The following is a 56,522-nucleotide window of genomic DNA, read 5'->3' as shown; positions in this document are numbered from 1 at the left end:
CTCATCGCGAGCAAGCTCGCTCCCACAGGGTTTAGAGTGTTAGTGAGACATCACTTCGCGAATGTCCTTCGCCAATTCACGCACGCGCTCTTGCTCGGTGTCCCACGAGCACATGAAGCGTGCGCCGCCGTTGCCGATGAAGGTGTAGAAACGCCAGCCCTTGGCGGTCAGTGCGGCGATGGCCGGTTCCGACAGTTGCAGGAACACGCCGTTGGCCTGTACGGGGAACATCAGCTCCACGCCGGGGATGTCGCTGACCAGTTCGGCCAGCAATTGCGCGCAGTGGTTGGCGTGGTTGGCGTATTTGAGCCAGGCGTCGTTTTCCAGGATCCCGACCCACGGCGCCGACAGGAAGCGCATTTTTGAAGCAAGCTGCCCGGCCTGTTTGCAGCGGTAATCGAAGTCTTCGGCCAGTTTGTGGTTGAAGAACAGTATCGCCTCGCCCACGGCCATGCCGTTCTTCGTGCCGCCGAAGCACAGCACGTCGACGCCGGCCTTCCAGGTCAGGTCAGCCGGGGTGCAGCCGAGGAAGGCGCAGGCGTTGGAGAATCGTGCGCCGTCCATGTGCAGGTTCAGGCCCAGTTCCTTGCAGGTGGCGCTGATGGCGCGGATTTCGTCCGGGGTGTAGACGCTGCCGACTTCGGTGGCCTGGGTCAGGGTCACCACACGGGGTTTCGGGTAGTGGATGTCCTGGCGCTTGAGCGCGACCTCGCGGATCGATTCCGGGGTCAACTTGCCGTTTTCAGTACGGGCGATCAGCAGTTTGGAGCCGTTGGAGAAGAATTCCGGGGCGCCGCATTCGTCGGTTTCGACGTGGGCGGTTTCCGAGCAGATCACGCTGTGGTAACTCTGGCACAACGACGACAGCGCCAGCGAGTTGGCGGCGGTGCCGTTGAAGGCAAAAAACACTTCGCAGTCGGTTTCGAACAGTTTGCGGAATCCGTCGGAGGCGCGGGCGGTCCACTCGTCGTCGCCGTATGCGCGCTGGTGGCCGTGGTTGGCCTGCTCCATGGCGGCCCAGGCTTCAGGGCAGATGCCGGAATAGTTGTCGCTGGCGAATTGTTGGCTCTTGTCGGTCATGGCCTGCTTCCGTGGTCGAGATGCCTATGGTGAAGCGTCCCGTGGTCAATGAGGGTGCGCACTGTACCCAAGATCGTCAGGTGGAGCGCACAGGATGTCGCTGTCGGGAACATACACAGTCGAAGGGCAATTATGCACGTGACGATGCACAAGGCCATGCACTTAAAGCAGCGCGACGGTGCACTGGATCTGCTCAAGTGGCTGGCGCTTTTGAGCATGCTGCTCGATCACCTGCGATATGTCGGTTATTCCGTCGATCTGTTGTATGTGCCGGGGCGGCTGGCATTCCCGTGGTTCTGCCTGGCGATGGCGGCCAATCTGTCACGAAAGCCTGTTGTGCTGGACGGTGGGCAATGGCGCTATCTGGGCTGGTTGCTGCTGTTTAGCGCGGTGAGTGAAATTCCTTACCGGATGTACATTCACAATCCCGACACCTTGAACGTGCTGCCCACCCTTGCCCTGGGCTTGCTGGTGATTCGTGGCTGGCAGCAGCCGGTGCTTGCGTCGCGCCTGCTGGCCGTCGGCGCGTTGCTGCTGGCAGGGTTTTTCTCCCAGCGATTGATGTTCGGTTTCTTTGGCGTTCTGTTGCCGCTGGCGATGCTGCCGGTACTGCAACGGCCCTGGTATTTCGCGCTGTTGGCGGGGTTGGTATGCCTGGCGGCCAATCAGTGGCAGGTGCTGTATTACGCCACTCGCCTGGGCAATGTCGCGGCAATTCCGGCCATCGTCACGTGCCTGATTGCGCCATGGCTCGGGCTGTTCTTGTTGCGACATGCAAAGGGCGTAAATCCACCACCGATGCGGCGCTGGGCGTATGCGCTCTATCCCTTGCATTTTCTGCTGTTGCTCGCAGTGCGACAGGTTATCGCCTGACCCTGCTTTTGTGGCGAGGGGGCTTGCCCCCGTTGGGCTGCGTAGCGGCCCCAAACGCTTAAAAGGCAGTTTTTCAGATAAACCGCACCTGCTGAAACTGCGACTGCTTCGCAGCCGAACGGGGGCAAGCCCCCTCGCCACAGAGATATCCTCAGGCCAGCCTTTTCTTCCCATGTCGTAAACGCACCTTTGCGTGGCGCCCGTAGGCATTTGACGACTCCAAGCCAGTCATACCATCGCTACCAAAGGGCACTGCCGAAAAGCCAGTGCCTCACCGAGACGAATGGCGCACCGCCGCCGCTGGGAGAGACGCGATGTTCAGCAAGCAAGACAAGATCCAGGGTTACGACGATGCACTGCTGGCGGCGATGAATGCCGAGGAGCAACGTCAGGAAGATCACATCGAGCTGATCGCGTCAGAGAACTACACCAGCAAACGCGTCATGGAAGCGCAAGGCAGTGGCCTGACCAACAAATACGCCGAAGGTTATCCGGGCAAGCGCTACTACGGTGGCTGCGAACACGTCGACAAGGTTGAAGCCCTGGCCATCGAGCGCGCCAAGCAACTGTTCGGCGCCGATTACGCCAACGTCCAGCCGCACTCCGGCTCCTCGGCCAATAGCGCCGTATACCTGGCCCTGCTGCAAGCCGGCGACACCATTCTTGGCATGAGCCTGGCCCACGGCGGTCACCTGACCCACGGCGCCAAAGTGTCGTCCTCGGGCAAGTTGTACAACGCCGTGCAGTACGGCATCGACACCAACACCGGCCTGATCGATTACGACGAAGTCGAGCGTCTGGCCGTCGAGCACAAGCCGAAGATGATCGTCGCCGGCTTCTCGGCTTACTCCAAGACCCTCGACTTCCCGCGCTTCCGCCAGATCGCCGACAAGGTCGGTGCACTGCTGTTCGTCGACATGGCCCACGTGGCCGGTCTGGTTGCCGCTGGTCTGTACCCGAACCCGCTGCCTTACGCCGATGTGGTCACCACCACTACCCACAAGACCCTGCGCGGTCCACGTGGCGGCCTGATCCTGGCCAAGTCCAACGAAGAAATCGAGAAGAAGCTCAACGCAGCAGTTTTCCCCGGTGCCCAGGGCGGCCCGCTGATGCACGTGATCGCCGGTAAGGCGGTGTGCTTCAAGGAAGCGCTGGAGCCAGGCTTCAAGGCTTATCAGCAGCAAGTGATCGACAACGCCCAGGCCATGGCCGGCGTGTTTATCAAACGCGGCTACGATGTAGTGTCCGGCGGTACCGACAACCACCTGTTCCTGGTCAGCCTGATCCGTCAGGGCCTGACCGGCAAAGAGGCGGATGCAGCACTCGGTCGCGCCCACATCACTGTGAACAAGAACGCTGTCCCGAACGATCCACAGTCGCCGTTCGTGACCTCTGGCCTGCGCATCGGCACCCCGGCGGTCACCACTCGCGGCTTCAAGGTGACCCAGTGCGTCACGCTGGCCGGCTGGATCTGCGACATCCTCGACAACCTCGGCGACGCCGATGTCGAGGCCAATGTCGCCGAGCAAGTGGCAGCCCTGTGCGCGGACTTCCCGGTTTATCGCTGAGTGCGGTTTTGGAGTAAATGACTATGCAACGCTACTCGGGCTTCGGCCTCTTCAAACACTCTCTCAGCCATCATGAAAACTGGCAGAAAATGTGGCGCACGCCGACCCCTAAAAAGGTCTACGACGTGGTCATCGTCGGTGGTGGCGGGCATGGTCTGGCCACGGCCTACTACCTGGCCAAGGAACACGGCATCACCAACGTGGCCGTGGTCGAGAAAGGCTGGCTGGGCGGTGGTAACACCGCGCGCAACACCACCATCGTTCGCTCCAACTACCTGTGGGACGAGTCGGCGCACCTGTACGAGCACGCGATGAAACTGTGGGAAGGCCTGTCCCAGGACCTGAACTACAACGTGATGTTCTCCCAGCGCGGCGTCTACAACCTGTGCCACACCCTGCAGGACATCCGTGATTCCGAGCGTCGGGTCAGCGCCAACCGCCTCAACGGCGTGGACGGTGAGCTGCTCGATGCCAAACAGGTTGCCGACGAGATCCCGTATCTCGACTGCTCGAAGAACACCCGCTACCCGGTAATGGGCGCCACCGTCCAGCGCCGCGGCGGCGTGGCCCGTCACGATGCCGTGGCCTGGGGCTTTGCCCGGGCCGCCGATGCATTGGGCGTGGACCTGATCCAGCAGACCGAAGTGATCGGTTTCCGCAAGGAAAACGGCGTGTGCATCGGCGTGGAAACCAACAAGGGCTTCATCGGCGCCAAGCGCGTCGGCGTAGTGACCGCCGGTAACTCCGGGCACATGGCCAAGCTCGCCGGTTTCCGCCTGCCGATCGAATCCCACCCGCTGCAAGCGCTGGTGTCCGAGCCGATCAAGCCGATTATCGACAGCGTGATCATGTCCAACGCCGTACACGGTTACATCAGCCAGTCCGACAAGGGCGACCTGGTGATCGGCGCCGGTATCGACGGCTACAACGGCTACGGCCAGCGTGGTTCGTACCCGGTGATCGAGCACACCATCCAGGCCATCGTCGAGATGTTCCCGGTGCTGTCGCGGGTACGCATGAACCGTCAGTGGGGCGGCATCGTCGACACCACGCCGGATGCCTGCCCGATCATTTCGAAAACCCCGGTACCGAACATGTTCTTCAACTGCGGTTGGGGCACCGGTGGCTTCAAGGCTACACCTGGCTCGGGCAACGTATTTGCCGCAAGCCTGGCCAAGGGTGAAATGCACCCACTGGCCGCACCTTTCTCCATCGACCGTTTCCACAGCGGTGCGTTGATCGACGAACACGGCGCTGCAGCAGTCGCCCACTAACAGGAGAAATCCCTATGTTGCATATCTTCTGTCCTCACTGCGGCGAACTGCGCTCCGAAGAGGAATTCCATGCATCCGGCCAGGCGCACATCCCGCGCCCACTGGACCCGAGCAGCTGCACCGACGAGGAGTGGGGCGACTACATGTTCTTCCGCGACAACCCGCGCGGTCTGCACCACGAGCTGTGGGATCACGTCGCCGGTTGCCGTCAGTACTTCAACGTCACCCGCGACACCGTGACCTACGAGATTCTCGAAACCTACAAGATCGGCACCAAGCCACAATTCACCGACAAGACCGATAGCCCGAAAGCGGCCAGCACGGCTCTGGGAGAGAAGGTATGAGCCAGATCAATCGCCTGTCCAATGGCGGACGGATCGACCGCAACAAAGTCTTGACCTTCACCTTCAACGGCCAGAACTACAAAGGCTTCGAAGGCGATTCCCTGGCCGCTGCACTGCTGGCCAACGGCGTCGATATCATCGGTCGCAGCTTCAAGTATTCCCGTCCGCGCGGCATCTTCGCCGCCGGTGCCGAAGAGCCGAACGCGGTACTGCAGATCGGCGCCACCGAAGCCACGCAGATCCCGAACGTGCGTGCTACGCAACAGGCGCTGTATCAGGGCCTGGTCGCCACCAGCACCAACGGCTGGCCGAGCGTGAACAACGACATGATGGGGATTCTCGGCAAGGTCGGCGGCAAGCTGATGCCACCGGGCTTCTACTACAAAACCTTCATGTACCCGCAATCGTTCTGGATGACCTACGAGAAGTACATTCGTAAGGCCGCCGGTCTTGGCCGTTCGCCGACCGAGAACGATCCGGACACCTACGACTACATGAACCAGCACTGCGACGTGCTGATCGTCGGCGCCGGCCCTGCTGGCCTGGCGGCGGCACTGGCGGCTGCGCGCAGCGGCGCCCGGGTGATCCTCGCCGATGAACAGGAAGAGTTCGGCGGCAGCCTGCTCGATTCTCGCGAAAGCCTCGACGGCAAGCCTGCGATGGAGTGGGTGGCCAGTGTCATCGACGAGCTGAAGAACACCCCGGACGTGCTGCTGTTGCCGCGCGCCACCGTCAACGGCTACCACGACCACAACTTCCTGACCATTCACGAGCGCCTGACCGATCACCTCGGCGACCGCGCACCGATTGGCCAGGTGCGTCAGCGCATTCACCGGGTCCGCGCCAATCGCGTGGTACTGGCAACCGGCGCTCACGAGCGTCCATTGGTCTACGGCAACAACGACGTGCCGGGCAACATGCTCGCCGGCGCCATCTCGACCTACGTGCGTCGTTACGGCGTGGCACCGGGCAAGAAGCTGGTGCTGTCGACCAACAACGACCACGCCTACCGCGTTGCCCTGGATTGGCTCGATGCCAGCCTGCAAGTGGTGGCCATCGCCGACGCCCGCAGCAATCCGCGTGGTGCGCTGGTGGAAGAAGCCCGCGCCAAAGGCATCCGCATCCTCACCGGCAGTGCCGTGATCGAGGCTCGTGGCAGCAAGCACGTGACCGCTGCCCGTGTGGCCGCCATCGACGTCAAAGCCCACACCGTGACCAGCCCAGGCGAATGGCTCGACTGCGACGTGGTCGCCAGCTCCGGTGGCTACAGCCCGGTGGTTCACTTGGCTTCGCACCTGGGTGGCAAGCCGATCTGGCGTGAAGACATCCTCGGTTTCGTACCGGGCGAAGCACCGCAGAAACGCGTGTGCGTCGGTGGCATCAACGGCGTCTACGGCCTTGGCGATTCCCTGGCCGACGGTTTTGAAGGTGGCGCTCGCGCCGCTGCTGAAGCCGGATTCCAGACGGTTGAAGGCGTACTGCCGAAAGCCCTGAGCCGTCTCGAAGAGCCGACCCTGGCGCTGTTCCAGGTGCCCCATGAAAAGAGCACCGCACGGGCACCGAAGCAATTCGTCGACCTGCAAAACGATGTCACCGCCGCCGCCATCGAACTGGCGACCCGCGAGGGCTTCGAGTCGGTCGAGCACGTCAAGCGCTACACCGCACTGGGCTTCGGCACCGATCAGGGCAAGCTCGGCAACGTCAACGGCCTGGCCATCGCTGCCCGTTCGCTGAACGTGACCATCCCGCAGATGGGCACCACCATGTTCCGTCCGAACTACACGCCGGTGACTTTCGGCGCCGTGGCCGGTCGTCACTGTGGGCACATCTTCGAGCCGGTGCGTTACACCGCACTGCATCAATGGCACCTGAAAAACGGCGCCGAGTTCGAAGACGTCGGCCAGTGGAAGCGTCCTTGGTACTTCCCGAAATCCGGTGAAGACCTGCATGCCGCGGTGAAGCGCGAATGCAAAGCCGTGCGCGACAGCGTCGGCCTGCTCGATGCTTCGACCCTGGGCAAGATCGACATCCAGGGCCCGGATGCGCGTGAGTTCCTCAACCGCGTCTACACCAACGCCTGGACCAAGCTCGATGTGGGCAAGGCCCGTTACGGCCTGATGTGCAAAGAAGACGGCATGGTCTTCGACGACGGCGTGACGGCTTGCCTGGCCGACAACCATTTCGTCATGACCACCACCACCGGCGGCGCGGCTCGTGTGCTGCAGTGGCTGGAGCTGTACCACCAGACCGAATGGCCGGACATGAAGGTGTACTTCACCTCCGTCACCGACCACTGGGCGACCATGACCCTGTCCGGGCCGAACAGCCGCAAGCTGCTCGCTGAAGTCACCGACATCGACCTGAGCAGCGAAGCCTTCCCGTTCATGACCTGGAAAGAAGGTCTGGTCGGTGGTGTGCCGGCGCGGGTGTTCCGGATTTCGTTTACCGGTGAACTGTCGTACGAAGTCAACGTGCAAGCCGACTACGCCATGGGCGTGCTGGAAAAAATCGTCGACGCCGGCAAGAAGTACAACCTGACGCCGTACGGCACAGAAACCATGCACGTGCTGCGGGCCGAGAAGGGCTTCATCATCGTCGGTCAGGACACTGACAGCTCGATGACCCCGGACGACCTGAACATGGGCTGGTGTGTCGGTCGCACCAAACCGTTCTCGTGGATCGGCTGGCGTGGCATGAACCGTGAAGACTGCGTGCGTGATCAGCGCAAGCAACTGGTTGGCCTGAAACCGATCGATCCGACCAAATGGCTGCCGGAAGGTGCGCAACTGGTGTTCAACACCAAGCAAGCCATCCCGATGACCATGGTGGGTCACGTGACTTCCAGTTACCTGCACAACTCCCTGGGCTATTCGTTCGCCATGGGCGTGGTCAAGGGCGGCCTGAACCGCATGGGCGAGCGTGTCTTCGCGCCATTGGCGGACGGCAGCGTGATCGAGGCGGAAATCGTTTCTTCGGTGTTCTTTGATCCGAAAGGCGAACGCCAGAACGTGTAAAGGCTTCGGGTCCTGTGGGGTGTGAGCTGCCGCCATCGCGAGCAAGCTCGCTCCCACAGGAGATCGCCTAACCCCTGTGGGAGCGAGCTTGCTCGCGATGGCGATAGAACAGCCACCACAAGGGCCAGAACCAACAGAATTCAAAACAGGTGCTTTATGACCGCAGCCAATGTTTACCAACAACGCCCAACCTCCGGGGCCAAGGCCGAGTCGTCGCTGCATCACGCCGACCTCGCCAGCCTGGTGGGCAAGGGTCGCAAGAACGCCGGCGTGACCGTGCGTGAGAAAAAACTCCTCGGCCACCTGACCATCCGCGGCGATGGCCACGATGCCGCGTTTGCCGCGGGCGTGCACAAGGCCCTGGGCATCGAGTTGCCGGGCGCGCTGAGCGTCATCGTCAAAGGCGAAACCAGTTTGCAATGGATGGGGCCGGATGAGTGGCTGCTGATCGTGCCGACCGGTGAAGAACTGGCCGCCGAGCAAAAACTGCGCAAAGCGCTGGGCGATTTGCACATTGCGATCGTCAACGTCAGCGGCGGCCAGCAACTCCTCGAACTGAGCGGCCCGAACGTGCGCCAGGTACTGATGAAGTCCACCAGCTACGACGTGCACCCGAACAACTTCCCGGTGGGCAAAGCCGTCGGCACGGTGTTCGCCAAGTCGCAATTGATGATCCGTCACACCGCCGAAGACACCTGGGAACTGCTGATTCGTCGCAGCTTCTCGGATTACTGGTGGCTGTGGTTGCAGGACGCTTCTGCCGAGTACGGCCTCAGCGTTCAGGCCTGATCACCACCCGCCATGGAGGCGATCACTTGTGGGAGCGAGCTTGCTCGCGATGGACTTGAGGGCGACGCGTTGATCCAGTAAGTACGCGTTATCGTTGACGCCCATCGCGAGCAAGCTCGCTCCCACAAGATGCAGCGTCATCTTTAGATATCACAGGAGTCACCGCACCATGAGCCGCGCCCCAGACACATGGATTCTGACCGCCGACTGCCCCAGCGTCCTCGGCACCGTGGACGCGGTGACCCGCTTTCTGTTCGAGCAGGGCTGCTACGTCACCGAGCACCATTCCTTCGATGACCGACTCTCGGGCCGTTTCTTCATTCGTGTGGAATTCCGCCAGCCTGACGGTTTCGACGAGCAGTCCTTCCGCGCGGGCCTCGCCGAGCGCGGTGAAGCCTTCGGCATGATCTTCGAACTGACTGCGCCGAACTACCGGCCGAAAGTGGTGATCATGGTTTCCAAGGCCGATCACTGCCTCAACGATTTGCTCTATCGCCAGCGCATCGGCCAGTTGTCGATGGACGTGGCCGCTGTGGTCTCCAACCACCCGGACCTCAAGCCACTGGCTGACTGGCACCAGATTCCGTACTACCACTTCCCGCTGGATCCGAACGACAAGCCGTCCCAGGAACGTCAGGTCTGGCAGGTCATTGAAGAGTCCGGTGCGGAACTGGTGATCCTTGCGCGCTACATGCAAGTGCTGTCGCCGGAGCTGTGCCGCAAGCTCGATGGCAAGGCGATCAACATCCACCACTCCCTGCTGCCCGGTTTCAAGGGCGCCAAGCCCTACCACCAGGCCTACAACAAGGGCGTGAAACTGGTGGGCGCCACCGCGCATTACATCAACAACGACCTGGATGAAGGCCCGATCATTGCCCAGGGTGTGGAGGCGGTGGACCACAGCCATTATCCGGAAGACCTGATCGCCAAGGGGCGGGATATCGAAGGGCTGACACTGGCGCGGGCTGTCGGGTATCACATTGAGAGAAGAGTGTTTTTGAACGCCAACAGAACGGTCGTTCTTTAAATCGCCATCGCGAGCAAGCTCGCTCCCACAGTGGATCGGGGGCGGACACAAGATTTGTGAACGACACAAAAACCTGTGGGAGCGAGCTTGCTCGCGATGAGGCCCTTACAAGCAACACAAATGACAACGGCAATAACCCGAGCATTTAACGCGCTGCCTGCCTGGGCAACGCGGTTCCATAAAAACAACAGCGAGGTGAAAGCATGTCTGGCAATCGTGGTGTGGTGTATCTCGGCGCTGGCAAGGTCGAAGTGCAGAGTATTGATTATCCGAAAATGCAGGACCCGCGTGGCAGGAAAATTAACCACGCCGTGATCCTGCGCGTGGTTTCCACCAATATCTGTGGTTCCGACCAGCACATGGTGCGCGGCCGTACCACCGCTCAAACCGGTCTGGTCCTGGGTCACGAGATCACCGGTGAAGTGATCGAAAAGGGCAGCGACGTCGAGAACCTGCAGATCGGTGACCTGGTGTCTGTTCCGTTCAACGTGGCTTGCGGGCGCTGCCGTTCCTGCAAAGAAATGCACACAGGCGTCTGCCTGAGCGTCAACCCGGCGCGTCCGGGCGGTGCTTATGGTTACGTCGACATGGGCGACTGGACCGGTGGCCAGGCCGAATACGCCATGGTGCCGTACGCCGACTTCAACCTGCTGAAACTGCCGGATCGCGACCGGGCGATGGAAAAAATCCGCGACCTGACCTGCCTCTCCGACATCTTGCCGACCGGCTATCACGGCGCCGTGACCGCTGGCGTCGGCCCGGGCAGCACCGTGTATATCGCTGGTGCCGGTCCGGTCGGTTTGGCGGCGGCTGCTTCGGCCCGTCTGTTGGGCGCGGCGGTGGTGATCATCGGTGACGTCAACACCGTGCGCCTGGCCCACGCCAAGGCTCAGGGCTTCGAGATCGCCGACTTGTCCCTGGACACACCGCTGCACGAACAGATCGCTGCACTGCTGGGCGAGCCGGAAGTGGATTGCGCCATCGACGCCGTTGGTTTCGAAGCCCGTGGCCATGGCCATGACGGCGTGAAACACGAAGCCCCGGCCACCGTGCTCAACTCGCTGATGGGCGTGGTGCGTGTGGCAGGCAAGATCGGCATCCCCGGCCTCTACGTGACCGAAGACCCGGGCGCTGTCGACGCTGCCGCGAAAATGGGCAGCCTGAGCATCCGCTTCGGCCTGGGCTGGGCCAAGTCCCACAGCTTCCACACCGGCCAGACCCCGGTGATGAAGTACAACCGCGCGCTCATGCAAGCGATCATGTGGGACCGTATCAACATTGCCGAAGTGGTGGGCGTGCAGGTGATCAGCCTGGATCAGGCGCCGCAGGGTTATGGCGAGTTTGACGCAGGCGTGCCGAAGAAGTTTGTGATTGATCCGCATAAGATGTTTAGTGCGGCGTAAGGGTTTTTAAGAAAAGGAAAAGGGTGACTTAATGTCACCCTTTTTCGTTGCGAATAATGTCTCTTGTTTGGGCGGGTATCTGGGGTCTGGGAGTGGTCCTTAAAGTGTGTTCTAGTTTCAATATTCTCTGGTCTATTACGCCGATTGCAATGAGATTAAGTTCTGATTGATTGACGTTTTTTGAGGCTGTATTCGAGCTGATCAGCTGTTTAATTGCTCTTTGTTCACTTGTTATTAATTCTTGAACGGCCGATTTGAAGGAGGCATCAGCCTGATCGGTTGCTGAAGAGGTGTGAAGGGTAGTTGAACTTGTATCATCGAAGAGATCGTTGATGCTTTTTGATGTACGTTGTTTATCGAGTCGCAGATGCGCTGGGCTCCTTCGAACGGCTGTGATTCGTTCGGTTTTTTTATACGTCCCTACAAGCGAGTCTACCGTCGCAGGTGTATTTCTGGATTTTTTGATCGTCCGAGCCGACTTCCAGAACTTAAGTTTATGAATGGAAAATAAATTAAATGCATGCCCGCTCGGATCGTTTCTGTTTACCGGATCTCCCGCGCAATACCCATACGCATTCAACCCCCCCTCCCCAAAGGGGCTCCAACTATCCGGGATGGTAAACCGCATCATCACCGGGTTAAACGCCCGATAACCATTCCCCAACAAATAGCACCCCGTCACCGGATCCCGTCTTTCACCATTGAAGCCGAACAGGCTGAGTAAGCCGTTCCCCGCCGGGCGATGGCCATAAGGTGAGTAGGCGAGGGGATGTGGCCGAACTACATCAAGTACATTCAAAACCGAACGCTGTTGATCAGTGGCAAGCAAATGCGCCGCCACTGCCCCACTCTGACGCTGCTGCTGCGCCAGCAGTTGATCCTCGTGCTGCATGACCGAACGCTGCACCGCGTCTTGAATCTCGGAGGCCAGACGATCTTTCAGATAAAAGCGTCGGGTGGGGGACTGCGCAGAGGGCGTGCAATCAACCAGACGATCCAGCGGGTCGTAGCGGTAACTGCAGAGCCGCGTTTCTCGATTGGGGGGCATGGCCGGGTTCCTGAATGAGTTTGTCGATCCAGGCTTTTACTGTGGTGCATTCGAACAGAGCCGCCTACTAGCAGATCTGATAGTGCCGCAGGCTCCAGGGGTGCTTTGTGACGAGCGGGTGGTAAATGGATGGAAACCTGAGGAACATGCCCGCGTCTGCCCGGTCAAATCGGCAGCTTTGCGCCCGTAAGCCGGGCGTTTTTCATGACGCAAGAGGATGTCTGAATGAAGATTTCACGCGGTTTTGCACTGGCATCACTCCTGACCCTGGCAGCCAGCCCGGTCTTCGCACAGTTCAATCTGGGCGATGCGGTCAATGCCATTGCCGGCATGAAGGGTGGTGACGAGGCCGCGACCGCCGCACCGACACCGCAGACCGCCAACCTGCTGAGCACCCTCAGTGAATTGGACATCACCCCAGAGCAAGCCGTTGGCGGCGCCGGGGCGATGCTGGGGCTGGCGAAGAACCAGTTGAGCTCGACCGACTACTCGGAACTGGCCAAAAGCGTGCCGGGCATCGACATGCTCTCGGGCGGCGGGGAGTTGGGTGCACTGGCCGGTCTGCTCGGCTCCAGCGGCAAAGCCGCAGGGCTGGACAACGCCTTGGGCAACGTCAAGGACACCAACGACCTGAACAACGCCTTCAGCGCCCTGGGTATGGACAGCGGCATGATCGGCCAGTTTGCCCCGGTGCTCCTGCAATACTTCGGTCAGCAGGGCGTCGGCGGTTCGCTGCTGAGCAGCCTGGGCAGCATCTGGGGCACCGGCACCGGTAGCTGATTCAGCGGCGCCCGGCGCGTAACGCGTCGATGCGCCGGTCCTTCTCGATCCAGAGCTGGTTGACCCAGTTCTGGACCTTCTCGCGAAACGCAGGGTCGTTTTCGTAATCGCCCTGCCACAGCGCCGGGTCGAGTTCGCGAGTCTTGATGTCGATGATGACCCGCGGAACGTTGCCGCTGATCAAGTCCCAGAACCCCGGAATCGTCTGCTGCGGGTAAACCACTGTCACATCGAGAATCGCGTCCAGCTGCTCACCCATCGCCGCCAGCACAAAGGCCACCCCGCCGGCCTTGGGCTTGAGCAGGTGATTGAACGGTGACTGTTGCAGGGCACATTTAGCCGCCGTGAAGCGGGTGCCTTCGAGGTAGTTGACCACCGTCACCGGTTGGCGCTTGAACAATTCACAGGCCTGTCTGGTGATTTCCAGATCCTTGCCGGCCAGTTCCGGGTATTTGGCCAGGAACGCCTTGCTGTAGCGCTTCATGAACGGGTAATCCAGCGCCCACCACGCCAGGCCCAGGAAGGGCACCCAGATCAGCTCTTTCTTGAGGAAGAATTTGAAGAACGGCGTGCGCCGGTTCAGCGTCTGGATCAACGCCGGGATGTCGACCCAGGATTGATGGTTGCTGATCACCAGATATGAAGTGTCGCGACGCAGATCGTCACCGCCACGGATGTCCCATTGGGTAGGGATGCAGACACGGAAGATCAGCTTGTCGATCTCGGACCAGGTCTCGGCGATCCACATCACCGACCATGAGGCGTAATCGCGAAAACGGCCGGGCAGGATCAGTTTGAGCAGGGCAAACACCATCAACGGTCCGATCAGGATCAGGGTGTTGAGCAGGAGCAGCAGGGTCACGAAACAGCCGGTGAGCAGGCGGCGCATAAGTCACTCGTGGAAGCGGTTGGGCGCGCAATGATAAGCAGCTTCGGGCGACAGGCCAAATCGGTGCTGACGAATGTTTCACTTTTGGGTCGGTAACCTTGTGGGAACGATCAAGCGCACGACGGTCTAAAATCCGACTGCTCACTCTCATGGAAACCCATTACGTGAAATCCCTCCTTGCAGTGCTCTCCTTCATCGCCCTGCCGGTCATGGCCGCCGAGCCGACCCTCTATGGTCGTTACGAATACATCGCCCTGCCGGAAATCGGCGGCGAAGTGCTAAAGGCCAAGATGGATACTGGCGCGCTGACTGCGTCGCTGTCGGCCAAGGACATCGAGACCTTTACCCGCGACGGTGAAGACTGGGTGCGTTTCCGCCTCGCGACCAAGGATGCGAGCAACAAGGTCTACGAGCATAAAGTTGCGCGGATCAGCAAAATCAAGACCCGTTCTGAAGAGGACGAAGAAGAAGACACTGCCGCACCCAGCAAGCGTCCGGTGGTCGATCTGGAATTGTGCCTGGGCAACGTCAAGCGCACGGTCGAGGTCAACCTGACTGACCGCAGCAGTTTCAACTACCCGTTGTTGATCGGCGCCAAGGCATTGCGCGAGTTCGGGGCGGCGGTGAATCCGGCTCGGCGTTTTACGGCGGATAAGCCGGACTGTTGATTCACTTCTCACGAATCACTACAACTAATCAACCGCAAGTGCTGTTTTACCTAGTTGGTAGCGCTACTTGAGCCCGTCCGAATGAGTTCGGTTTTCTTTTTTTGATCGTTTATTTTACCGATCGATTTTACCATCGAGTTGGATGGGAGCACTACATGCGTCAAGGAGAGGGGAGAGGTATCAGGTGGGCGATTTTTTTCAAACCTCTCCTTAGCTTGAGCAATTAGCTCATCTGGTGTTTTACCGGTTTTTTGTATTTCCGTTTTCCAATAACGGTCTTCTCGTTTTTGGACTTTCTCGGCTGACGGTTTACCTTTTCTGAAGTCTTTATCGATTTGTTTAGCTACTTTTTTATCAAACGACGTCTTTGGGTTTTCGATGAAGGCGTAATTTTCCATTTCTTTGGGGATTCTGGTTTTCTTCTTGAGGATATTAATCCGTCTCAGCGCTTTCAAAGGTCCCCAGGCGTGCCCCGTTGGATCTGCCCGATTCACGGGATCTCCGTCGCAATACCCATACGTATTCAACCCACCCTCCCCAAACGGACTCCAACTGTCCGGACTGTTAAACCGCATCAACACCGGATTGAACTGCCGATACCCATTGCCCAAATGATAATGCCCGGTCACCGGGTCCGGCCGTTCGCCGTTGAAGCCGAGCAGGCTGAGCAAACCATTTTCCGCCGGGCGATGGCCGTAGGGTGTGTAGGCGAGGGGATTAGGTTGAGTCGCGTCCAGGGCATTGAGCACCGAACGTCGTAGGTCAGTAGCCAGCAGTGTGGTGCTCACCTTGGCGTCGAGGTGATTTTGCTGGGCCAGCAACTGGTCGTTGTGCTGAAGGATGCTCCACCGAGCGGCGCCCTGAATCTCGGTGGCCAATCGACTTTTGCAATGAAACCGCTGGATGACGGGTTGCTCTAGTACCGTGCAGCCATTCTGGCGATCCAGTGGGTCATATCGATAGCGACACAGTACGGTGTCACGGGATGTGTCGGACATAGGCTGAATTCCATGCAAAATCCAGATGGCAGTTGAGTTGCTTCAACTAGTTTGAGGTGGCGCGCCGTATGATTTTACTTTGTAAAATATTCTCAATTAATATATCAGAAGATGGGCCGGGTCCTTTTTGTCTAAGGTGTACCTGGTTTAATTCTTCAAACAGTTCTTGATTTGATAGTCTTGAAAGTGCTGGAGTTAATTCTTCTGATTTCTCTGATATTAATGATCTCATGCTGGTTCGGTTCGCAGGTGTTGCTAGCGTTGAGTGGATGGGCTTTTGTTGCGTGGTTGTAGTTGGTGTTGAGTATGTGATTTTATTTTTTATTTTATTAAGTATTTCGAACTGCTCTTTTTTTTCTCTTGCTGTAAATTGAATCGTATAATCCGGAGCAGTTTCTAATGCTGTTATTAGTTGAGGTGCCTGAGGTGCCTGAGGTGCCTGAGGTGCCTGAGGTGTCTGAGGTACAGGAGTGTTGGAGTTATCAAAGTTGGGTTTTTTTAAATTCGCACTATTAGGTACTTTCGATTTTTTACCGAATAATCTTCTGAAAAATTTACCAATCCCCCAGAAATGCCCTGTTGGATCCGTTCGGTTCCTCGGATCACCCCCGCAATATGTATAAGCATTAATCCCACCCTTCCCAAACGGACTCCAACTATCCGGACTGTTGAACCGCATCAACAGCGGATTGAACTGCCGATAGCCATTGCCCAAGTGATAATGCCCGGTCAGCGGGTCCGGCCGTTCGCCGTTGAAACCCAGCAGGCTGAGCAAGCCGTTTTCGGCTGGGCGATGACCATAGGGTGTGTAGGCGATGGGTTGTGGCCGATTCTCGTCCAGGGCGTTTATTACCGAGCGCTGATGATCGGTTGCCAGCAGAATCGTTTTGCGAGAGTGCGAAGGCATTGACTGGTCTCCGTGTCAGTACCAAAAAGACGGGCTATCAGAATCAGCTTGTTTTCATCCATTGGCTACTAGCAGAACTGCTAGGTACTACAGACCTGAGCGACAATCAGCTCAGCCTGATTGACGCCGATTCCCCCTTGAGTCACCGTTCGCCCACATCACTGCCGGGCTCGGACGCCATGCCTCATATCCTGATTGTCGAAGACGAAGCGGCCATTGCCGACACCCTGGTTTTCGCCCTGCAAGGCGAGGGCTTCACCACCACATGGCTGAGCCTGGGCGCGGCGGCGCTGGAGCATCAGCGCCAGACCCCGGCGGATCTGATCATTCTCGATATCGGCCTGCCGGACATCAGCGGCTTCGAAACCTGCAAGCGACTGCGGCGCTTCAGCGAAGTGCCGGTGATGTTCCTCAGCGCCCGGGATGGCGAAATCGATCGCGTCGTGGGCTTGGAAATCGGCGCCGACGATTACGTGGTCAAACCGTTCAGCCCTCGGGAGGTGGCGGCGCGGGTCCGGGCGATTCTCAAGCGCATGGTGCCCCGCACGGTGAGCGAACCGTCGGTAACGCTGTTTCGCATCGATAGTGAGCGTGTGCAAATCAGTTATCGCGGTCAACTGCTGACCCTGACCCGCCATGAATTCCGTCTGCTGCAATGCCTGCTGGAGCAGCCCGAGCGAGTCTTCAGCCGCGAACAGTTGCTCGATGCCCTGGGCGTGGCCGCCGACGCCGGTTACGAGCGCAGCATCGACAGCCACATCAAGAGCGTGCGCGCCAAGTTGCGATTGGTGAAGGCTGACGCCGAACCGATCCAGACCCACCGCGGCCTCGGCTACAGCTACAACCCGGGACACAGCTGATGCCGCTGGGAATCCGGATTTTCCTGGTCTACGCACTGTTCATCGGCCTGACCGGCTACTTTGTGCTCAACACGGTCATGCAGGAGATCCGCCCCGGCGTGCGCCAGTCCACTGAAGAAACCCTGGTCGATACTGCCAACCTGATGGCCGAGATCCTGCGCGACGACTTCAAGGCCGGCAGCCTCAACCAGAACCGCTGGCCGGAACTGCTCAAGGCCTATGGTGAGCGACAGCCCGGAGCGAAAATCTGGGGCTTGCCAAAGAATCAGGTCAACCACCGCATCTACGTCACCGACGCCAAGGGCATCGTCGTGCTGGACTCCAGCGGGACGGCGGTGGGGCAGGATTACTCACGCTGGAACGACGTCTACCTGACCCTGCGTGGCGAATACGGCGCACGCTCCACGCGCAATGACCCGAACGATCCGGGGTCTTCGGTGATGCACGTCGGTGCGCCGATTCGCGACAACGGCCAGATCATCGGCGTGGTCACTGTGGCCAAGCCCAACAGCTCGGTGCAGCCTTATGTGGATCGCACGGAACGCCGGTTGCTGGCTTACGGCGCCGGGCTGATCGGCCTCGGTCTGCTGTTCGGCGCGTTGTTGTCCTGGTGGCTGAGCCGCGCCCTGCGAAGATTGACGGCGTACGCCCAAGGCGTCAGTGAAGGCCGGCGGGTTGAAGTGCCGCATTATCGCGGCGGTGAGCTGGAGCAATTGGCCACGGCAGTGGAGCAGATGCGCACGCAGCTTGAAGGCAAGGCCTACGTCGAACGTTACGTGCACACCTTGACCCATGAGCTGAAGAGTCCATTGGCGGCGATTCGTGGCGCGGCGGAACTGTTGCAGGGCGATATGCCTCTGGCACAGCGGCAACGTTTCGTCGGCAATATCGACAGTGAAAGTACGCGCATGCAGCAGCTGATCGAGCGGCTTTTGAACCTGGCGCAGGTCGAGCAGCGCCAAGGGCTGGAGCAACGGGTGGCGGTGCCATTGGCGGCTTTGGTGGATGGCCTGCTGAACGCGCAATCTGCGCGAATCGAAGGTAAACAGTTGCGCGTAGAGCAAACGGTTCCATCGGACCTGGCGCTGATCGGCGAGCCATTTCTGCTGCGTCAGGCGTTGGGTAATCTGCTGGACAATGCGCTGGATTTCACCCCTGTTGAAGGTGTGCTGCGATTCACCGCCGAACGGACAGGCGAGCAGGTCGAGTTCAAGCTTTTCAATCAGGCAGAGCCGATTCCCGACTACGCGCTGCCGCGTTTGAGCGAGCGTTTTTACTCGTTGCCGCGTCCCGACAGTGGGCGCAAAAGCACCGGGCTCGGGCTCAATTTTGTCGAGGAAGTGGTCAAGCTGCATGGCGGTACGATGAGTATTGGTAATGTCGACGGCGGTGTGGAGGTGAAGTTACACCTGCCTTAAGACCGAGTTACGGCCAATCGCGAGCAGGCTGAATCTCCACACAATCTCCACATTCCCCCCATGGCCCCACCACATACCGAATCCAGACTCTCCCCATCCAATACAGGGAGAGTCCCATGAACCGTAGCCTGACCCTAAAACTCGGGGCAATTGCCCTGTTGATTCTGTTGTTGCTGATTCCACTGCTGATGATCAACGGCGTGATCCAGGAGCGCCAGCAACTGCGCGACGGTGTGCTCGAAGACATTGCCCGCAGCTCCAGTTACAGCCAGCAATTGAGCGGCCCGCTGATGGTGGTGCCGTATCGTAAAGTCGTGCGCACCTGGAAGACCCACGAAAAAACCAACGAGCGTTATCAGGAGATCGGTGAAGAGCGCGGTCGTTTGTATTTTCTGCCGGAGCGCTTCGAACTCGACGCAGACGTTCAGACCGAACTGCGTTCCCGAGGTATTTACCAGGCACGGTTGTTCCATGCAGACAACCGCATCAGCGGCCACTTTTCCCTGCCGGTTCAACTGGGCATCAAGGAAGATTTCGCCGATTACCGGTTCGACCAGCCGTTCCTCGCTGTTGGCATCAGCGACATTCGTGGTATCGAAAACGCTTTGAAGCTTGAACTCAACGGCCAGAACCTGGACTTCATTCCGGGCAGCCAAGTGAGCTGGCTGGGTGAAGGCGTCCACGTGACCCTGCCGGCGTTGGAGACAAAGCAGGCCACGGAGTTGGCCTTCGGTTTTGACCTGAAGCTGCAAGGCACCGGCCAGTTACAAATACTGCCGGTGGGCAAGACCAGCAAAGTTTCGCTGAGTGCCAACTGGCCGCATCCAAGCTTCATCGGCAACTACCTGCCTGCCCAGCGCGAGATCACTGATCAAGGTTTTACCGCCCATTGGCAAACCTCGTTTTTCTCCACCAACCTGCAAGAAACGCTGAACAGCTGCGTGTCCCGCGGTGGCTGTGAGGCGTTGTTCGGTCGCAGCTTTGGCGTGAGCTTCATCGAACCCGTGGACCAGTACCTGAAAAGCGACCGGGCGATCAAATATGCGCTGCTGTTCATCGTCCTGACCTTTGCCGGTTTCTTCCTGTTCGAAGTGCTGAAAAGCCTAGCGGTGCACCCGGTGCAATATGCGTTGGTAGGTGTGGCGCTGGCGTTCTTCTACCTGTTGTTGCTGTCGTTGTCCGAGCACATCGGCTTTGCCTTGGCGTACCTGTTGTCCGCCAGCGGTTGTGTGTTATTGATCGGGTTCTACGTTTGCCACGTGTTGCGCAGCGTGCGTCACGGCTTGAGTTTTTCTGTGGGATTGGCCGCGTTGTATGGGCTGCTCTACGGGCTGTTGAGTGCAGAGGATTACGCGCTGTTGATGGGCTCGCTGCTGCTGTTCGGTTTGCTGGGCGTGTTTATGGTGCTGACGCGCAAGCTGGATTGGTATGGGGTTGGGCAGAAAACGGGGAAACCGCTGAACTTCGATATTGGAGCGGTGCAATGAGCCGGTCGGTGGGGTTGCGGGAAGATCAGCGGGAGGGGAGGGTGTTGGCGACGCTGATTGCCGAGTTGTTTGCGTTAGATCCGTTGTGGTGCCATCGCGAGCAGGCTCGCTCCCACATGGGACCGCAGTCAAAGGTGGGAGCGAGCCTGCTCGCGAAGAGGTCAGTACAGCCGGCGAAGTTCTAAACCTTCGGCATCGTTGCAATCATCGAAGGCCGCTGGCTCACCTCGAAATACCACGCCGCAAGTTGCGGATTCGCTGTGCGCCAGTCCAGATCCGGATGGCGCAGGTCCAGGTAACCCAGTGCACAGGCTACGCTGATCGCCGCCACGTCGAAGTGGCAGGTCAATTCGGCAATCGCGTCCTTTTCCAGCAAGGCCAGGGCGCGACGAATCTTGTCGCGCTGGCCGTCGAGCCATTCGTCCCAGTGTTTCTCCGGGGCGCGCAGGGCGACTTCGTAGCGCACCAGCACGGCCGCGTCCATGATCCCGTCGGCCAGCGAAGCGAGGGTCAGGCGTCGCCAGCGGGCCGAACCTTCGCGGGGGATCAGCGGGTTACCGACGTGCTGGTGGTCGAGGTAGTCGAGGATGACCCGGCTGTCATGGATGATGTTGCCATCGGCCAGGCGCAGGGCCGGGATTTTGCTCAGGGGGTTGTCGTCGATCAGGGTCAGGTCCGGGTTGACCGGGGTGAGCACGCTGGTCTGTAACGCTACGCGGTTCTGTTGTCCGGTTTCGTGCAGCAGCACCATGACTTTGCGAACGAAGGGGGAAAGCGGGTTGTGGTACAGGGTCATGCTCGGGGCGGACATGGCAGCGTCTCGGTCGGTGGCAGTGTCGGGCAGCATAGCGCGTTGGTCTGATTGCTCAAGCATCATGGCTTGACCCCTTGTGGGAGCGAGCTTGCTCGCGATGGTCGTCAACGATGACGTTGGAAGACTGACACCCCGGGGAGTTCTCGGGTGCATCGCGAGCAAGCTCGCTCCTACAGGGGGGATGTCGCTTCAGCGGCGTTGCAGGAGGCCCCGCAGGGCAACAGTGGCGGGGATGCCCAAGCCTAGCCAGCTCAGCGAATCCCACACACCATCACCGAGCAACGCGGCAAACAACCCTGCCGCGCTGAACAAGGCGATGACGATTGGAGTGCTAAACACTTTCCAGAAGTTCGACTGCCGGGGCTTCATGCCACGCTCTCCGCTTTTTCCAGCACAGGCCTGGCAGCCTTGCGCCGCACCACCCACAGGTAGACCCCGCTGCCGAGCACGATGATGGTCAGCACATCGAGGGTCGCCCAGAGTATCTGCATCGGCATGCCACCGTAGTCACCGAAGTGCAGCGGTTGTGACATGCCCATGACGTCCATGTACCACGGGCGTTCGACCACTGCGGTGACTTGCAGGGTGCTGGCATCGATCAGAACCGGCGTCAGCAGGTGCGAGGTCAGGTGCGTGCTGCCCTTCATGAACACTGCGTAATGGTGCTCGCTGGAAAAGCGTGTGCCGGGGAAGGCGATGAAGTCCGGCTGCATGCCTGGTGCGACTTCCTTGGCGATGTCGAGCAAACGGTTGGCCGGCGCCAGTTGAGTCAGCGGAGGTGCATCGCGATACGGCGCGATCATCGCGGCCAGTGTGTCGTTGCGCCATGCGGCAATCAGTAGGTCTGCGCAGGCACTGACGACGCCGGTTACGCCGACCACCAGCGCCCAGGTCAACGTCACGACGCCGATCAGGTTATGCAGGTCGAGCCAGCGCAGGCGAGTGGATTTGTCCTGGCGCACGGTGGCGAATTTCAAGCGGCGCATGAACGGCAAGTACAGCACCGTGCCGGAAACGATCGCTGCCACGAACGCAATTCCCATGAACGCCAGCAGCAACTTGCCCGGCAAGCCGGCGAAAATGTCCACGTGCAGGCGCAACATGACCATCATGAAGCCGCCGTTGGCCGATGGCGTTTCCAGCGCTTCGCCAGTACGGGCGTCGAGCATGAAGGTGTGGGACGAGTTCGGCTCGGTGCCTGCGGTCGCGGCCATGATGGTCAGCACTGCATTGGGCTCATCGTCCTCGAAGCCGAAGTACTGCATGACTTCACCGGGACGATGTTTCTCGGCCGCGTCCACCAACTGCTGCAAATTCAGGTGCGGGGTGTCCGCCGACATTACCTTCACTTCAGGCGCATCGCCCAGCAAGTGGTCGATCTCGTGGTGAAAGATCAACGGCAGGCCGGTCAGTGCCAGCATCAGCAGAAACGCGGTGCAGATCAGGCTGGACCAGGTGTGGACGAAGGACCAGCGGCGAATTGTTTTACTTTTCATTTCATAGCCTTCAGAAAAACCAAAGCCGCCCACGAAGGACGGCCTGGTCATTGGGCGTGTCAGCTCAAAGCGTTACCACTTGTAGGTTGCACTGGCGACGACACTGCGCTGGTCGCCGTAGTAGCAGTAGTAGCTGTCGCAAGTCGAGATGTAGTCCTTGTCGAGCAGGTTGGTTGCGTTGACGGCCAGCGAAGCGCCTTTGAGGCTGTTGTCCAGGCGACCGAGGTCGTAGTGAACCACGGCGTCGAACACTGTGTAGGCGTCGGCCTTGCCCAGCCAGGTGTTGGCCTGGTCGCCATAGGTATTGCCGGTGTAGCGCGCGCCGGCGCCGATGCCGAAGCCATCCAGCACGCCGTTGTGCCAGGTGTAGTCGCCCCACACCGACGCTTGCTGGTTAGGCATCAGTTGCAGGCGATTGCCCTTGTAGATGCCCTCTTGCACTTCAGATTTGGCCAGGGTGTAGGCAGCGGTGACCTTGAGGTTTTCGGTCACGTCGGAAACGGCTTCCAGCTCCAGGCCTTTGACTTTCACTTCGCCGGTCTGGCTGGTGACTGTCACGTTGCCCACGTTGTTGGTGACGGAAACGTTTTTCTGGGTCAGGTCATACACAGCCGCGGTCAGCAGGGTGTTGCTGCCCGGTGGCTGGTACTTGATCCCCAGTTCCCATTGCTTGCCTTCGGTCGGCTTGAACGACTCGGTCGGCGAGGCGACGGCATTGCTGGTCGGCTGGAACGATTCGGCGTAGGACAGGTAAGGCACGAAGCCCGAGTCGAACACGTAGCTGATCGCCGCGTTGCCGCTGAAGTTCTTGTCGCGTTCGGTGTTGGTGGCATCGCCCTTGTTGAAGAACGTGGTACCGGTGTGGACCCAGTCTTCACGACCGCCGAGGGTCAGGCGCCATTGGCCGAGGGCCATCTGGTCCTGGATGTACAGGCCGGTCTGCTGGGTCTTCTGTTCGTAGTCATAGAAGGCTGTGGAGCGTGCCGGACGCTCGATCGGCAAGCCATAGACCGGGTCGTTGACGTTAATGCCCGGCGCGGTGCCGAAGATCGAGAGGTAGTTGGTGGTGTTGCGCTGGTGGTCCAGGCCGATCAGCAAGGTGTGACTGACGTCGCCGGTGACGAAGTCGCCCTGGAAGTTGTTGTCCACGGCGAATTGGGCGATGTCTTCGTCGACATTGGTGGTGCCACGGCCGGTATTGCCTTGATCGTCAACAACAGACCCGTAAGAGGGGCCGTAGCTATTGACGGTCACGGCCTGGAATGACAGCTCCGACTTGGTGTAGCGCAGGTTCTGGCGGAACTGCCAGACATCGTTCAAGCGGTGTTCGAAGGCATAGCCCAGTGCGTAGTAGGTGCGGTCGTAGAAGTCGTAGTTCGGGTCACCCAGGTTCTTGTGGTGGGAGATATCGCCGAACGGCATGTCGATCTTGGTGCCCTGGATCGGATAGAACTGACTGGTGATACCGGTATCGTCACGGGTGAACTGCGTGAGCAGGGTGAATTTGGTGTCTTCGTCGATGTTCCAGGTCAGGCTGGGCGCAATGTTGTAGCGCTTGTCATCGATGTGGTCGATGGGGGTGCCGCCGTCGCGCAGGACGCCGCTGAGGCTGTAAAGGAACTGGCCTTCGTCATCGATCTTGCCGGTGCTGGCGAAGTTGATCTGGCGATGATTGTCGCTGCCGTATTGCAGCTGGATCTCGCTGCTGGCTTCAGCGCTTGGGCGACGGCTGACCATGTCCAGCAGGCCACCCGGCGGGGTCTGGCCGTACACGGAGGAGGCCGGGCCGCGCAGTAGCGCCAGGCGGTCGAGGTTCCAGGTTTCCTGTTTCGGGTTGGAGTACACACCTTTTGGCAGTGGCAGGCCGTCGAGGAATTGAGTCGGCTCGAAACCGCGCACGCGCAACCAGTCGGCGCGGGTGTCGCTGCCGAAGCTGCTGGAGGTGATGCCCGGCAAGTAGCGCACGGCATCGTCGAGGGTGTGCGCGTTGCGGTCGTCCATCTGCTCGCGAGTGACGACCGAAATCGAACGCGGTGCCTCGACCAGTGCAGTGTCGGTCTTGGTGCCGGCGGCGGTGCGCTTGGCCAGGTAGCCCTGTGCCGGGCCCCAGGCGCTTTCAGTGTCTTGCACACCAATCACGCTGGTTACCGGCAGGTCCATCACACCCTCGGGCACGGCCACCAGGCTATAGGTGCCCGCACTGCTCTGTTCCAGTTGCAGCCCGGTGCCACGCAGGGCTTCGCGCAGGGCGCCGGCTGCGTCGAACTGGCCTTTGACCGGCGCCGAGGTCTTGCCCGCCGCCAGGGATGGATTCAAAGACAGGGCCAGACCGGCCTGGCTGGCAATCTGGTTCAGGGTGTTGACCAGTGGAGCGGTCGGCAGGTTGTAGGCGCGGACGCCGGACGCCTGTTCAGCGGCGACCAGTTGGCTGCTGGCCAAAGGGGTACAAAGGGCAATGGCAACCGCCAGCAAACTGCGGCGTAACAGGGAGTCTAGCGAACGAGGCATACAGCGGCTCCTGAATGGAAACATTTCTCAATTGCCTGTGTGCCGTACGAAAATCAAAAAGTGATAGAGCTGGATGAAAATAATTTCGATTCAGTTATTCAATAAACATCGAGGAGCTTCAGGCATGCGCATTTTGTGGCGAGGGGGCTTGCCCCCGTTCGGCTGCGTAGCAGTCGTGACGTCAGCGAACACAGTCAGTCAGAAAAATGCAGGGGGCCGCTTCGCGACCCAACGGGGCGGTGCGGCGATCCGACAAGCCCCCTCGCCACGGGGTTCTGTGTGCGGATTCAGGGCTTGGTATCGGCCTTGGCCACGACCTTCACCCACCACTGCGTGTGCTGTTCGATCTGCACCGGCAGGGTCGGCAGCAGGGCGTTGAGTGCCAGGTCGGTGTCGCGCAGCGGGAAACTGCCGGTGATGCGCAGGTCGGCAACTTCCGGCGCGACCCCGACGTAACCGTTTCGATAGCGGCCGATTTCATGCACCAGGTCTTCCAGCCGTGTGTTGTCCACCACCAGCATGCCGCGAGTCCAGGCATCCGCACCGAGGTTGACGGCCAGAACCGGGCCCAGGCCGTTGTTGCGGATCAGTACCTGCTGGCCTTCGCGCAGAATCTTTTCGTCAGGGTTGGACTCAGGGTGAACCGCCACCGCCGACTGCAATACGCTCAAGCGCGTTCCGTCCTCCTCGCGCTTGACCAGAAACCGCGTACCCAGCGCACGCATGCTGCCTTCGCGGGTTTCGACGATGAACGGCCGGGGATCGCCATGGCCGGTTTCAACCAGTATTTCGCCTTCCTGAAGCACGATGCGCCGCTGCTTTTCATCGAAACGCACATCCAGCGCACTGTGGGTATTGAGATTGATCAGCGTGCCGTCAACCAGACGCAGGGTGCGTTGCTCGCCAACGGCGGTGCGCTGGTCGGCCAGCCAATAGTCGATCGGCAGGTAACGATCCCCGGCGAACAGGGCCAGGCCGACCGCGGCAACGATACTGGCGACACCGTTGCCAAGCTTGCGCACTCGCCGGCGAATGCCTTCGCGCGATTGCAGCAAGGCAGTGCGGGCCGGGCCGCTGGCCACGCTGAAGCGTTGGTCGAGCATGCCCAACTGGCGCCAGGCGCGGGCGTGCTCTTCGTGGGCCGCGTGCCACTTGGCGAACTCTTCGCGCTCTACCGGGTTGGCGGAGTCCATGGACAGCTGCCAGGCAATCGCCGCGTCCAGCACGCTGGCCGATACCGGTTTGGAACTGACCGGGTTCATGTCGGCTCACCATACAGCGCGATATAGCACTGGCGAATGCCTTGTGCCAGGTACTGGCGCACCCGCGGCACCGACACACCGAGGCGCTCGGCGATTTCCGCGTGACCGAGGCCGTCGAGGCGGTTATAGAGGAATGCCGCCCGGGCCTTGCTGGAAAGCTTGCCAAGCAAGCGGTCGATGTTTTTCAGGTCTTCGAGGATCATTTGCTGTTCTTCCGCCGACGGTTGTTCGGCTTCGGGAATCAGCATCAACTCGGTGAGGTAGGCCTGTTCCAGCGCGGCGCGACGGAAATAATCGAACAGCAGGCCCTTGGCGATCGCCACCAGGAATGCCCGCGGCTCGCGCGGTGCCTTCAGTTCCTCACGGCCCAGCAAACGCACGAAAGTGTCCTGGCTCAGGTCTTCGGCCCGTTGCGGGCAGGCGACGTTGCGTCGAAGCCAGGCCAATAGCCAACCGCGATGGTCGCGATATAACGCACCGACGAGCTCACTTTGAGGGCTTGGGACTGACGACACGCCGCATCACCGATTGGGAAATATTAACTAACGAGAATTGTTCGCGATTGTGGCAGAGGCGAGGGAGGTAAGCAATTGGCGTTGGTCGGGTGGGGATTTGGCGAAGGCCCCTGTAGGAGCGAGCTTGCTCGCGATGAATTTGAAGGCGACGCATTTTTCCAGACAGCACGCGTCACCGTTCAAGACCATCGCGAGCAAGCTCGCTCCTACAGGGATGGCGTATGGGTCAGAAGGAAGGCGCCTGCTGCCGGCGCTTCCACTGACTCAAGCGCTGTTGCAAATTCAACGGGCTATGAATCTGCTGCTGCCGCGCACGGCTGAACAGGATCAGTGCCAGTTCGGCGGTGGCCAGGGCGTCGGCGCTGGCGTGGTGGCGCTCGAAGACTTCGAGCTTGAACCAGTCGATCCAATCGTCCAGCCCGGCCTCGCGAATGTGCGCCTGGGGGCATAGCAGTGGCGCAATATCTGCCACATCCAGAAAGGCATGCTGCAACTTGTAACCCAGATGATCCTTCAGGGCGCGCGCCAACATGTGCTGGTCGAACGGCGCATGGAAGGCCAGCACCGGGCTGTCGCCGACAAACTCCATGAGTTCGAGCAGCGCCTCGGCCGGATCGCTGCCGGCAGCAATTGCACTGGGGCCCAAGCCGTGAATCAGCACACTGGGGCCGAGCTTGAGTTCGCCGCATTGCAAGGTTCGCTCGAACTGTCGACTGAAATCGATCGCGCCATCCTCGATCACCACGGCGCCGATGGACAGTACCCGGTCCTTGTTCATATTCAGCCCGGTAGTTTCCAGGTCGAGCACTACCCAGCGCTGCTCGCGCAGGCTGCATTCACTCAATCCGGTGACCGTCGGCAGGCGTTGAAGACGCTGTTGCAGGTCTGCGGACAAGCTCGGGCCGGCCGGGCGCAGCCATGAAAACAGGCTCATATCTGATACCGCAAGGTCAGGCTGCTTTGCAGGCGCTGTGCCTGGCGCAGGGACTCACGCAGGATGCGCCGGTCCAGATGATTGAGGCTGTCGGGATCGACCCGATTTGAGTAAGGAAAATTCTCTCGGGTCTGTAGTTGATGTTGCTGCATGCGGGTTTGCTGGATGAAGTGATAGGCCTCTTCGTACGCAGCGCCGTCCAGGGGATCGATGACCTCCTTGTCGACCAACTGGCGAAAACGCTCCAGCGTGTTGTTTGTTTCGATACCGTGGGCCAGGGCCAGCAACCGGGCGCCGTCGACAAAGGGTGTCAGACCCTGAGTCTTCAGGTCCAGGGTGGCCTTCTCGCCATTTTTTCGCGCCAGTACGAACTCGCGGAAACGCCCTACGGGCGGGCGATTGCGCAACGCATTCTCAGCCATCATGCGCTGGAACAAGCGGTTGTCGCCGACCTGGTCGAGAATGCTCCGGCGCAATTGCTCACAGCCTTGCTCGCTGCCCCAGACCACGCGCAAATCGAAATAGATGCTCGAACCCAGCAGGTTCTCCGGGGTTGCCTCGCGGATAAACGCCGCAAAGCGCCGCGCCCATTCGGCCCGGGACAGGCACAGCTCAGGGTTGCCGGCCATGATATTGCCCTTGCACAAGGTGAAGCCGCACAGCGCCAGGCTCTGGTTGATCTGCTGGGCAATGGGCAACAGTTTGCCGCGAATCTCGGCGGCATGGGCCGCATCCCTGGCTTCGAACAGAATGCCGTTGTCCTGATCGGTGTGCAGGGTCTGCTCGCGACGGCCTTCGCTGCCGAAACACAGCCAGCTGAACGGCACGCCGGGGTCGCCTTTTTCGGCGAGAGTCAGTTCGATCACTCGGCACACGGTGTGGTCGTTGAGCAAGGTGATGATGTGGGTGATTTGCGTCGAAGACGCGCCGTGGGCCAGCATGCGCTCGACCAGTTGACCGATTTCGCCCCGCAGCGCCATCAGGTTTTCCACTTTCTGGGCATTGCGGATCGTGCGCGCCAGATGCACCAGGTCGACCCGTTGCAGGGAAAACAGATCGCGCTCGGAAACCACGCCGCACAAACGCTGGTCCTTGACCAGGCAGACATGGGCGATGTGCCGCTCGGTCATGGCAATCGCCGCGTCGAATGCACTCTGATCCGGCGACAGGAAGAACGGCGCCCGGGTCATGTACCCTTCGATGGCTTCGTTGAAATCACTGCTGCCGTTGGCCACGGTCTGGCGCAGGTCGCGCAGGGTGAAAATCCCCAGTGGCGCCTTGAGTTCATCGACCACCACGATGCTGCCGACCTGTTGTTCGTGCATCAACGTCACAGCTTCGCGCAATGGCGTCTGCGGGGCGCATGTCACCGGGTGGCGCATGGCCAACTCGCCCAGTCGGGTATTGAGCGAATATTGGGTGCCCAGGGTTTCCACGGCTTTTTGCTGCACTTGCTGGTTGACCTGATCCAGCAGGCTGCTGACGCAGCGCAGGGCGAAGTTGCGGAAGGTGTCCGATAGCGAAAACAGGCGGATGAATGCCGGCTTGTTCAGTTGCAGGCAGAAGGTGTCTTCGCCGGCCAGGTGCTCGGTGCGGGTCGCCCGTTCACCCAGCAACGCCGCGAGAGGGAAACATTCGCCAGTGGTGATCTCGAAAACCGTTTCGGTGCTACCGTTTACCGTATGCGGACGCTCGCCCACGACCCGGCCTTGCTTGACAATATAGAAGTGCTCGACCGGGCCGTCAGCGGGTTTGATGATGCTCTCGCCGGGAGCGTAAAAACGCATCTGACATTGCTCGACCAGATACGCCAGGTGAGCGTGTTCCATCTGATTGAAAGGCGGGAAGCGCTGGAGGAATTGCAACGTGCCCTGGATGTTCTGCAACACCGCGGTTTTCCCTGCCTGTGTGAAGGCGTCCGCTTTACTCATAACCATTACCGCAGTCTTTTTTGAATTGTTGTTGTCGGATGACCCAGACATGGTCGACCCCTGTGGCCGGAGTGCCCATTGGACGTAAGTCTAGGTAGGCGATTGGTATGCTGAAATGTCGGAAGAATCCTACGCAACTGTGCGAAAAACCTCTCTGTCCCCCTATTGGAAAAATATCCGACGAAGCGCACATTTAAGGCCTGCTTAGCGATGTCTCGTCACTGTGCTAGGGAAATGAACTGAACATGTAGAGAAAGCCATGTCCGACCACGATATTTTGAGCGACGCCGAGCGCGAAGCCTTGAGCGCCGTCATGCTGGAACCTGACCTGCCGCCACAACGGGTGCTGATCGTCGATGACGATAAAGACGCCAGGGAACTGTTGTCAGAGATCCTGGCGCTTGACGGTATTCACTGCATGACGGCGGCCAGTGGCGAAGCAGCACTCAAGATGCTGGAGGAGAAACCTTCGATCGGACTGGTGATTACCGACCTGCGCATGGGCCTCGTCGACGGCCTGGACCTGATCCGACAGGTGCGCGAGTCGGTACGGGCGGCGTTGCCGATCATCATCGTCTCGGGTGATGCCGACGTGAAAGATGCGATCGCCGCGATGCATTTGAATGTGGTGGACTTTCTGCTCAAGCCGATTGATGCCGGCAAGCTGCTGGAACTGGTCAAGCATGAACTTGGGGTGGAGCCTTAGTCCAAGCCTGTCAGCCCTGAACTACCTCTGTGGGAGATCGCGGACAGCCCAAAAAGAAAAAGCCCTGATCTTTCGATCAGGGCTTTTTCATATCCGGCGCAGACGCTCAGTTACAGGCCATTGGCAGCCTTGAACTCGCGACGACGACGGTGCAGGACCGGCTCGGTGTAGCCGTTCGGCTGCTTCGTGCCTTCGACCACCAGTTCGACCGCCGCCTGGAAGGCGATGTTGCTGTCGAAGTTCGGGGCCAGCGGACGGTAAAGCGCGTCGCCGGCGTTCTGACGGTCAACCACCGGCGCCATGCGCTTGAGGCTTTCCATCACTTGCTCTTCGGTGACGATGCCGTGACGCAGCCAGTTGGCGATGTGCTGGCTGGAAATACGCAGCGTTGCACGGTCTTCCATCAGGCCGACGTCGTTGATATCCGGCACTTTCGAACAGCCGACACCCTGGTCGATCCAGCGCACCACGTAACCGAGAATGCCCTGGCTGTTGTTGTCCAGTTCGTTCTTGATCTGTTCGGCGGTCCACTGCGGGTTGACCGCCAGCGGGATGGTCAGGATGTCGTCTACCGAAGCATGGGCACGTTTGGCCAGTTCGGCCTGACGGGCGAACACGTCAACCTTGTGGTAGTGCAGCGCGTGCAGGGCAGCAGCGGTCGGCGAGGGTACCCAGGCGGTGTTGGCACCGGCCATCGGGTGAGCGATTTTCTGTTCGAGCATCGCCGCCATCAGGTCCGGCATGGCCCACATGCCTTTACCGATCTGTGCGCGACCTTGCAGGCCGGTGCTCAGACCGATATCGACGTTGGAGTTCTCGTAGGCGCCGATCCATTTTTCCGCCTTCATGTCCGCCTTGCGCACCATCGGGCCGGCTTCCATGGAGGTGTGGATTTCATCGCCCGTGCGGTCGAGGAAACCGGTGTTGATGAACACCACACGCTCGCTCGCCGCCTTGATGCAGGCCTTGAGGTTGATCGTGGTACGACGCTCCTCGTCCATGATCCCGACTTTGAGGGTGTTGCGGGGCAGGCCCAGCACGTCTTCGATGCGACCGAACAGCTCGTTGGTGAACGCCGCTTCTTCAGGGCCGTGCATCTTCGGCTTCACGATGTAGATCGAGCCGGTGCGGGTGTTTTTGCGCGAGGTGTTGCCGTTCAGGTTGTGCATCGATGCCAGGCAAGTCACCAGGCCATCGAGAATGCCTTCAGGCACTTCGTTACCGTCTTTGTCGAGGATCGCATCGATGGTCATCAGGTGACCGACGTTGCGCACGAACAGCAACGAACGACCGTGCAGGCTCAGTTCGCTGCCATCGACGGCGGTGTAGGTGCGGTCGGCGTTCATGGTGCGGGTAAAGGTCTGACCGCCCTTGGCGACTTCTTCCGACAGATCGCCCTTCATCAGGCCGAGCCAGTTGCGGTAGATCACCACTTTGTCATCGGCATCGACCGCGGCAACCGAGTCTTCGCAGTCCATGATGGTGGTCAGCGCGGCTTCCATCAGGATGTCTTTGACGCCGGCCGCGTCGGTCTGGCCGACCGGGGTGCTGGCGTCGACCTGGATTTCGAAATGCAGGCCGTTGTTTTTCAGCAGGATCGCGGTCGGTGCAGCGGCATCGCCCTGGAAGCCGATCAGTTGCGCATCGTTGCGCAGGCCGGTGTTGCTGCCGCCTTTGAGGGCGACCACCAGTTTGCCGTCGACGATCTTGTAGCCAGTGGAGTCTACGTGAGTGCCGGCAGCCAATGGCGCGGCTTCATCGAGGAACGCACGGGCGAAGGCGATGACCTTGTCGCCGCGAACCTTGTTGTAGCCTTTGCCTTTTTCCGCGCCGTCAGCTTCGCTGATGGCATCGGTGCCGTAGAGCGCGTCGTACAGCGAACCCCAGCGGGCGTTCGAAGCATTGAGAGCGAAGCGGGCGTTCATCACCGGCACCACGAGTTGTGGACCGGCCATGCGGGCGATTTCTTCATCGACGTTTTGCGTCGTTGCCTGGAAATCGGCCGCTTCTGGCAGCAGATAACCGATGTCTTGCAGGAAAGCTTTGTAGGCCACGGCGTCGTGCGCCTGGCCTGCACGTTCCTGGTGCCAGGCATCGATACGAGCCTGGAAATCATCGCGTTTGGCGAGTAGGGCTTTGTTCTTCGGTGCCAGGTCATGGATGACCTTGTCGGCACCGGCCCAGAACTTATCGGCGGTGAGGCCGGTACCGGGAATGGCTTCGTTGTTCACGAAGTCGAACAGGACTTTGGCGACCTGCAGGCCACCGACTTGAACGTGTTCAGTCATTGCTTGCCTCACTCTGCTCAGCTATTTCGCTTTTCAGCTCTTCAATTTAACAATGAAGCCTCTGGCCATTTAAACCACAAACCCCTCTACCAGTACATGCCCATGACAGGCGGCTGGGTTGGGACCAATCAACGGCTTGGGGCCTTGCTGACAGGGCTTTCAGGGTTGCGAACGTGCCTGCGGCAGACATCGATCCAACGTTATGTAGTGCGCGCTGCGGCATACTACATGATGAATTGCGGTTGTGAAAATTAGACTAATTACGTCGTTCTGCGACCCCATGACGCATTGCGGTCACGTCGGGGAGCGTGATGTTCTCAAAAAACTATTGGATTGTTCCAGTTAAATATCAAAAGTTGTACACATTATCTTTGGTGCTCTGCTATGGGGTGCCTGTTTTTGTGGCGAGGGGGCTTGCCCCCGTTGAGTGGCGAAGCCGCTCCCGTGCATGTACCACGAAAAATTACATCCGTTCATTTTGCGACTGCTGCGCAGCCGAACGGGGGCAAGCCCCCTCGCCACAATGTTCCCCTTGCCTATACTTGGTTCTCTATAACAAAAGTCATGATTGGAGGGCTGCGCCATGGACCATCTCGTACTCACAGTTTTCGCTCCGGACAAGCCCGGACAAGTCGAGCGCATTGCCCAATGCATTGCCGAGCACGGCGGCAACTGGCTGGAAAGCCGCATGTCGCGCATGGCGGGACAATTCGCCGGGATTCTGCGGGTGGGCGTGCCGGCCGAGGCCTACGATGAATTGGTCGCGGCCCTGCAGGGCTTGTCCGCCCAGGGCATTCGCGTGTTGGTCGCCGAAAGCAGCATCGAACAATCCTGCACCTGGAAGCCGATCGCCATGGAACTGGTGGGAAATGATCGTCCGGGGATCGTGCGTGACATCACACGCCTGTTGAGCGAGCAGGGGGTGAGTCTGGAACGGCTGGTCACCGAAGTGCGCCCGGCACCGATGAGCAGCGAGCCGTTGTTCCATGCCGAGGCGATTCTCGCGGTCCCGCTGACGCTGTCGCTGGACGTGCTGCAATCGCGCCTGGAAACCCTGGCGGACGATCTGATGGTCGAGTTGGTGCTGCGCAGTGATCCCTGATCAGGTTATCCAAGTTAAACGTGCACCGGCCTGTGGATAACCTGTAGAGACACCCCGCCAGGCCACGCCGACCGGGGTTCTTCATGATCTGATCAAAAAACCAGCAGTTTCAGCCACTTGCGCACAATCGGCGGGGATCACGCTGTGGATAACCTTGGGAAGGAATGATGCAGGCCACGGGAGACGTGGCCTGTAGGCTTTTGTGCGTTTTTTGATCAGCTGCGGCGGCGCAAACTTATCCACGCATCGACGCTGTAAACCGCCAGACCGGCCCAGATAAACATGAACGCTACCAAGGTGCTGGACGACAGGTGCTCGCCAAACAGCAGAACGGCTTGCAGCAGAACCAGGGTTGGCGCCAGGTACTGAAGAAACCCCAGTGTCGTGTAGGGCAAATGCCGTGCAGCAGCGTTGAAGCTGACCAGCGGCACCAGCGTGATCGGGCCGGCGGCGATCAGCCACCAGGCTTGGGAGGTGGTCCAGAATTCGGCCTGGGCGCTGCTGGCCGTCGGATTGAGCAGCAACCAGCCAAGGGCAATCGGCACCAGCATCCACGTTTCCACCACCAGCCCCGGCAGTGCCTTGACCGGTGCCTGCTTGCGAATCAGGCCATAGAAACCGAAGGTCAGGGCCAGCACCAACGACACCCACGGCAGGCTGCCGACTTGCCAGACCTGCTGCGCCACACCCACCGCCGCCAGGCCAACGGCAATCCATTGCATGCGCCGCAGCCGTTCGCCGAGGATCAGCATTCCCAGCAACACGTTCACCAAGGGGTTGATGTAGTAACCGAGACTTGCCTCCAGCATGCGGCCGTTGTTCACCGACCAGACGTAGGTCAGCCAGTTGGCCGCGATCAGTGCGCCGCTCAGGGCCAGGATCGCCAGTCGCTTGGGGTTCTCCCGCAGCTCGCGCCACCAGCCGGGATGCTTCCAGACCATCAGCAACAAGGCGCCGAACAGCGCCGACCACAGCACCCGGTGGATGATGATTTCCACTGCGGGCACGCTGGCGATGGCTTTGAAGTAGAGGGGGAAAAGCCCCCAGATGATATAGGCACTCAGGCCCAGTATGTACCCGCGACGCGGGTTGGCGGCTTGCATGCAGAATCCTTGCTTAGGCAGCTAACAAAGAGGGGATTGTAAGGAGATTTGTCTGCGAATGTCCTGACTGAATAGGTAGGACATTTGTGAACATCGGTATCTGTAGGAGCGAGCCTGCTCGCGATGGACGTCAACGATAACGCGTGCTGTCTGAATAAACGCGTTGCCCTTGTGTTCTTCGCGAGCAGGCTCGCTCCTACAGGGGGGCAGGGTGGGTCAGAAGAGCTTCAGTGGCTCTTCTTGGAGCGCCGCCAACTGCTCGCGCAACGCCAGCACCTGATCCCCCCAGTAACGCTCGGTGCCGAACCACGGAAAACTGCGGGGGAAGGCAGGATCGTCCCAGCGGCGGGCGAGCCAGGCGCTGTAATGCAGCAGGCGCAGGGCGCGCAACGGTTCGATCAAGGCCAGTTCACGGGGATCGAAGTCGTGGAATTCGTTGTAGCCGTCCATCAGTTCCGACAACTGGCTCAGGCAATCCTGACGATCGCCGGCGAGCATCATCCAGATGTCCTGTACCGCCGGACCCATGCGGCAGTCGTCGAGGTCGACGATATGGAACATCTCGTCACGGCACATCATGTTGCCGGGGTGGCAGTCACCGTGCATGCGGATGTTCTGGTGCGGCGTGTTGCTGTAGGCATCTTCCACACGCTTGAGCAGATCGCGGGCCACTGACTCGTAGGCCGGCAGCAGGCTGCGGGGGATGAAGTTGCCGTCGAGCAATGTGGCCAGCGAGTCATGGCCGAAGTTTTTTACCGCCAGCGCTTCACGGTGCTCGAACGGCCGGGTCGAGCCGACCGCATGCAGGCGCCCGAGCAACTGGCCCAGGCGATAGAGTTGGTCGAGGTTGCCCGGCTCCGGTGCTCGGCCGCCACGGCGGGGGAACAGGGTGAAACGGAAACCGTTGTGTTCGTGCAGGGTTTCACCGTTGTGGATCAACGGCGCCACGACCGGCACCTCGCAGTCGGCGAGTTCGGCGGTGAACTGGTGCTCTTCCAGAATCGCTTCGTTGCTCCAGCGTTGCGGCCGGTAGAACTTGGCGATCAGCGGCTCGGCGTCTTCGATACCGACCTGATAGACGCGGTTCTCGTAGCTGTTGAGCGCCAGGATGCGCGCGTCGCTGAGAAAGCCGATGCTTTCGACGGCATCGAGCACGAGGTCTGGTGTGAGGGTTTCAAACGGGTGGGCCATGCTGACTCCTGCGCGCAGCAGGCTGCTGCGTCCGGCCAGGCATGGTAGCGCAGACGGCGGGGCTTTAGGGGGTGGGCTTGAGGTGTGCGTTGTATGTGCTGACGCCATCGCGAGCAAGCTCGCTCCCACAGGTCATGCGCCAGATATGAAATCGCGCCAATCCTGTGGGAGCGAGCCTGCTCGCGATGAGGGGTTGTCAGGCGCCGACGATCCCGCCATCTTCCCGCGAAATCGCCATCACCGAAGACCGCGGCTTGCCGTTGGGCAGGTGCTCGGGGAAGGTAGAACCGCCGTTTTCACCTGGATGCTGAATCCCGACAAACAGGGTTTTCTGGTCCGGCGAGAAGCTGATCCCCGTCACTTCACAACCTACCGGGCCAACCATGAAGCGACGAATCTCACCGGTTACCGGATCGGCACAGAGCATCTGGTTGTTGCCCATGCCGGCAAAGTCTCCGGCGTTGCTCGAATCGCCGTCGGTGAGAATCCACAAGCGTCCGGCCTTGTCGAAGCCCAGGCCGTCCGGGCTGTTGAACATGTTCTGCGGCGTGATGTTCGACGATCCGCCTTTTGGTGTGCCGGCGTGAACCCCCGGATTACCGGCGACGACGAACAGGTCCCAGGCAAAGGTTTTCGAGCCGTGATCGTCACGCTCGGTGCGCCAGCGCAGGATCTGGCCGTAGACGTTCTTCTCACGCGGGTTCGGCCCGCCCGCCGGTTGCCCGTCTTCGCCGCGTTTGGCGTTGTTGGTCAGCGTGCAGTAGACCTGGCCATCCTTGGGGCTGACCACGATCCATTCCGGGCGGTCCATGCGCGTGGCTTTCACCACACTGGCGGCGAGACGCGCGTGAATCAAAACTTCGGCCTGATCGGCAAAACCGCTGCTGGCGTCGATGCCGTTTTTGCCGTGGGTCAGTTCGATCCATTCACCCTGGCCTTTCGGGTGATCGACGTTGCCGTCGCCGGCATCGAACCGCGCCACGTACAGGGTGCCGTGGTCGAGAATGTCACGGTTGGCCTTGGGGTTCTTGTGGTCGATCTTGTCGCGGCTGACGAATTTGTAGATGAACTCACCGCGTTCATCGTCGCCCATGTACACCACGGCATGACCGTCGCCGGTTTCGGCCAGTGCGGCGTTTTCGTGCTTGAAGCGGCCCAGGGCCGTGCGTTTGACCGGCGTCGATTTCGGATCGAACGGATCGATCTCCACCACCCAGCCGTGACGGTTGAGCTCGTTGGGGTTCTTCGCCATGTCGAAGCGCTCGTCGTGCTGGTGCCAGTTGATTTCTTTGCTGGTGGCCACCACGCCGTAGCGTTTTTGCGCCGGGTCGAACTTCTGCTCGGCGTTGCTGCTGCCGAAGCAGTCGGTGAAGTTCTCTTCACAGGTCAGATAGGTGCCCCACGGCGTCTTGCCGTTCGCGCAGTTCTGGAAGGTGCCCAGGACGTTCTTGCCGTGCGGATCGGCACTGGTTTTGAGCAGGGCATGTCCGGCGGCCGGGCCGCTCAGGGTGATCGGTGCGTTGCCGTGAATGCGGCGGTTGTAGCGTGAGCCCTGGACGAACTGCCATTGGCCGTTCTTGCGCTGCACTTCAATCACCGACACACCTTCGCAGGCCAGCGCCTTGCGCACTTCTTGCGCCGATTGCGGCATGCCGCCGTGGGCGTAGAGGTAGCGGTAGTTGGTGTATTCGTTGTTGATCGCCATCAGCGCCCGGTCTTTTTCGCCCGGAAACTCGAACAGGCTCATGCCGTCGTTGTTGTCGCCGAACTGGACTTCCTGATGTTCGGCGCTGCCGTTGCCGCTCGGGTCGAACGCCGGACCGTCCTTGTGCAGGGGCTGGCCCCAGCTGATCAGCACCGAGGACTTGTAGCCCGGCGGCAGGGTGATGGTGTCGCTGGTGGCGGCGGCAATGCTGTCGAAACCCAGCAACTGGCTGTTGCCGGCGCTGACACTGGCGGCCATCACGCTGCGGCTCAGCAGGTTGCCGCCAAGGAACATCGCCGCGCCGCACAGGGCACCTGCGCTGATGAAGCCGCGACGGCTGAGGCCGACCATGGTTTCGAGGTCGGTGGACTGGTTTTCTTCTAATAGGCTCATTTCAGGCTCCCTGCGGATTTTGCAGATACCTTAATGATGAGTCATGAACCTTTTGTTGCAGTTCTGCTTACAGCGGTGTGCCCAGCAGAACCCTGGACGGCGAAAACTCCACGCGCACCGGTTTGCCGCACGTCAGCCCCGATGCTTGCAGATGACTCGGTTCGGCCAAGGCGCATAGAGTCAGGCCGTTGGGCAGGGTGATGCGCACTTCGCTGGGACCGTCGTCGGCGTCGAGAATTTTTTCGATGATGCCGCTGAGGCAATTGTTTTCAGGCGTTTCGACAGAGTCGATTTGCAGCACGTCGAGCCAGCCGGCCTTGATCAATGCCACGACTTCAGTGCCGATTTGCAGTTCCAGGCGCTCGGTGCTGTCGTGGGTAATTTGTGCGGCGACGATCACGCCTTCGGCGACTTCGAGGCGAATCAGGTCGTTGCGTCCCTGAGGTTCGATCGCAATCACCTTGCCGTGCAACTGATTGCGCGCGCTGGTGCGCAGCATCAGGCGCCCGAGCAGATCCAGATCGCTCGCGTCTTCAGTTGCTTCCAGCACTTGGGCCTGCAAGGCTTGCAGCTTCTGATACAGGCGCAACACCCGCTCACCTTCGTTGGACAGGCGCGCACCGCCGCCGCCCTTGCCGCCGACAATCCGCTCCACCAGCGGCTTCTGCGCCAGGTTGTTCAGCTCATCGATCGCATCCCAGGCAGCCTTGTAGCTCAGGCCCGCACTTTTTGCCGCGCGGGTGATCGAGCCTTGTTCGGCGATGTGCTGCAGCAGGGCGATGCGCTGCGGACGGCGGACAATGTGCTGGGACAGCAAGGTTGGCAAAGACATGACAAGTCGCTTTGGGTGGTGACGATGGTGAGGACGTTGGTCGCTTGGACCGCGCGAGTCAAGTCAGGGTGTCTCGCCGGGTTTGGGCGTGCGGGCCAGGCAATAGACGTCGACCCTCGCCGCCCCGGCGTCCATCAACAGGCGAGCCAGGGCCTGGGCCGTGGCTCCGGTGGTCAGTACGTCGTCGACCAGAGCCAGGTGCCGGCCTTTGACGACCGCGCCGGGTGCCAGGGCGAAAGCATTGCGCAGGTTCCTTAGGCGGGCTTCGGCGTTCAATGCCTGTTGGGCGTCGGTGTCTTGAGTGCGCAGCAGCAACCGTTCGTCGCAAGGGATATCGAGACTCGCACTCAACCAGTGAGCCAGCATCGCCGCCTGATTGAACCCGCGCTGGCGCAGGCGCCGATTGGCCAGCGGCACCGGGATCAGCGCCTGGGGTCGCAGCAGATCGTCTTCGAAGCGATGTTGCAGGTATTGAACAAGAAGTTCGGCGAGCAGGCGGCCAAACGGCCACTTGGCGTTGTGTTTGAAGCGGGTGATCAAGCTGTCTACCGGAAAGCTGTAGGTCCAGGGCGCAATCACTTGTTCGAAGGCCGGTGGCTGCTTCAGGCAATGGCCACAGGTCAGTCCTGCGGCCGGGAGCGGCAGGGCGCAGGTCAGACAGTGATCACCGAGCCAGGGCAACTCGATTTCGCAGGCCGTGCAGACAGGAGGGATGCCGTCGGCCGTTTCATCGCACAAAAGGCATGATTGTTTGTTTTTTAACCAGATGTAAACCGGTCCTTCGTATCGTGGTTGACAGCGCATCGCTCTTCCTTAAATATGCCGAAACATCTGTGAAGCGGCTGTGAAACTCCATTACCCAGCCGACTGCCAAAGCATAATTCAAAGGAAACGCCCATGAGCGCCAGCACCACTGCCACCCTGCGTCATGACTGGACTTTGGCCGAAGTCAAAGCACTCTTCGTTCAGCCATTCAATGACCTGTTGTTCCAGGCGCAGACGGTGCACCGTGCGCATTTCGACGCCAACCGCGTCCAGGTGTCGACCCTGCTGTCGATCAAGACCGGCGCCTGCCCGGAAGATTGCAAATATTGTCCGCAGTCCGGTCACTACAACACCGGCCTGGAAAAAGAGAAGCTGATGGAGGTGCAGAAGGTCCTCGAAGAGGCCGCTCGCGCCAAGGCCATCGGTTCGACCCGCTTCTGCATGGGCGCGGCGTGGAAGCATCCGTCGGCCAAGGACATGCCGTACGTGTTGAAGATGGTCGAAGGCGTGAAAGCCATGGGCCTGGAAACCTGCATGACCCTCGGTCGCCTGGATCAGGAGCAGACCGAAGCGCTGGCCAAGGCCGGCCTCGACTACTACAACCACAACCTCGATACCTCGCCGGAGTTCTACGGCAGCATCATCACCACCCGCACCTACAGCGAACGCCTGCAAACCCTGGCGTACGTGCGTGATTCGGGGATGAAGATCTGCTCCGGCGGCATTCTGGGCATGGGCGAGTCGCTGGACGACCGCGCCAACCTGCTGATCCAGTTGGCCAACCTGCCTGAGCATCCGGAGTCGGTGCCGATCAACATGCTGGTGAAAGTCGCCGGTACGCCGCTGGAAAATGCCGACGACGTCGATCCGTTCGACTTCATCCGCATGCTCGCCGTCGCGCGCATCCTGATGCCGCAATCCCACGTGCGCCTGTCCGCCGGCCGCGAAGCCATGAACGAGCAGATGCAGGCCCTGGCGTTCTTCGCCGGTGCCAACTCGATTTTCTACGGCGACAAACTGCTGACCACCGCCAACCCGCAGGCCGACAAGGACATGCAACTGTTCTCGCGTCTGGGCATCCTGCCGGAAGCCCGCGAAGAGCACGCCGACGAGGTGCATCAGGCAGCTATCGAGCAGGCGCTGGTGGAGCAGAAAAGCAGCGAGCAGTTTTACAACGCGGCTGTTTGAGTCTTCCACCGACTTCTCTGGCTGGAATGCAAAACACTGTGGGAGCGAGCTTGCTCGCGATTGCGTCAGGTCCGTCGACATCAATGTTGAATGTGACGCCGCCATCGCGAGCAAGCTCGCTCCCACAGGGATCGCATTCATTTTGATTTCTGTGATCTGAACTTCGAGGCCTGCATGTCTTTCGATCTCGCCGCACGCCTTGCCGCCCGTCGTGCCGAAAACCTCTACCGCCAGCGCCCGCTGCTAGAAAGCCCGCAGGGGCCGCAAGTGGTGGTCGATGGCCAGCCGTTGCTGGCGTTCTGTAACAACGACTACCTGGGCCTGGCCAATCATCCGCAAGTGATCGAAGCCTGGCGTGCCGGCGCTTCGAAGTGGGGTGTGGGCGGAGGGGCATCGCATCTGGTCATCGGCCATAGTTCCCCGCATCATGCCCTGGAAGAAGCGTTGGCCGACCTGACCGGTCGCCCGCGGGCGTTGCTGTTCACCACCGGCTACATGGCCAACCTCGGCGCAGTCACGGCGTTAGTGGGGCAGGGTGATACGGTGCTCGAAGACCGGCTCAATCATGCGTCGCTGCTCGACGCGGGGCTGTTGTCCGGCGCGCGATTCAATCGTTATCTGCACAACGACCCGGCGAGCCTGGCCAAGCGCCTGGAAAAAGCCACCGGCAATACACTGGTGGTCACCGACGGCGTGTTCAGCATGGACGGTGATATTGCCGACTTGCCGGCGCTGGCCCGAGAAGCCAAGGCCAAAGGCGCCTGGTTGATGGTCGACGATGCCCATGGTTTTGGACCGCTGGGTGCCAACGGTGGCGGCATCGTCGAACACTTTGGCTTGAGCCAGGATGACGTTCCGGTGCTGGTCGGCACCCTCGGCAAGGCGTTCGGTACGGCAGGTGCCTTTGTGGCTGGCAGCGAAGAGCTGATCGAAAGCCTGATCCAGTTCGCCCGTCCCTACATCTACACCACCAGCCAGCCCCCCGCGCTGGCCTGCGCCACGTTGAAAAGCCTGGAACTGCTGCGCAACGAACACTGGCGCCGCGAGCATTTGCAGACGCTGATCCGCCAGTTCCGCAAAGGTGCCGAACAGATTGGCCTGGAACTCATGGACAGCTTCACGCCGATCCAGCCGATCATGATCGGTGACGCGGGGCGAGCGGTGCGCCTTTCGCAAATGCTGCGTGAACGCGGGTTGATGGTGACCGCGATTCGCCCGCCGACCGTACCCGCCGGCAGTGCCCGGCTGCGGGTCACGTTGACGGCTGCCCACAGTGAGGCCCAGGTACAGCTATTGTTAAACGGACTGGCCGATTGTTTTCACCAACTGAAGCCGGAGCCAAGCCATGCGTGATCGTCTGATTCTGCTGCCCGGCTGGGGCCTTGGCGTTTCACCGCTGGAGCCTCTGGCGGCGGCCTTGCGCGGTTTGGATGAGCACCTGCGCATCGAGATCGAGCCGTTGCCGGAGCTGGAGTCGAGCGATCTTGAAGAGTGGCTCGATGAGCTTGATTCGACCTTGCCGCAAGACGTGTGGCTGGGTGGTTGGTCATTGGGTGGCATGCTGGCCTGCGAATTGGCGGCCCGGCGTGGCGATCGCTGCTGTGGTGTGTTCACCCTGGCCAGCAACGTTTCTTTTGTCGCTCATGATCAATGGACAAGCGCCATGTCCGGGGAAACCTTCGATGCGTTTCTGGCGGGATGTGAAGCCGATCCGCGCGCGACCTTGAAACGCTTTTCACTGCTTTGCGCCCAAGGCGCCGAAGACCCACGCGGATTGTCGCGGTTGTTGCTCGGCGGTGCCCCGAACACCGCTGCGCCGGTGTTGCTGAGTGGTCTGCAAGTGCTCGCGCAACTGGATACACGACAGGCGCTGCAATCGTTCCGTGGTCCGCAACTGCATCTGTTCGCCGGCCTCGATGGGCTGGTGCCGGTGGAAGCGGCGGGCGAGTTGTTGGCATTGTTGCCGGATATCGAAATCGGTCTGATTGAACAGGCCAGCCACGTGTTTCTCCTGGAGGATCCCCACGGTGTGGCGGGGGCGATCCAGGCCTTTTTGCATGAGTCCGGCGATGACTGATTTATCCCTTCCCAACCTGCCCGGCGCCTTGCCCGACAAGCGCCAGGTAGCAGCCTCATTCTCCCGCGCGGCAGCAAGCTACGACAGCGTGGCCGAGCTGCAGCGTGATGTGGGCAGCCAATTGCTCGGGCGCTTGCCGCAGGACTTCGTACCGCAGCGCTGGCTGGACCTGGGCTGTGGCACCGGGCATTTCAGTCGTGCCCTGGGTGAGCGATTTCCGGGCAGCCACGGGGTGGCGCTGGACATTGCCGAGGGCATGCTCAACCACGCCCGGCCATTGGGCGGTGCCACATACTTCGTGGCCGGCGATGCCGAGCAACTGCCACTGCAGGATTCGTCTTGCGACCTGATCTTCTCCAGCCTGGCGGTGCAGTGGTGCGCGGACTTCGACTCGGTGCTCAGTGAAGCCTTTCGAGTACTGAAACCGGGCGGTATTTTCGCGTTTGCTAGTCTGTGTGTAGGGACGTTGTTTGAATTGCGCGACAGCTGGCGCGAAGTCGACGGCATGGTGCACGTCAACCGCTTCCGGGAGTTTGGTGTTTATCAACAACTGTGTGCGGCCAGCGGCTTGAGGGCGGTCAGTCTGCAAAACCTTGCGCACGTGCTGTATTACCCGGATGTGCGCAGCCTGACCCATGAGCTCAAGGCGTTGGGTGCGCACAATCTCAATCCCGGGCGACCGGGTGGCTTGACCGGCCGGGCGCGGATTTTGGGTTTGATCGAGGCTTACGAACAGTTTCGTCAGGCCCAGGGACTGCCGGCGACTTATCAAGTGGTGTACGCCGTTTTGGAGAAACCCTTATGAGCGCAGCCTATTTCATCGCCGGCACGGATACCGATGTCGGTAAAACCACGGTCGCTGCGGGGCTGCTGCATGCGGCGCGTTCGGCGGGTTTGAGCACGGCGGCGGGCAAGCCGGTCGCGTCCGGTTGCGATGTGACACCTAAAGGCCTGCGCAACGCCGATGCGCTGGCCTTGCTGGCGCAGTGTTCGCTGCCGCTGACCTACGCACAGGTCAATCCGATGGCCTTCGAACCGGCCATTGCCCCGCATCTGGCCGCGCGAGAGGCGGGCGTGGCGTTGACGGTGCAGTCGTTGCTGGCGCCGATGCGGCAGATTCTGGGCATGCAGGCGGACTTCACCCTGATCGAAGGCGCCGGCGGCTGGCGCGTACCCCTGGCGGATCAGGACAATCTGTCGGACCTGGCCATCGCATTGAAGCTGCCGGTGATCCTGGTGGTCGGTGTACGCCTGGGGTGTATCAGCCATGCCTTGTTGACCGCCGAAGCGATTGCCCGGGACGGTTTGCAACTGGCGGGATGGGTGGCCAACATCATCGACCCGAAGACCTCGCGGCTGGAAGAAAACCTGGCTACCCTGGCCGAGCGCCTCCCGGCGCCGTGCCTGGGGCGTGTGCCGAAACTCAAGGCCGTTACGGCCGAGGCAGTGGCCGAGCACTTGCAACTGGACCTGTTGGACTGAGGCGAGTGGCTGCGGGCTTTGCCTATGGGAAGGCACTGTGCCATTAGTGTTTTTGTCGAGTGTTTTGCCGGCCACTCTGCTTCAATGGTCACTGTTGATCCTTTGAAAGGACGAGTTCTCCCTTGGAAATCTCAGGAAACACCGCTTTTTATGCCGGTCTGAGCACTCTTCAGACAGGGCAGAACCGTGTCGATCAAGCCGCCGGGCAGATCGCCAACACGACGATCGAGCGCTCGGTCACCAGCCAGTCCTCCGAGGCGCAGGTCGATCGTCTGCGATCGGTTGATCGCAGCCGGCAATCGGACCTGGCCAGCAATGTGGTCGAAATGGCCCAAGGCAAATTTCAGGTCGAACTGGGCGCCAAAGTCGCCAAGGCATCCGACGAAGTGCTCGGAACGCTGATCGATACTTTCGCCTGATCCTCATTGAATCCGTCTCTCCAACGCCGCGCCTGTTCGCGGCGTTTTTCTGCGTAAGTCCTTCTCACTCAACTAATCTTTTCTGCATGGTGGCTCGCTCGGTCAATGTCCGTCGTGCGGTTGCGCGCAGATGTGCCTGATCTTCGGTGACGAACGGAAAAAGATCGACGCTTGACAAGATTTGGGCGTAAACGTATGTTTCAAACAACTGTTTGATCGCAACAACAAATCAATGCGGTCGTTCATTCCCGGTTACATCAGCAGAGGTTTATCGCTATGCCTGACTACAAGGCCCCCTTGCGTGATATTCGCTTCGTTCGTGACGAGCTGCTCGGTTACGAAGCGCACTATCAGAGCCTTCCGGCTTGTGCCGACGCAACTCCGGACATGGTTGACGCCATTCTTGAGGAAGGCGCCAAGTTTTGTGAGCAGGTACTGGCTCCGCTGAACCGCGTGGGCGATCTCGAAGGCTGCACCTGGAGCGAGTCCGGCGTTAAGACCCCGACTGGCTTCAAGGAAGCCTACAAGCAATTCGTCGAAGGTGGCTGGCCAAGCCTGGCTCACGACGTAGAGCACGGCGGCCAAGGCCTGCCGGAGTCCCTGGGTCTGGCCATCAGCGAAATGGTTGGCGAGTCCAACTGGTCGTGGGGCATGTACCCAGGCCTGTCGCACGGTGCGATGAACACCATCTCCGAGCACGGCACCCCTGAGCAGCAAGAGGCTTACCTGACCAAGCTGGTTTCCGGCGAGTGGACGGGCACCATGTGCCTGACCGAGCCGCACTGCGGCACCGACCTGGGCATGCTGCGCACCAAGGCCGAGCCTCAGGCCGACGGTTCCTACAAAGTTTCCGGCACCAAGATCTTCATCTCGGCCGGTGAACACGACATGGCCGACAACATCGTCCACATCGTGCTGGCTCGCCTGCCGGATGCACCGGCTGGCACCAAAGGCATCTCGCTGTTCATCGTTCCGAAATTCATGCCGAACGCCGATGGTTCGGTTGGCGCGCGTAACGCTGTGTCCTGCGGTTCCCTGGAACACAAGATGGGCATCCACGGCAACGCTACTTGCGTGATGAACTTCGATGGCGCTACCGGTTTCCTGATCGGCCCGGCGAACAAAGGCCTGAACTGCATGTTCACCTTCATGAACACCGCACGCCTGGGTACCGCGCTGCAAGGCCTGGCCCACGCTGAAGTCGGTTTCCAGGGCGGCCTGAAATACGCTCGCGACCGTCTGCAGATGCGCTCGCTGACTGGCCCGAAAGCGCCGGACAAAGCCGCTGACCCGATCATCGTGCACCCTGACGTACGCCGCATGCTGTTGACCATGAAGGCATTCGCCGAAGGCAACCGCGCGATGGTTTACTTCACCGCCAAGCAGGTCGACATCGTCAAGTACGGCGTGGACGAAGAAGAGAAGAAGAAAGCCGACGCACTGTTGGCGTTCATGACTCCAATCGCCAAAGCCTTCATGACCGAAGTCGGTTTCGAATCGGCCAACCACGGCGTGCAGATCTACGGCGGCCACGGCTTCATCGCCGAGTGGGGCATGGAGCAGAACGTCCGCGACAGCCGTATCTCGATGCTGTACGAAGGCACCACCGGTATCCAGGCACTCGACCTGCTGGGCCGTAAAGTGCTGATGACCCAGGGCGAGGCTCTGAAAGGCTTCACCAAGATCGTCCACAAGTTCTGCCAGACCAACGAAGGCAACGAAGCGGTTCAAGAGTTCGTCGCTCCGCTGGCCGCATTGAACAAGGAATGGGGCGAGCTGACCATGAAGGTCGGTATGGCCGCCATGAAAGATCGCGAAGAAGTCGGCGCGGCCTCCGTGGACTACCTGATGTACTCCGGTTACGCCTGCCTGGCCTACTTCTGGGCCGACATGGCGCGCCTGGCTGCCGAGAAACTGGCTGCCGGCACTTCCGAAGAGGCGTTCTACACCGCCAAGCTGCAGACTGCGCGCTTCTACTTCCAGCGCATCCTGCCGCGTACCCGCACTCACGTCGTAACCATGCTGTCGGGCGCCAACAACCTGATGGATATGAAAGAAGAGAACTTCGACCTGGGCTACTAAGCCTTAGCGAAGTACTTCAAAAAGCCGCTGCTCCTTCGGGAACAGCGGCTTTTTTGCTTTAAAGGTTGGCGGTGGAAAATGTTTGCAACGCCCTTTGAAAAATACCTCAGTAATTCACTCAGTAACTCGGGCTTCCTGCCGTTACAGTAGTTGGCACATTGCCATCTATTGATTTGACGGGTCGGAGCTTTACCCTTGCCGCGCTCATCTGCTGTACGTTTCAGTCATTTCCTGCCGTCATTGCTGCTGTTGGTGGCGGGGCTTGCGGCTGCTTACATCAAGGATCTGAACGTCTTCTTCACGTCGCTGTTCAACGTGCTGCCCACCCTGGTGTTGTTGCTCGGTGGCGCCTATTGCGCGGTGTACCGACGCCAGCGTGAACTGTTTCTGATGGTCACGGTGTACATCGCCTACTTCCTGCTCGACACCCAGACCGACTATTACCGCGACAACGGCAAGGTGCGTGACGACGCCGCGGTAGTCTTTCATTTGTGTTGCCTGCTGCTGCCTCTGCTGTTTGGCGTGTTCGCGGCGTGGCAGGAACGCACCCATCTGTTCCAGGACATGGTGGCGCGCTTCGCGGTCTTGTTGGCGGTCGGCAGCGTGGCGCTGGGGCTTGAGCAAAGTTATCCACACGCGCTGCTGATCTGGCTGTCGGAGATTCGCTGGCCTGCCTTGCATGGCGCCTGGATGAGCCTGATCCAGTTGTCCTATCCGGTGTTCATCGCTGCGTTCCTGTTGCTGGCCTGGCAATACTGGCGCAACCCGCGACCGCTGCATGCCGCGCAATGGGTGGGGCTGCTCGGGTTGTTCTGGATGTTGCCGAAAACCTTCATCCTGCCATTCACGCTGAACATCATGTGCAGCCAGGTGATGCTGATGATTGCCGCCGCCGTTGCCCACGAGGCCTATCAAATGGCCTTCCGCGACGAACTGACCGGGCTGCCGGGCCGTCGCGCGTTGAATGAACGCATGCAACGGTTGGGGCGCAACTACGTGTTGGCCATGAGCGACGTCGACCACTTCAAGAAATTCAACGACACCCACGGCCACGACGTCGGCGACCAGGTGCTGCGACTGGTGGCCAGCAAGCTGTCGAAAATCGGCGGTGGCGGTAAGGCGTATCGCTATGGCGGCGAGGAATTTGCCCTGGTGTTTGCAGGCAAGACCCTCGAAGAGTGCATGCCGCACCTGGAAGTCATCCGCGAGTCCATCGCCACTTACAACATTCAACTGCGCAATCAGGAAAACCGCCCACAGGACGACAATCAGGGGCGCCAGCGGCGTGCCGGTTCCGGTGCGTCGAGTGTGTCGGTGACGGTCAGTATCGGCGTTGCCGAACGGATCGAACAACGCACCCCCGAAGAGGTGCTCAAGTCCGCTGACCAGGCGCTCTACAGCGCCAAGGGCGCCGGGCGCAACTGCGTGATGGCGTTCGGGCAGAACCGCCGTGGCGCCGTGCGCATGGACGCCGCTACGGTTGAGTGATGATGGCGCATTCAGCGAGCGCAAAGTGATTGTGAGGCGTGGTCGGCAGCAGTAGGTTGGAGAAATCTGCCGACGGAGAATGACCATGCCCGAGTACAAAGCTCCCTTGCGCGACATGCGCTTTCTGATCGACCACGTCTTCGACTTTCACAGCAACTACGCCGCGCTGGGGGCCACCGATGCCAGCCCGGACATGGTCAATGCGATCCTCGAAGAAGGGGCGAAGTTCTGCGAAAACGTACTGTCGCCGCTGAACCGCAGTGGCGATGAAGAAGGCTGCCATTTCGACAATGGCGTGGTCACGACGCCCGCAGGCTTCAAGCAGGCATTCGCCCAATATGTCGAGGGCGGCTGGCATGGCCTGGCGGCGGATCCGGTTTACGGCGGTCAAGGGTTGCCGATCTCTCTGGGCCTGGTGATCAGCGAAATGGTGGCTTCCAGCAACACCTCATGGGGCATGTACCCCGGTCTGACCCACGGTGCGATGTCGGCGATCCACGCCCATGGTACCGAGGCGCAAAAGCAGACCTATTTGAAGAAGCTCACCGCTGGCCAATGGACCGGCACCATGTGCCTGACCGAAGCCCATTGCGGCACCGACCTGGGCATCATCAAGACCCGCGCCGTGCCTGCGGCCGATGGCAGCTACGCGATCTCCGGCAGCAAGATCTTCATCTCCGCCGGCGAGCACGACATGAGCGCCAACATCATTCACCTGGTGCTGGCCAAATTGCCGGACGCACCGGCCGGAACCAAGGGCATTTCACTGTTCATCGTGCCCAAGTTCCTGCCTGATGCGACGGGGGAAGCGGGTGAGCGCAACGGCGTGTCCTGCGGCTCGATCGAACACAAAATGGGCATCAAGGCTTCGGCCACCTGCGTGCTGAACTTCGACGAGGCCAAGGGCTTCCTGATCGGCGAGCCGAACAAGGGCCTCAACTGCATGTTCACCATGATGAACCACGCGCGACTGGGCACCGGCATGCAAGGGCTGTGCCTGGGGGAGGCGAGCTTCCAGGGCGCGATCAAATACGCCAACGACCGTTTGCAGATGCGCTCGCTGACCGGCCCGAAAGCGCCGGAAAAGGCCGCCGACCCGATCATCGTGCACCCTGATGTGCGGCGGATGTTGTTGACAATGAAAGCCTTCAACGAGGGCAACCGCGCGCTGACCTACTTCACCGCACAGTTGCTCGACGTTGCACACCTGAGCCCGGACGAAACGGCGCGCCGGGATGCCGAAGACTTGCTGGCGTTCCTCACGCCAATCTGCAAAGCCTTCATGACCGACACAGGGCTGGAGGTGACCAACCATGGCATGCAGGTGTTTGGCGGTCACGGGTTCATTCGTGAATGGGGAATGGAGCAACTGGTACGCGACTGCCGGATCGCGCCGATCTATGAAGGTACCAATGGTATTCAGGCGCTGGACTTGCTAGGGCGCAAGGTACTCGGCAGCCAGGGCAAACTGCTGCGTGGCTTCACCAAAATCGTCCACAAGTTCTGCGCGGCGAACGCCGAACATCCACAACTGGCCGGGTATGTGGCGCAGCTCAATCAACTGAACCAGCAGTGGGGTGAATTGACCACCAGGGTCGGTATGGCGGCGATGAAAAACCCGGACGAAGTCGGTGCAGCGTCGGTGGATTACCTGATGTACAGCGGTTACATCATCCTCGGCTACCTGTGGTTGCGCATGGCGCTGGTGGCTCAGGCGCAGCTCGATGCGGGCAGCGGTGATGGTGACTTCTGCCGGGGCAAACTGGCGACCAACGAGTTTTACTTCAAGCGTCTGTTGCCACGCACTGCCGCTCATCGGGCGGCCGTCGAAGCAGGTAGCGATTGCCTGATGCAACTGCCGGCGCAGATGTTTGCGCTCTGACATCGCCCTCTGTAGGAGCGAGCTCTGCTCGCGATGGTCGTGAACGATAACGCGTAAAACCAGATGCCCAGTGGCGCCTTGGGGTTTTTCGCGAGCGAGCTCGCTCCTACAGTTTCATCCGTTCACTCCCGCCTACGGCAATGACTAAAAATAACAAAACGGTCATGAGTTGACCCTATGTGTCGCAAAAGTTGTTGAGGTACACTCCGACCCAACGAAAACACTCTTCCTGTGAATCACCTGTATAGATCTTGCGAGGTTTGCCATGGCTGACTACAAAGCGCCCCTGCGCGATATGCGCTTCGTCCTCAATGAAGTTTTCGAGGTCGCCAAACTCTGGGCCGAACTGCCTGCACTGGCCGAAACCGTCGATGCAGAAACCGTCGAAGCCATCCTGGAAGAAGCCGGCAAAGTCACCAGCAAAAGCATCGCACCGCTGAGCCGTGCCGCTGACGAAGAAGGTTGCCATTGGGCGGACGGTGCCGTCACCACGCCGGCAGGTTTCCCACAGGCCTATCAGACCTACGCTGAAGGCGGCTGGGTCGGTGTCGGTGGTGATCCGTCCTACGGCGGCATGGGCATGCCCAAAGCCGTTTCGGCCCAGGTCGAGGAAATGGTCAACTCCGCCAGCCTGTCGTTCGGCCTGTACCCGATGCTGACCGCCGGTGCTTGCCTGTCGATCAACGCCCACGCCAGCGAAGAACTGAAAGCCGCGTACCTGCCGAACATGTACGCCGGCATCTGGGCCGGTTCCATGTGCCTGACCGAGCCGCACGCCGGTACCGACCTGGGGATCATCCGCACCAAGGCCGAGCCTCAGGCTGACGGTTCCTACAAGGTCAGCGGCACCAAGATCTTCATCACCGGTGGCGAACACGACCTGACCGAAAACATCATCCACCTGGTGCTGGCCAAGCTGCCGGATGCGCCGGCGGGGCCGAAAGGCATTTCGCTGTTCCTGGTACCGAAGTTCATGGTCAATGCCGATGGCAGCCTGGGCGCACGCAACCCGGCCAACTGCGGTTCGATCGAACACAAGATGGGCATCCAGGCGTCCGCCACCTGCGTGATGAACTTTGATGAAGCCGTGGGTTACCTGGTCGGCGAGCCGAACAAAGGCCTGGCGGCGATGTTCACCATGATGAACTACGAGCGTCTGGGCGTTGGTATCCAGGGCCTGGCCACGGGCGAGCGCTCGTACCAGAACGCCGTGGAATACGCCCGCGACCGTCTGCAAAGCCGTTCGCCGACCGGCGCGCAGAACAAGGACAAAGTGGCTGACCCGATCATCGTCCACCCGGACGTGCGGCGCATGCTGCTGACCATGAAAGCCTCGAACGAAGGGGGGCGTGCGTTCTCCACCTACGTGGCGATGCAACTGGACACCGCCAAGTTCAGCGAAGACGCCGCCACCCGCAAGCGCGCGGAAGACCTGGTGGCGTTGCTGACCCCCGTGGCCAAGGCGTTCCTGACCGACCTCGGCCTGGAAACCACCGTACACGGCCAGCAGATCTTCGGCGGCCACGGTTACATCCGTGAGTGGGGCCAGGAGCAACTGGTGCGTGACGTGCGCATCACCCAGATCTACGAAGGCACCAACGGCATCCAGGCGCTGGACCTGGTTGGGCGCAAGATTGTCGGCAGCGGCGGGGCGTTCTACAACCTGTTCGCCGACGAGATTCGCCACTTCACGGCGACTGCCAGCGCGGACCTCGCCGAGTTCACCAAGCCGCTGAACGACGCCGTGACCACCCTCGATGAACTGACCGCGTGGTTGCTGGACCGGGTCAAAACCAATCCGAACGAAATCGGCGCGGCGTCGGTCGAGTATCTGCAGGTGTTCGGCTACGTGGCCTACGCCTACATGTGGGCCCTGATGGCCAAGGCGGCATTCGGCAAGGAAGCGCAAGACGATTTCTACGCCAGCAAACTGGGCACGGCGCGCTTCTATTTTGCCCGCCTGCTGCCGCGCATTCACTCGTTGAGCGCGTCAGTGAAGGCCGGTAGCGAATCGTTGTTCCTGCTGGATGCGGGACAATTCTGATGAAGTAACGTTATGTAAGCATTCTCTTACATAACGTGCTGCTGTTCTCCCATAGATGCAAATTGGATCCAGAGCTAATCTACTTCTCATGGACGTAGCGCAGGAAGCGCAAAGCAACAACAGGGACACGTAGGATTCTGCCAGGACGGCGGAGTGAAATGGATGTCAGGGAAACAGTCTGCAAAGCCCCGCTTCGGCGGGGTTTTCTTTTGCCTGAAGAAAAGTTTTCAGCTTGGCCCATCCAGAGCCTGCGCGCTGTTCAAGCGCCCGTCCGGGCCATTTATCACTTCTTCCAGCAATGTCCGCAGCAATGCCAGCGAGGCCTGCTGCCGTTGCACATCCCGACACACCAAACCGACTTTCAGCGGCACTCGCGGTTCGCTCAGGGGTTTCCACAGCAGTTCGTGGTTGCCATGGGTCTTTTGCGAGCGACCGGGCAGTACCGTCGCCAGGCGCGTGTGGGGCAGGCTGTCGAGGATGCCGGCCATGTTGTTCAATTCGGCTTGTACCTGTGGGCGACGTCCGAGGCTTGTCAGCTGTGCCTGCCAGATCTGCCTGATCTGAAACTCTTCGCCCAGCAGCAGCATCGGCAGTTCGGCAGCCTGACTCATGGACACTTTCTTGAATTCACGCAGCGGATGCTCTGCCGGGATGACCAGGGTCAGTTCGTCTTCGTATAGCATCACGCCATGCAAGCCAGGCTGGCGGGGCGGCAGGTAGCTGATGCCGATATCCAGAGAACCGTTGAGCAGTCGCCGCTCGATTTCCAGGCCGGTCAGTTCGTAGATCTGCACCACCAGATGCGGCTGCGCCTTGCGCACCCGCTCGAGCATCTGCGGAACGAGGCTGGTGTGCACGGTTTGCAATACACCGATGGCCAGGGTGCGCAGCGCCTGACCCTTGAAGTTGCCGAGCGCTTCCCGTGCCCGTTGCAGGCCATCGAGCAAAGGCAGGGCATGGTTGTACAGCGTGTGGGCCGCGAGAGTCGGCAACAGGCGTTTGCTACTGCGCTCGAACAGGCTCACATCGAGGTTTTGCTCGAGGTGGCGGATTTGCTGGGACAGCGCCGGCTGGGAGATGGACAGGCGCTCGGCGGCCCGGCCCACGTGGCCTTCTTCATAGACCGCGACGAAATAACGCAGTTGCTTGAAATCCATAAGTATTACTTATCGAAAATGCTGGGAAATCGAAATGGCTGAACGCCTCGCCTGAGCCTAGTCTAACCGCATTCACAGGGCTTACAGGGCCACAGAGCGCGATGAATACCCTTTGCTTCGATGGTATTTACATAGGTAAGGCAAAAAACCTCAAAAGGGTTTTTTTCAGATGAACCTGTTCAGTCTGCGCCGCAGTCCTCCCAGTCTTGATGATCTGGTCATGGACGCCTCTCCGCCATCCCAAGGCGTTAACCTTTCCAGCGAGTACTTGATGCCCAGTGTCGAGCGGCCAAAACAGGTGTTTGTGCGTGGTCAGGGTTCATGGTTGTGGGACAGCGATGACCGTGCGTACCTGGATTTTTCCCAAGGCGGCGGGGCCAACAGCCTCGGTCATAGCCCTTCGGTACTGGTCAATGCAATCACAGCCCAGGCTCAGTCGCTGATCAACCCGGGTTTTGGCCTGCATAACCGCGGCATGCTCAGCCTCGCCGAACATTTGTGTGCCAGCACCGGCAGTGATCAGGCCTACCTGCTCAATACCGGCAGCGAAGCCTGCGAGGCGGCGATCAAACTGGCGCGTAAATGGGGTCAACGGCATCGCGGCGGTGCGTCGCGAATCATTGTGGCCAACAACGGTTGCCACGGCCGGAGCCTGGCGACGATTTCGGCGTCGGACAGTTCGACATTGGCCAACCGGTTCGAGCCGCAATTGCCAGGCTTCAGTCGTGTTCCGTTCAATGACCTGCCAGCGTTGCATGCGGCCGTGGATGAACGGACCGTAGCGATCATGCTCGAGCCGATCCAGAGCGAAGCCGGCGTGGTCCCGGCCGCCGTGCACTATCTCAAGGGCGTTGAACGCCTGTGCCGTGACCTCGGCATTTTGCTGATCTTCGACGAAGTGCAAACCGGCATCGGCCGTTGTGGCACCTTGCTCGCGGAACAGTCCTGCGGTGTCACGGCGGATATCGTCGTGCTCGGCAAAGGCTTGGGCGGCGGCGTGCCATTGGCCGCGCTGCTGGCGCGGGGCAAGGCTTGCTGTTTCGACATTGGCGAGTTGGCGGGTACTCATCACGGTAATGCGTTGATGACCGCGGCGGGGCTTTCAGTGCTCGATACCGTGCAGGACAAGGCTTTCCTCAAGCACGTCGCAGAGGCCGGTCAACACCTGCGTGAAGGGTTAGGGCGTTTGGCCCATCGTTACGGTCACGGCGAGTTGCGCGGACAAGGACTGCTTTGGGGGCTGACGCTGCCGGACGACTCCGCTGACGCGGTGGTCAAGGCCGCGCTGTACGAAGGCTTACTGCTTAATGCCCCGCAACCCGACTGCCTGCGCTTTACCCCTGCACTAAATGTCAGCAACGCCAACATCGATGAAATGCTCCTGCGCCTGGCGCGCGCCTTCTCCCGAGTGCGAACCGCACAATTGCAGTGCCGCAAAGGGATTGCCGTCTGATCAGGCGCGCCCTGTACACATTCCAGAACCGTCTCGCGGTATAACGCACGCCTCACGCCCGATACTTTTGGCGTGGGGCGTTTTTTTGTGGCCGGTTTTTTCCAAAGGCAGTTTCGGCTTGAGCGGTTAACACATTAATGGCTTTCTAGCGTGCATCGGCAGGGAGTGCCGGTGCCAGCGAAACGGTGTTGCTGTCGCGTTGGTTTTGATTCCTATACCACTGAGTGGTATGTTTTATGGAAGGGATGCCCATGTCACCAAGGCTGTTCAAGACAAAGCGCTTCGCAATGCAGGCTGCCAAGGCCTGGATCGGTGATGACGAACTCCGGGAGGCATTCACCGAAATGCTCAATGGTCGGGCTGACAATTTGGGTGGCGGGGTCTGGAAGAAGCGCTTGAATGCCAACCGCCATCGCTCGATTATCCTGGCCAGGGGCGGTGCTCATTGGGTCTATCAGTTTCTGTACGCAAAAAAAGATCAGAGCAATATCAGTCCCAGGCATTTGCTCGACTTGCGAGAGTTGGCCAAGACATATGGTGGACTGACCGAAATGGAAATTCAGCAATTGCTGGATGCAAAGGAGTTTGTGGAGATACTAAATGAGTAAAAAATTCAAAAGTGAGCTATCGGAGTCGATCCACGAATCGGCCAGTGCCTTGTACGCCATAGGTGCAATCAGTAAGGCGACCATGCGTGAGTTCGATGAGTCCTGTCTTGCAAGAGTGCCGGATGCGATTCCCGCGCAGGAGATCAAGGCACTGCGCGAGCGCAACAATGTCAGCCAACCGGTGTTCGCGCGCTATCTGAACACCAGTGCTTCCACGGTCAAGCAATGGGAAGCAGGGGATAAGCACCCCAGTGGCATGGCGTTGAAGTTGCTGAGTATCGTGCGCAAACACGGTCTGGAGATACTGGCCTGAGGAATCGGGCTGAACCCTGACAAACGGCACAGGTCGATTAGCTGTAGGGCTCGACGAGTCCACCCCCAATCAGGAGCTGTCCCATGGACTTTATTCGCATCATCATCGCCATCCTGTTGCCGCCACTGGGTGTGTTTCTGCAAGTAGGATTCGGCGGGGCGTTCTGGCTGAATATTCTGCTGACGTTGTGCGGTTACATTCCGGGGATCGTGCATGCGGTGTACATCATCGCCAAGCGCTGAATTTTTGCGGCGTTAGATCGATCGCTTTCGCGGGCAAGCTGAACTGGCCTAATAATTCCGGACACCTCTTAAGGGCGATATGATTTCGCCAACTTGGAGGTTCCATGAACGAAAG

Annotated in this window: 49 protein-coding genes; 29 read left to right on the top strand and 20 right to left on the bottom strand. The window is 60.0% G+C overall.

Annotation, left to right across the window (positions count from 1 at the left end; all coding sequences use genetic code 11):
• Nucleotides 1–39 precede the first annotated feature (39 nt).
• On the bottom strand, nt 40–1,080 hold the full coding sequence (locus AC1Q6Y_RS00245; RefSeq protein WP_090451829.1) for a threonine aldolase family protein: 1,041 nt from the start codon (nt 1,078–1,080) through the stop codon (nt 40–42).
• A 156-nt stretch (nt 1,081–1,236) separates the two neighbouring features.
• On the opposite strand from AC1Q6Y_RS00245, the gene AC1Q6Y_RS00240 reads away from it, so the two are divergent.
• From AC1Q6Y_RS00240 to fdhA, 8 genes are all read left to right on the top strand, one after another.
• Nucleotides 1,237–1,953: a TraX family protein gene (locus AC1Q6Y_RS00240; protein ID WP_492623884.1), complete on the top strand. Its 717-nt coding sequence runs from the start codon at nt 1,237–1,239 to the stop codon at nt 1,951–1,953.
• 314 nt (nt 1,954–2,267) lie between these two features.
• Nucleotides 2,268–3,521 (top strand): serine hydroxymethyltransferase, encoded by a 1,254-nt coding sequence (glyA, locus tag AC1Q6Y_RS00235; protein WP_102672492.1) that lies wholly within the window; start codon nt 2,268–2,270, stop codon nt 3,519–3,521.
• A gap of 23 nt (nt 3,522–3,544) precedes the next feature.
• Nucleotides 3,545–4,795: a sarcosine oxidase subunit beta gene (locus AC1Q6Y_RS00230; protein WP_007907561.1), complete on the top strand. Its 1,251-nt coding sequence runs from the start codon at nt 3,545–3,547 to the stop codon at nt 4,793–4,795.
• A gap of 14 nt (nt 4,796–4,809) precedes the next feature.
• Nucleotides 4,810–5,139, top strand: coding sequence for a sarcosine oxidase subunit delta (locus tag AC1Q6Y_RS00225; protein WP_057713000.1), 330 nt, complete (start codon nt 4,810–4,812; stop codon nt 5,137–5,139).
• A complete protein-coding gene (locus tag AC1Q6Y_RS00220) occupies nt 5,136–8,153 on the top strand; it encodes a sarcosine oxidase subunit alpha (protein ID WP_090451827.1) in 3,018 nt (1,005 codons plus the stop codon). Before AC1Q6Y_RS00225 ends, AC1Q6Y_RS00220 begins: the two co-directional genes overlap by 4 nt.
• 156 nt (nt 8,154–8,309) lie before the next feature.
• A complete protein-coding gene (locus tag AC1Q6Y_RS00215) occupies nt 8,310–8,942 on the top strand; it encodes a sarcosine oxidase subunit gamma (protein ID WP_007980412.1) in 633 nt (210 codons plus the stop codon).
• Between the two features lie 169 nt (nt 8,943–9,111).
• Nucleotides 9,112–9,969 carry a formyltetrahydrofolate deformylase gene (gene purU, locus AC1Q6Y_RS00210; protein WP_007981374.1) on the top strand — a complete coding sequence of 286 codons (858 nt, stop codon included), beginning with the start codon at nt 9,112–9,114 and terminating at the stop codon, nt 9,967–9,969.
• Nucleotides 9,970–10,172: 203 nt separating this feature from the next.
• Nucleotides 10,173–11,372: a formaldehyde dehydrogenase, glutathione-independent gene (gene fdhA, locus AC1Q6Y_RS00205; protein ID WP_090451825.1), complete on the top strand. Its 1,200-nt coding sequence runs from the start codon at nt 10,173–10,175 to the stop codon at nt 11,370–11,372.
• Nucleotides 11,373–11,406: 34 nt separating this feature from the next.
• Here fdhA and AC1Q6Y_RS00200 read toward each other — a convergent pair whose 3' ends face one another.
• On the bottom strand, nt 11,407–12,420 hold the full coding sequence (locus AC1Q6Y_RS00200) for an RHS repeat-associated core domain-containing protein (RefSeq protein WP_492623883.1): 1,014 nt from the start codon (nt 12,418–12,420) through the stop codon (nt 11,407–11,409).
• Nucleotides 12,421–12,645: 225 nt separating this feature from the next.
• On the opposite strand from AC1Q6Y_RS00200, the gene AC1Q6Y_RS00195 reads away from it, so the two are divergent.
• A complete protein-coding gene (locus AC1Q6Y_RS00195; protein ID WP_090451821.1) occupies nt 12,646–13,200 on the top strand; it encodes a DUF2780 domain-containing protein in 555 nt (184 codons plus the stop codon).
• A gap of 1 nt (nt 13,201) precedes the next feature.
• On the opposite strand, the gene yihG is transcribed toward AC1Q6Y_RS00195, so the two are convergent.
• Nucleotides 13,202–14,089: a 1-acylglycerol-3-phosphate O-acyltransferase, YihG family gene (gene yihG, locus AC1Q6Y_RS00190; protein ID WP_492623882.1), complete on the bottom strand. Its 888-nt coding sequence runs from the start codon at nt 14,087–14,089 to the stop codon at nt 13,202–13,204.
• Nucleotides 14,090–14,253: 164 nt separating this feature from the next.
• On the opposite strand from yihG, the gene rloA2 reads away from it, so the two are divergent.
• Entirely contained in the window at nt 14,254–14,757 is a 504-nt protein-coding gene (gene rloA2 / locus AC1Q6Y_RS00185) for a retropepsin-like aspartic peptidase RloA2 (protein ID WP_340313357.1), read from the top strand.
• A 50-nt stretch (nt 14,758–14,807) separates the two neighbouring features.
• Here the strand turns inward: rloA2 and AC1Q6Y_RS00180 are convergent, their stop codons facing one another.
• Nucleotides 14,808–15,755, bottom strand: a complete 948-nt coding sequence (locus AC1Q6Y_RS00180; RefSeq protein WP_492623881.1) for an RHS repeat-associated core domain-containing protein — start codon at nt 15,753–15,755, stop codon at nt 14,808–14,810.
• Nucleotides 15,756–15,801: 46 nt separating this feature from the next.
• Nucleotides 15,802–16,662, bottom strand: a complete 861-nt coding sequence (locus AC1Q6Y_RS00175; RefSeq protein ID WP_492623880.1) for an RHS repeat-associated core domain-containing protein — start codon at nt 16,660–16,662, stop codon at nt 15,802–15,804.
• 179 nt (nt 16,663–16,841) lie between these two features.
• Here AC1Q6Y_RS00175 and creB point away from each other — a divergent pair, with 179 nt between their 5' ends.
• The 3 genes from creB (at nt 16,842) to creD (ending at nt 20,427) form a co-directional block, all read left to right on the top strand.
• Complete coding sequence (gene creB / locus AC1Q6Y_RS00170; protein ID WP_492623879.1) at nt 16,842–17,522, top strand: two-component system response regulator CreB; 681 nt, start codon at nt 16,842–16,844, stop codon at nt 17,520–17,522.
• Entirely contained in the window at nt 17,522–18,940 is a 1,419-nt protein-coding gene (creC, locus tag AC1Q6Y_RS00165; protein ID WP_492623878.1) for a two-component system sensor histidine kinase CreC, read from the top strand. The genes creB and creC overlap by 1 nt, the downstream gene beginning before the upstream one ends.
• A 116-nt stretch (nt 18,941–19,056) precedes the next feature.
• Nucleotides 19,057–20,427 carry a cell envelope integrity protein CreD gene (creD, locus tag AC1Q6Y_RS00160; protein WP_057713010.1) on the top strand — a complete coding sequence of 457 codons (1,371 nt, stop codon included), beginning with the start codon at nt 19,057–19,059 and terminating at the stop codon, nt 20,425–20,427.
• Between the two features lie 181 nt (nt 20,428–20,608).
• Here creD and AC1Q6Y_RS00155 read toward each other — a convergent pair whose 3' ends face one another.
• The 8 genes from AC1Q6Y_RS00155 to AC1Q6Y_RS00120 all read right to left on the bottom strand — a co-directional run bounded on the left by AC1Q6Y_RS00155 (nt 20,609) and on the right by AC1Q6Y_RS00120 (nt 29,893).
• Nucleotides 20,609–21,238: a glutathione S-transferase family protein gene (locus tag AC1Q6Y_RS00155; protein ID WP_057716548.1), complete on the bottom strand. Its 630-nt coding sequence runs from the start codon at nt 21,236–21,238 to the stop codon at nt 20,609–20,611.
• 192 nt (nt 21,239–21,430) lie between these two features.
• Entirely contained in the window at nt 21,431–21,610 is a 180-nt protein-coding gene (locus AC1Q6Y_RS00150; RefSeq protein ID WP_492623877.1) for a hypothetical protein, read from the bottom strand.
• Nucleotides 21,607–22,737 carry a PepSY-associated TM helix domain-containing protein gene (locus tag AC1Q6Y_RS00145; RefSeq protein WP_492623876.1) on the bottom strand — a complete coding sequence of 377 codons (1,131 nt, stop codon included), beginning with the start codon at nt 22,735–22,737 and terminating at the stop codon, nt 21,607–21,609. Before AC1Q6Y_RS00145 ends, AC1Q6Y_RS00150 begins: the two co-directional genes overlap by 4 nt.
• Before the next feature lie 72 nt (nt 22,738–22,809).
• Nucleotides 22,810–25,245 (bottom strand): TonB-dependent siderophore receptor, encoded by a 2,436-nt coding sequence (locus AC1Q6Y_RS00140; RefSeq protein WP_154909884.1) that lies wholly within the window; start codon nt 25,243–25,245, stop codon nt 22,810–22,812.
• Between the two features lie 287 nt (nt 25,246–25,532).
• Nucleotides 25,533–26,507 (bottom strand): FecR domain-containing protein, encoded by a 975-nt coding sequence (locus tag AC1Q6Y_RS00135; RefSeq protein ID WP_492623875.1) that lies wholly within the window; start codon nt 26,505–26,507, stop codon nt 25,533–25,535.
• Complete coding sequence (locus AC1Q6Y_RS00130) at nt 26,504–27,022, bottom strand: RNA polymerase sigma factor (protein ID WP_090451802.1); 519 nt, start codon at nt 27,020–27,022, stop codon at nt 26,504–26,506. The genes AC1Q6Y_RS00135 and AC1Q6Y_RS00130 overlap by 4 nt, the downstream gene beginning before the upstream one ends.
• A 226-nt stretch (nt 27,023–27,248) precedes the next feature.
• Nucleotides 27,249–27,956 (bottom strand): 3'-5' exonuclease, encoded by a 708-nt coding sequence (locus tag AC1Q6Y_RS00125; protein ID WP_218494739.1) that lies wholly within the window; start codon nt 27,954–27,956, stop codon nt 27,249–27,251.
• Entirely contained in the window at nt 27,953–29,893 is a 1,941-nt protein-coding gene (locus AC1Q6Y_RS00120) for a putative nucleotidyltransferase substrate binding domain-containing protein (protein WP_057713017.1), read from the bottom strand. Before AC1Q6Y_RS00120 ends, AC1Q6Y_RS00125 begins: the two co-directional genes overlap by 4 nt.
• 253 nt (nt 29,894–30,146) lie before the next feature.
• On the opposite strand from AC1Q6Y_RS00120, the gene AC1Q6Y_RS00115 reads away from it, so the two are divergent.
• Entirely contained in the window at nt 30,147–30,593 is a 447-nt protein-coding gene (locus tag AC1Q6Y_RS00115) for a response regulator (protein WP_090451799.1), read from the top strand.
• 110 nt (nt 30,594–30,703) lie between these two features.
• Here the strand turns inward: AC1Q6Y_RS00115 and AC1Q6Y_RS00110 are convergent, their stop codons facing one another.
• Nucleotides 30,704–32,881: a malate synthase G gene (locus tag AC1Q6Y_RS00110; protein ID WP_492623874.1), complete on the bottom strand. Its 2,178-nt coding sequence runs from the start codon at nt 32,879–32,881 to the stop codon at nt 30,704–30,706.
• A gap of 583 nt (nt 32,882–33,464) precedes the next feature.
• Between AC1Q6Y_RS00110 and AC1Q6Y_RS00105 the strand changes: the two genes are divergently transcribed.
• Nucleotides 33,465–33,983 carry a glycine cleavage system transcriptional repressor gene (locus AC1Q6Y_RS00105; RefSeq protein WP_057713020.1) on the top strand — a complete coding sequence of 173 codons (519 nt, stop codon included), beginning with the start codon at nt 33,465–33,467 and terminating at the stop codon, nt 33,981–33,983.
• Nucleotides 33,984–34,198: 215 nt separating this feature from the next.
• Here AC1Q6Y_RS00105 and rarD read toward each other — a convergent pair whose 3' ends face one another.
• The 5 genes from rarD to AC1Q6Y_RS00080 form a co-directional block, all read right to left on the bottom strand.
• Nucleotides 34,199–35,086 (bottom strand): EamA family transporter RarD, encoded by an 888-nt coding sequence (gene rarD, locus AC1Q6Y_RS00100; RefSeq protein WP_492623873.1) that lies wholly within the window; start codon nt 35,084–35,086, stop codon nt 34,199–34,201.
• A gap of 216 nt (nt 35,087–35,302) precedes the next feature.
• The gene (locus AC1Q6Y_RS00095; protein WP_102670838.1) at nt 35,303–36,277 is read right to left on the bottom strand and encodes a serine/threonine protein kinase; all 975 of its coding nucleotides are present in this window, start codon (nt 36,275–36,277) and stop codon (nt 35,303–35,305) included.
• A gap of 196 nt (nt 36,278–36,473) precedes the next feature.
• Nucleotides 36,474–38,375, bottom strand: a complete 1,902-nt coding sequence (locus AC1Q6Y_RS00090) for a PhoX family protein (RefSeq protein WP_218494743.1) — start codon at nt 38,373–38,375, stop codon at nt 36,474–36,476.
• 67 nt (nt 38,376–38,442) lie between these two features.
• On the bottom strand, nt 38,443–39,207 hold the full coding sequence (locus AC1Q6Y_RS00085) for a TOBE domain-containing protein (protein ID WP_218494744.1): 765 nt from the start codon (nt 39,205–39,207) through the stop codon (nt 38,443–38,445).
• Between the two features lie 63 nt (nt 39,208–39,270).
• Nucleotides 39,271–40,011 carry a ComFC family protein gene (locus tag AC1Q6Y_RS00080; protein WP_407516224.1) on the bottom strand — a complete coding sequence of 247 codons (741 nt, stop codon included), beginning with the start codon at nt 40,009–40,011 and terminating at the stop codon, nt 39,271–39,273.
• A gap of 93 nt (nt 40,012–40,104) precedes the next feature.
• Between AC1Q6Y_RS00080 and bioB the strand changes: the two genes are divergently transcribed.
• The 10 genes from bioB (at nt 40,105) to AC1Q6Y_RS00030 (ending at nt 52,634) form a co-directional block, all read left to right on the top strand.
• On the top strand, nt 40,105–41,160 hold the full coding sequence (bioB, locus tag AC1Q6Y_RS00075) for a biotin synthase BioB (RefSeq protein ID WP_090451787.1): 1,056 nt from the start codon (nt 40,105–40,107) through the stop codon (nt 41,158–41,160).
• Between the two features lie 174 nt (nt 41,161–41,334).
• A complete protein-coding gene (gene bioF / locus AC1Q6Y_RS00070) occupies nt 41,335–42,513 on the top strand; it encodes an 8-amino-7-oxononanoate synthase (RefSeq protein ID WP_492623872.1) in 1,179 nt (392 codons plus the stop codon).
• On the top strand, nt 42,506–43,237 hold the full coding sequence (locus AC1Q6Y_RS00065) for an alpha/beta fold hydrolase (RefSeq protein WP_492623871.1): 732 nt from the start codon (nt 42,506–42,508) through the stop codon (nt 43,235–43,237). The genes bioF and AC1Q6Y_RS00065 overlap by 8 nt, the downstream gene beginning before the upstream one ends.
• Nucleotides 43,230–44,042: a malonyl-ACP O-methyltransferase BioC gene (gene bioC, locus AC1Q6Y_RS00060; RefSeq protein ID WP_492623870.1), complete on the top strand. Its 813-nt coding sequence runs from the start codon at nt 43,230–43,232 to the stop codon at nt 44,040–44,042. Before AC1Q6Y_RS00065 ends, bioC begins: the two co-directional genes overlap by 8 nt.
• Nucleotides 44,039–44,719: a dethiobiotin synthase gene (gene bioD / locus AC1Q6Y_RS00055; protein ID WP_090451781.1), complete on the top strand. Its 681-nt coding sequence runs from the start codon at nt 44,039–44,041 to the stop codon at nt 44,717–44,719. Before bioC ends, bioD begins: the two co-directional genes overlap by 4 nt.
• Nucleotides 44,720–44,841: 122 nt before the next feature.
• On the top strand, nt 44,842–45,138 hold the full coding sequence (locus AC1Q6Y_RS00050) for a pyrroloquinoline quinone biosynthesis protein PqqE (RefSeq protein ID WP_090451779.1): 297 nt from the start codon (nt 44,842–44,844) through the stop codon (nt 45,136–45,138).
• Nucleotides 45,139–45,414: 276 nt separating this feature from the next.
• Nucleotides 45,415–47,220 carry a phenylacyl-CoA dehydrogenase gene (locus AC1Q6Y_RS00045; protein ID WP_095944826.1) on the top strand — a complete coding sequence of 602 codons (1,806 nt, stop codon included), beginning with the start codon at nt 45,415–45,417 and terminating at the stop codon, nt 47,218–47,220.
• 195 nt (nt 47,221–47,415) lie between these two features.
• A complete protein-coding gene (locus AC1Q6Y_RS00040; protein ID WP_492586804.1) occupies nt 47,416–48,708 on the top strand; it encodes a GGDEF domain-containing protein in 1,293 nt (430 codons plus the stop codon).
• An 85-nt stretch (nt 48,709–48,793) separates the two neighbouring features.
• A complete protein-coding gene (locus tag AC1Q6Y_RS00035) occupies nt 48,794–50,590 on the top strand; it encodes an acyl-CoA dehydrogenase C-terminal domain-containing protein (RefSeq protein WP_492623869.1) in 1,797 nt (598 codons plus the stop codon).
• A 265-nt stretch (nt 50,591–50,855) separates the two neighbouring features.
• Complete coding sequence (locus tag AC1Q6Y_RS00030) at nt 50,856–52,634, top strand: acyl-CoA dehydrogenase C-terminal domain-containing protein (protein ID WP_492623868.1); 1,779 nt, start codon at nt 50,856–50,858, stop codon at nt 52,632–52,634.
• Between the two features lie 227 nt (nt 52,635–52,861).
• Here AC1Q6Y_RS00030 and AC1Q6Y_RS00025 read toward each other — a convergent pair whose 3' ends face one another.
• Complete coding sequence (locus AC1Q6Y_RS00025) at nt 52,862–53,791, bottom strand: LysR family transcriptional regulator (RefSeq protein ID WP_057713036.1); 930 nt, start codon at nt 53,789–53,791, stop codon at nt 52,862–52,864.
• 169 nt (nt 53,792–53,960) lie between these two features.
• On the opposite strand from AC1Q6Y_RS00025, the gene AC1Q6Y_RS00020 reads away from it, so the two are divergent.
• From AC1Q6Y_RS00020 to AC1Q6Y_RS00005, 4 genes are all read left to right on the top strand, one after another.
• Nucleotides 53,961–55,244, top strand: a complete 1,284-nt coding sequence (locus AC1Q6Y_RS00020; protein WP_492623867.1) for an aspartate aminotransferase family protein — start codon at nt 53,961–53,963, stop codon at nt 55,242–55,244.
• Nucleotides 55,245–55,495: 251 nt separating this feature from the next.
• Nucleotides 55,496–55,852, top strand: a complete 357-nt coding sequence (locus AC1Q6Y_RS00015) for a type II toxin-antitoxin system RelE/ParE family toxin (protein WP_150814013.1) — start codon at nt 55,496–55,498, stop codon at nt 55,850–55,852.
• A complete protein-coding gene (locus AC1Q6Y_RS00010; RefSeq protein ID WP_046039442.1) occupies nt 55,845–56,165 on the top strand; it encodes a helix-turn-helix domain-containing protein in 321 nt (106 codons plus the stop codon). The genes AC1Q6Y_RS00015 and AC1Q6Y_RS00010 overlap by 8 nt, the downstream gene beginning before the upstream one ends.
• An 83-nt stretch (nt 56,166–56,248) precedes the next feature.
• The gene (locus tag AC1Q6Y_RS00005; protein WP_003228885.1) at nt 56,249–56,407 is read left to right on the top strand and encodes a YqaE/Pmp3 family membrane protein; all 159 of its coding nucleotides are present in this window, start codon (nt 56,249–56,251) and stop codon (nt 56,405–56,407) included.
• Nucleotides 56,408–56,522: the final 115 nt, after the last annotated feature.

This window comes from Pseudomonas sp. GW823-FHT06E10 (assembly GCF_058794995.1).
Note: the sequence above shows the minus strand (reverse complement) of the source record. Positions and strands in the feature narration are given on the sequence as shown.

What these genes read in the sequence shown, in the direction of transcription:
- AC1Q6Y_RS00245 (WP_090451829.1), bottom strand. Translation starts at nt 1,080, where the DNA reads ATGACCGACAAGAGCCAACAATTCGCCAGCGACAACTATTCCGGCATC.
- AC1Q6Y_RS00240 (WP_492623884.1), top strand. Translation starts at nt 1,237, where the DNA reads ATGCACTTAAAGCAGCGCGACGGTGCACTGGATCTGCTCAAGTGGCTG.
- glyA (WP_102672492.1), top strand. Translation starts at nt 2,268, where the DNA reads ATGTTCAGCAAGCAAGACAAGATCCAGGGTTACGACGATGCACTGCTG.
- AC1Q6Y_RS00230 (WP_007907561.1), top strand. Translation starts at nt 3,545, where the DNA reads ATGCAACGCTACTCGGGCTTCGGCCTCTTCAAACACTCTCTCAGCCAT.
- AC1Q6Y_RS00225 (WP_057713000.1), top strand. Translation starts at nt 4,810, where the DNA reads ATGTTGCATATCTTCTGTCCTCACTGCGGCGAACTGCGCTCCGAAGAG.
- AC1Q6Y_RS00220 (WP_090451827.1), top strand. Translation starts at nt 5,136, where the DNA reads ATGAGCCAGATCAATCGCCTGTCCAATGGCGGACGGATCGACCGCAAC.
- AC1Q6Y_RS00215 (WP_007980412.1), top strand. Translation starts at nt 8,310, where the DNA reads ATGACCGCAGCCAATGTTTACCAACAACGCCCAACCTCCGGGGCCAAG.
- purU (WP_007981374.1), top strand. Translation starts at nt 9,112, where the DNA reads ATGAGCCGCGCCCCAGACACATGGATTCTGACCGCCGACTGCCCCAGC.
- fdhA (WP_090451825.1), top strand. Translation starts at nt 10,173, where the DNA reads ATGTCTGGCAATCGTGGTGTGGTGTATCTCGGCGCTGGCAAGGTCGAA.
- AC1Q6Y_RS00200 (WP_492623883.1), bottom strand. Translation starts at nt 12,420, where the DNA reads ATGCCCCCCAATCGAGAAACGCGGCTCTGCAGTTACCGCTACGACCCG.
- AC1Q6Y_RS00195 (WP_090451821.1), top strand. Translation starts at nt 12,646, where the DNA reads ATGAAGATTTCACGCGGTTTTGCACTGGCATCACTCCTGACCCTGGCA.
- yihG (WP_492623882.1), bottom strand. Translation starts at nt 14,089, where the DNA reads ATGCGCCGCCTGCTCACCGGCTGTTTCGTGACCCTGCTGCTCCTGCTC.
- AC1Q6Y_RS00180 (WP_492623881.1), bottom strand. Translation starts at nt 15,755, where the DNA reads ATGTCCGACACATCCCGTGACACCGTACTGTGTCGCTATCGATATGAC.
- AC1Q6Y_RS00175 (WP_492623880.1), bottom strand. Translation starts at nt 16,662, where the DNA reads ATGCCTTCGCACTCTCGCAAAACGATTCTGCTGGCAACCGATCATCAG.
- creB (WP_492623879.1), top strand. Translation starts at nt 16,842, where the DNA reads ATGCCTCATATCCTGATTGTCGAAGACGAAGCGGCCATTGCCGACACC.
- creC (WP_492623878.1), top strand. Translation starts at nt 17,522, where the DNA reads ATGCCGCTGGGAATCCGGATTTTCCTGGTCTACGCACTGTTCATCGGC.
- creD (WP_057713010.1), top strand. Translation starts at nt 19,057, where the DNA reads ATGAACCGTAGCCTGACCCTAAAACTCGGGGCAATTGCCCTGTTGATT.
- AC1Q6Y_RS00155 (WP_057716548.1), bottom strand. Translation starts at nt 21,238, where the DNA reads ATGTCCGCCCCGAGCATGACCCTGTACCACAACCCGCTTTCCCCCTTC.
- AC1Q6Y_RS00150 (WP_492623877.1), bottom strand. Translation starts at nt 21,610, where the DNA reads ATGAAGCCCCGGCAGTCGAACTTCTGGAAAGTGTTTAGCACTCCAATC.
- AC1Q6Y_RS00145 (WP_492623876.1), bottom strand. Translation starts at nt 22,737, where the DNA reads ATGAAAAGTAAAACAATTCGCCGCTGGTCCTTCGTCCACACCTGGTCC.
- AC1Q6Y_RS00140 (WP_154909884.1), bottom strand. Translation starts at nt 25,245, where the DNA reads ATGCCTCGTTCGCTAGACTCCCTGTTACGCCGCAGTTTGCTGGCGGTT.
- AC1Q6Y_RS00135 (WP_492623875.1), bottom strand. Translation starts at nt 26,507, where the DNA reads ATGAACCCGGTCAGTTCCAAACCGGTATCGGCCAGCGTGCTGGACGCG.
- AC1Q6Y_RS00125 (WP_218494739.1), bottom strand. Translation starts at nt 27,956, where the DNA reads ATGAGCCTGTTTTCATGGCTGCGCCCGGCCGGCCCGAGCTTGTCCGCA.
- AC1Q6Y_RS00120 (WP_057713017.1), bottom strand. Translation starts at nt 29,893, where the DNA reads ATGGTTATGAGTAAAGCGGACGCCTTCACACAGGCAGGGAAAACCGCG.
- AC1Q6Y_RS00115 (WP_090451799.1), top strand. Translation starts at nt 30,147, where the DNA reads ATGTCCGACCACGATATTTTGAGCGACGCCGAGCGCGAAGCCTTGAGC.
- AC1Q6Y_RS00110 (WP_492623874.1), bottom strand. Translation starts at nt 32,881, where the DNA reads ATGACTGAACACGTTCAAGTCGGTGGCCTGCAGGTCGCCAAAGTCCTG.
- AC1Q6Y_RS00105 (WP_057713020.1), top strand. Translation starts at nt 33,465, where the DNA reads ATGGACCATCTCGTACTCACAGTTTTCGCTCCGGACAAGCCCGGACAA.
- rarD (WP_492623873.1), bottom strand. Translation starts at nt 35,086, where the DNA reads ATGCAAGCCGCCAACCCGCGTCGCGGGTACATACTGGGCCTGAGTGCC.
- AC1Q6Y_RS00095 (WP_102670838.1), bottom strand. Translation starts at nt 36,277, where the DNA reads ATGGCCCACCCGTTTGAAACCCTCACACCAGACCTCGTGCTCGATGCC.
- AC1Q6Y_RS00090 (WP_218494743.1), bottom strand. Translation starts at nt 38,375, where the DNA reads ATGAGCCTATTAGAAGAAAACCAGTCCACCGACCTCGAAACCATGGTC.
- AC1Q6Y_RS00085 (WP_218494744.1), bottom strand. Translation starts at nt 39,207, where the DNA reads ATGTCTTTGCCAACCTTGCTGTCCCAGCACATTGTCCGCCGTCCGCAG.
- AC1Q6Y_RS00080 (WP_407516224.1), bottom strand. Translation starts at nt 40,011, where the DNA reads ATGCGCTGTCAACCACGATACGAAGGACCGGTTTACATCTGGTTAAAA.
- bioB (WP_090451787.1), top strand. Translation starts at nt 40,105, where the DNA reads ATGAGCGCCAGCACCACTGCCACCCTGCGTCATGACTGGACTTTGGCC.
- bioF (WP_492623872.1), top strand. Translation starts at nt 41,335, where the DNA reads ATGTCTTTCGATCTCGCCGCACGCCTTGCCGCCCGTCGTGCCGAAAAC.
- AC1Q6Y_RS00065 (WP_492623871.1), top strand. Translation starts at nt 42,506, where the DNA reads ATGCGTGATCGTCTGATTCTGCTGCCCGGCTGGGGCCTTGGCGTTTCA.
- bioC (WP_492623870.1), top strand. Translation starts at nt 43,230, where the DNA reads ATGACTGATTTATCCCTTCCCAACCTGCCCGGCGCCTTGCCCGACAAG.
- bioD (WP_090451781.1), top strand. Translation starts at nt 44,039, where the DNA reads ATGAGCGCAGCCTATTTCATCGCCGGCACGGATACCGATGTCGGTAAA.
- AC1Q6Y_RS00045 (WP_095944826.1), top strand. Translation starts at nt 45,415, where the DNA reads ATGCCTGACTACAAGGCCCCCTTGCGTGATATTCGCTTCGTTCGTGAC.
- AC1Q6Y_RS00035 (WP_492623869.1), top strand. Translation starts at nt 48,794, where the DNA reads ATGCCCGAGTACAAAGCTCCCTTGCGCGACATGCGCTTTCTGATCGAC.
- AC1Q6Y_RS00030 (WP_492623868.1), top strand. Translation starts at nt 50,856, where the DNA reads ATGGCTGACTACAAAGCGCCCCTGCGCGATATGCGCTTCGTCCTCAAT.
- AC1Q6Y_RS00025 (WP_057713036.1), bottom strand. Translation starts at nt 53,791, where the DNA reads ATGGATTTCAAGCAACTGCGTTATTTCGTCGCGGTCTATGAAGAAGGC.
- AC1Q6Y_RS00020 (WP_492623867.1), top strand. Translation starts at nt 53,961, where the DNA reads ATGAACCTGTTCAGTCTGCGCCGCAGTCCTCCCAGTCTTGATGATCTG.
- AC1Q6Y_RS00015 (WP_150814013.1), top strand. Translation starts at nt 55,496, where the DNA reads ATGTCACCAAGGCTGTTCAAGACAAAGCGCTTCGCAATGCAGGCTGCC.
- AC1Q6Y_RS00010 (WP_046039442.1), top strand. Translation starts at nt 55,845, where the DNA reads ATGAGTAAAAAATTCAAAAGTGAGCTATCGGAGTCGATCCACGAATCG.
- AC1Q6Y_RS00005 (WP_003228885.1), top strand. Translation starts at nt 56,249, where the DNA reads ATGGACTTTATTCGCATCATCATCGCCATCCTGTTGCCGCCACTGGGT.